Source organism: Labrys sedimenti, from assembly GCF_034424805.1.
Taxonomy (GTDB): domain Bacteria; phylum Pseudomonadota; class Alphaproteobacteria; order Rhizobiales; family Labraceae; genus Labrys; species Labrys sedimenti.
On sequence record NZ_JAXOUF010000002.1, the window covers coordinates 57,672 to 108,844 of the forward strand.

At 66.0% G+C, this 51,173-nt stretch carries 49 protein-coding genes, 1 pseudogene and 1 riboswitch (1 of these 51 only partly in view); of the genes and pseudogenes, 29 read left to right on the top strand and 21 right to left on the bottom strand.

All coding sequences use genetic code 11. The annotated features are described in order from the left end of the window. Nucleotides 1-468, top strand: partial view of a Gfo/Idh/MocA family protein gene (locus U1R88_RS06655; protein WP_322430557.1) — the 3' portion only. The gene continues 666 nt to the left of window position 1, outside the view; 468 of the gene's 1,134 nt are visible here — the last part of the coding sequence; the start codon falls outside the window, past its left edge; the stop codon is at nt 466-468. Between the two features lie 96 nt (nt 469-564). Here the strand turns inward: U1R88_RS06655 and U1R88_RS06660 are convergent, their stop codons facing one another. Continuing rightward, a complete protein-coding gene (locus tag U1R88_RS06660) occupies nt 565-1,026 on the bottom strand; it encodes an FxsA family protein (protein ID WP_322430558.1) in 462 nt (153 codons plus the stop codon). A 243-nt stretch (nt 1,027-1,269) separates the two neighbouring features. Between U1R88_RS06660 and U1R88_RS06665 the strand changes: the two genes are divergently transcribed. The 5 genes from U1R88_RS06665 (at nt 1,270) to U1R88_RS06685 (ending at nt 6,969) form a co-directional block, all read left to right on the top strand. After that, nucleotides 1,270-1,968, top strand: a complete 699-nt coding sequence (locus tag U1R88_RS06665) for a Tim44/TimA family putative adaptor protein (protein WP_322430559.1) — start codon at nt 1,270-1,272, stop codon at nt 1,966-1,968. Between the two features lie 40 nt (nt 1,969-2,008). Next, nucleotides 2,009-3,244 carry a murein transglycosylase A gene (mltA, locus tag U1R88_RS06670; RefSeq protein ID WP_322430560.1) on the top strand — a complete coding sequence of 412 codons (1,236 nt, stop codon included), beginning with the start codon at nt 2,009-2,011 and terminating at the stop codon, nt 3,242-3,244. Beyond that, nucleotides 3,241-3,840, top strand: a complete 600-nt coding sequence (locus U1R88_RS06675; protein WP_322430561.1) for a Smr/MutS family protein — start codon at nt 3,241-3,243, stop codon at nt 3,838-3,840. Before mltA ends, U1R88_RS06675 begins: the two co-directional genes overlap by 4 nt. Then, nucleotides 3,837-4,199, top strand: a complete 363-nt coding sequence (locus U1R88_RS06680; protein ID WP_068299543.1) for a helix-turn-helix domain-containing protein — start codon at nt 3,837-3,839, stop codon at nt 4,197-4,199. Before U1R88_RS06675 ends, U1R88_RS06680 begins: the two co-directional genes overlap by 4 nt. 112 nt (nt 4,200-4,311) lie before the next feature. Beyond that, nucleotides 4,312-6,969 carry a phosphatidylglycerol lysyltransferase domain-containing protein gene (locus U1R88_RS06685; protein WP_322430562.1) on the top strand — a complete coding sequence of 886 codons (2,658 nt, stop codon included), beginning with the start codon at nt 4,312-4,314 and terminating at the stop codon, nt 6,967-6,969. An 11-nt stretch (nt 6,970-6,980) separates the two neighbouring features. On the opposite strand, the gene U1R88_RS06690 is transcribed toward U1R88_RS06685, so the two are convergent. The 3 genes from U1R88_RS06690 to U1R88_RS06700 all read right to left on the bottom strand — a co-directional run bounded on the left by U1R88_RS06690 (nt 6,981) and on the right by U1R88_RS06700 (nt 10,737). Continuing rightward, the gene (locus U1R88_RS06690) at nt 6,981-8,114 is read right to left on the bottom strand and encodes an NAD(P)/FAD-dependent oxidoreductase (RefSeq protein WP_322430563.1); all 1,134 of its coding nucleotides are present in this window, start codon (nt 8,112-8,114) and stop codon (nt 6,981-6,983) included. 47 nt (nt 8,115-8,161) lie between these two features. Beyond that, nucleotides 8,162-9,697 (bottom strand): amino acid ABC transporter permease/ATP-binding protein, encoded by a 1,536-nt coding sequence (locus U1R88_RS06695; RefSeq protein WP_322430564.1) that lies wholly within the window; start codon nt 9,695-9,697, stop codon nt 8,162-8,164. 248 nt (nt 9,698-9,945) lie between these two features. Next, the gene (locus U1R88_RS06700) at nt 9,946-10,737 is read right to left on the bottom strand and encodes an ABC transporter substrate-binding protein (RefSeq protein ID WP_322431348.1); all 792 of its coding nucleotides are present in this window, start codon (nt 10,735-10,737) and stop codon (nt 9,946-9,948) included. A gap of 136 nt (nt 10,738-10,873) precedes the next feature. On the opposite strand from U1R88_RS06700, the gene U1R88_RS06705 reads away from it, so the two are divergent. The 7 genes from U1R88_RS06705 to U1R88_RS06735 all read left to right on the top strand — a co-directional run bounded on the left by U1R88_RS06705 (nt 10,874) and on the right by U1R88_RS06735 (nt 18,720). Further along, the gene (locus tag U1R88_RS06705) at nt 10,874-11,944 is read left to right on the top strand and encodes a LacI family DNA-binding transcriptional regulator (protein WP_322430565.1); all 1,071 of its coding nucleotides are present in this window, start codon (nt 10,874-10,876) and stop codon (nt 11,942-11,944) included. A gap of 169 nt (nt 11,945-12,113) precedes the next feature. Continuing rightward, on the top strand, nt 12,114-13,529 hold the full coding sequence (locus U1R88_RS06710; protein ID WP_322431349.1) for a 6-hydroxynicotinate reductase: 1,416 nt from the start codon (nt 12,114-12,116) through the stop codon (nt 13,527-13,529). Then, on the top strand, nt 13,526-14,398 hold the full coding sequence (locus tag U1R88_RS06715; protein ID WP_322430566.1) for a UPF0280 family protein: 873 nt from the start codon (nt 13,526-13,528) through the stop codon (nt 14,396-14,398). Before U1R88_RS06710 ends, U1R88_RS06715 begins: the two co-directional genes overlap by 4 nt. Before the next feature lies 1 nt (nt 14,399). Continuing rightward, nucleotides 14,400-14,984 (top strand): amino acid synthesis family protein, encoded by a 585-nt coding sequence (locus tag U1R88_RS06720; protein WP_322430567.1) that lies wholly within the window; start codon nt 14,400-14,402, stop codon nt 14,982-14,984. A 44-nt stretch (nt 14,985-15,028) separates the two neighbouring features. Next, complete coding sequence (locus U1R88_RS06725) at nt 15,029-15,613, top strand: amino acid synthesis family protein (RefSeq protein ID WP_322430568.1); 585 nt, start codon at nt 15,029-15,031, stop codon at nt 15,611-15,613. Between the two features lie 398 nt (nt 15,614-16,011). Then, entirely contained in the window at nt 16,012-17,946 is a 1,935-nt protein-coding gene (locus tag U1R88_RS06730; protein WP_322430569.1) for a caspase family protein, read from the top strand. Nucleotides 17,947-18,045: 99 nt separating this feature from the next. After that, nucleotides 18,046-18,720, top strand: coding sequence for an outer membrane protein (locus tag U1R88_RS06735; RefSeq protein WP_322430570.1), 675 nt, complete (start codon nt 18,046-18,048; stop codon nt 18,718-18,720). On the opposite strand, the gene U1R88_RS06740 is transcribed toward U1R88_RS06735, so the two are convergent. Further along, on the bottom strand, nt 18,708-19,394 hold the full coding sequence (locus tag U1R88_RS06740; RefSeq protein ID WP_322430571.1) for a class I SAM-dependent methyltransferase: 687 nt from the start codon (nt 19,392-19,394) through the stop codon (nt 18,708-18,710). The genes U1R88_RS06735 and U1R88_RS06740 overlap by 13 nt on opposite strands. Nucleotides 19,395-19,479: 85 nt before the next feature. Between U1R88_RS06740 and U1R88_RS06745 the strand changes: the two genes are divergently transcribed. The 6 genes from U1R88_RS06745 to U1R88_RS06770 all read left to right on the top strand — a co-directional run bounded on the left by U1R88_RS06745 (nt 19,480) and on the right by U1R88_RS06770 (nt 28,018). Next, the gene (locus tag U1R88_RS06745; RefSeq protein ID WP_322430572.1) at nt 19,480-21,573 is read left to right on the top strand and encodes a caspase family protein; all 2,094 of its coding nucleotides are present in this window, start codon (nt 19,480-19,482) and stop codon (nt 21,571-21,573) included. A gap of 86 nt (nt 21,574-21,659) precedes the next feature. Further along, nucleotides 21,660-22,025 carry a hypothetical protein gene (locus tag U1R88_RS06750; protein ID WP_322430573.1) on the top strand — a complete coding sequence of 122 codons (366 nt, stop codon included), beginning with the start codon at nt 21,660-21,662 and terminating at the stop codon, nt 22,023-22,025. A gap of 37 nt (nt 22,026-22,062) precedes the next feature. Further along, a complete protein-coding gene (locus U1R88_RS06755) occupies nt 22,063-22,503 on the top strand; it encodes a MerR family transcriptional regulator (protein ID WP_322430574.1) in 441 nt (146 codons plus the stop codon). 18 nt (nt 22,504-22,521) lie between these two features. After that, nucleotides 22,522-24,300 carry an acyl-CoA dehydrogenase C-terminal domain-containing protein gene (locus U1R88_RS06760; RefSeq protein WP_322430575.1) on the top strand — a complete coding sequence of 593 codons (1,779 nt, stop codon included), beginning with the start codon at nt 22,522-22,524 and terminating at the stop codon, nt 24,298-24,300. A gap of 119 nt (nt 24,301-24,419) precedes the next feature. Next, entirely contained in the window at nt 24,420-25,628 is a 1,209-nt protein-coding gene (locus U1R88_RS06765; RefSeq protein ID WP_322430576.1) for an acetyl-CoA C-acetyltransferase, read from the top strand. Nucleotides 25,629-25,810: 182 nt separating this feature from the next. Next, nucleotides 25,811-28,018 (top strand): FAD-dependent oxidoreductase, encoded by a 2,208-nt coding sequence (locus U1R88_RS06770; protein ID WP_322430577.1) that lies wholly within the window; start codon nt 25,811-25,813, stop codon nt 28,016-28,018. Nucleotides 28,019-28,060: 42 nt separating this feature from the next. Here the strand turns inward: U1R88_RS06770 and U1R88_RS06775 are convergent, their stop codons facing one another. Together U1R88_RS06775 and U1R88_RS06780 are read right to left on the bottom strand one after the other, a co-directional pair. After that, a complete protein-coding gene (locus tag U1R88_RS06775) occupies nt 28,061-29,065 on the bottom strand; it encodes a quinone-dependent dihydroorotate dehydrogenase (protein ID WP_322430578.1) in 1,005 nt (334 codons plus the stop codon). Next, a complete protein-coding gene (locus U1R88_RS06780) occupies nt 29,062-29,421 on the bottom strand; it encodes a DUF952 domain-containing protein (protein ID WP_322430579.1) in 360 nt (119 codons plus the stop codon). The genes U1R88_RS06775 and U1R88_RS06780 overlap by 4 nt, the downstream gene beginning before the upstream one ends. Before the next feature lie 253 nt (nt 29,422-29,674). Here U1R88_RS06780 and U1R88_RS06785 point away from each other — a divergent pair, with 253 nt between their 5' ends. Next, nucleotides 29,675-31,915, top strand: coding sequence for a transglycosylase domain-containing protein (locus tag U1R88_RS06785; protein WP_322430580.1), 2,241 nt, complete (start codon nt 29,675-29,677; stop codon nt 31,913-31,915). A gap of 83 nt (nt 31,916-31,998) precedes the next feature. Here U1R88_RS06785 and U1R88_RS06790 read toward each other — a convergent pair whose 3' ends face one another. Both U1R88_RS06790 and rsmI read right to left on the bottom strand, forming a co-directional pair. Then, complete coding sequence (locus U1R88_RS06790; protein ID WP_322430581.1) at nt 31,999-32,370, bottom strand: YraN family protein; 372 nt, start codon at nt 32,368-32,370, stop codon at nt 31,999-32,001. Next, complete coding sequence (gene rsmI, locus U1R88_RS06795) at nt 32,367-33,293, bottom strand: 16S rRNA (cytidine(1402)-2'-O)-methyltransferase (protein WP_322430582.1); 927 nt, start codon at nt 33,291-33,293, stop codon at nt 32,367-32,369. Before rsmI ends, U1R88_RS06790 begins: the two co-directional genes overlap by 4 nt. A 233-nt stretch (nt 33,294-33,526) precedes the next feature. Between rsmI and pncA the strand changes: the two genes are divergently transcribed. Then, entirely contained in the window at nt 33,527-34,144 is a 618-nt protein-coding gene (gene pncA, locus U1R88_RS06800; RefSeq protein ID WP_322430583.1) for a bifunctional nicotinamidase/pyrazinamidase, read from the top strand. Between the two features lie 19 nt (nt 34,145-34,163). On the opposite strand, the gene U1R88_RS06805 is transcribed toward pncA, so the two are convergent. The 3 genes from U1R88_RS06805 to U1R88_RS06815 form a co-directional block, all read right to left on the bottom strand. Beyond that, the gene (locus tag U1R88_RS06805; protein WP_322430584.1) at nt 34,164-34,943 is read right to left on the bottom strand and encodes an ABC transporter permease; all 780 of its coding nucleotides are present in this window, start codon (nt 34,941-34,943) and stop codon (nt 34,164-34,166) included. Between the two features lie 2 nt (nt 34,944-34,945). Next, nucleotides 34,946-35,653 (bottom strand): ABC transporter permease, encoded by a 708-nt coding sequence (locus U1R88_RS06810; protein WP_322430585.1) that lies wholly within the window; start codon nt 35,651-35,653, stop codon nt 34,946-34,948. 141 nt (nt 35,654-35,794) lie between these two features. Continuing rightward, nucleotides 35,795-36,583, bottom strand: coding sequence for a transporter substrate-binding domain-containing protein (locus tag U1R88_RS06815; RefSeq protein WP_322430586.1), 789 nt, complete (start codon nt 36,581-36,583; stop codon nt 35,795-35,797). Nucleotides 36,584-36,784: 201 nt separating this feature from the next. Between U1R88_RS06815 and U1R88_RS06820 the strand changes: the two genes are divergently transcribed. The 3 genes from U1R88_RS06820 to U1R88_RS06830 all read left to right on the top strand — a co-directional run bounded on the left by U1R88_RS06820 (nt 36,785) and on the right by U1R88_RS06830 (nt 39,169). Next, a complete protein-coding gene (locus U1R88_RS06820) occupies nt 36,785-37,816 on the top strand; it encodes a histone deacetylase family protein (protein WP_068299461.1) in 1,032 nt (343 codons plus the stop codon). Then, nucleotides 37,816-38,694, top strand: a complete 879-nt coding sequence (aguB, locus tag U1R88_RS06825; protein ID WP_322430587.1) for an N-carbamoylputrescine amidase — start codon at nt 37,816-37,818, stop codon at nt 38,692-38,694. Before U1R88_RS06820 ends, aguB begins: the two co-directional genes overlap by 1 nt. Before the next feature lie 88 nt (nt 38,695-38,782). After that, nucleotides 38,783-39,169 (top strand): DUF2794 domain-containing protein, encoded by a 387-nt coding sequence (locus tag U1R88_RS06830; RefSeq protein WP_322430588.1) that lies wholly within the window; start codon nt 38,783-38,785, stop codon nt 39,167-39,169. Nucleotides 39,170-39,178: 9 nt separating this feature from the next. Here U1R88_RS06830 and speB read toward each other — a convergent pair whose 3' ends face one another. Genes speB through U1R88_RS06845 form a run of 3 tightly spaced genes read right to left on the bottom strand, consistent with a single transcriptional unit; the run spans nt 39,179 to nt 41,411 of the window. Next, nucleotides 39,179-40,120 (bottom strand): agmatinase, encoded by a 942-nt coding sequence (gene speB / locus U1R88_RS06835; RefSeq protein ID WP_322430589.1) that lies wholly within the window; start codon nt 40,118-40,120, stop codon nt 39,179-39,181. Between the two features lie 28 nt (nt 40,121-40,148). Then, nucleotides 40,149-40,766, bottom strand: coding sequence for an urea carboxylase-associated family protein (locus tag U1R88_RS06840; protein WP_322430590.1), 618 nt, complete (start codon nt 40,764-40,766; stop codon nt 40,149-40,151). Between the two features lie 60 nt (nt 40,767-40,826). Beyond that, nucleotides 40,827-41,411: an arylesterase gene (locus U1R88_RS06845; RefSeq protein ID WP_322430591.1), complete on the bottom strand. Its 585-nt coding sequence runs from the start codon at nt 41,409-41,411 to the stop codon at nt 40,827-40,829. A gap of 78 nt (nt 41,412-41,489) precedes the next feature. On the opposite strand from U1R88_RS06845, the gene U1R88_RS06850 reads away from it, so the two are divergent. Further along, the gene (locus U1R88_RS06850; RefSeq protein ID WP_322430592.1) at nt 41,490-42,188 is read left to right on the top strand and encodes an ABC transporter ATP-binding protein; all 699 of its coding nucleotides are present in this window, start codon (nt 41,490-41,492) and stop codon (nt 42,186-42,188) included. A 272-nt stretch (nt 42,189-42,460) separates the two neighbouring features. Beyond that, nucleotides 42,461-43,375, top strand: a complete 915-nt coding sequence (locus tag U1R88_RS06855) for a lipid kinase (protein WP_322430593.1) — start codon at nt 42,461-42,463, stop codon at nt 43,373-43,375. On the opposite strand, the gene U1R88_RS06860 is transcribed toward U1R88_RS06855, so the two are convergent. The 6 genes from U1R88_RS06860 to U1R88_RS06885 all read right to left on the bottom strand — a co-directional run bounded on the left by U1R88_RS06860 (nt 43,361) and on the right by U1R88_RS06885 (nt 48,451). Then, nucleotides 43,361-44,023, bottom strand: coding sequence for a phosphatase PAP2 family protein (locus U1R88_RS06860; RefSeq protein ID WP_322430594.1), 663 nt, complete (start codon nt 44,021-44,023; stop codon nt 43,361-43,363). The two genes, U1R88_RS06855 and U1R88_RS06860, sit on opposite strands and share 15 nt — an antisense overlap. 15 nt (nt 44,024-44,038) lie before the next feature. Further along, a complete protein-coding gene (gene cobO, locus U1R88_RS06865) occupies nt 44,039-44,644 on the bottom strand; it encodes a cob(I)yrinic acid a,c-diamide adenosyltransferase (protein ID WP_322430595.1) in 606 nt (201 codons plus the stop codon). 12 nt (nt 44,645-44,656) lie between these two features. Further along, nucleotides 44,657-45,163, bottom strand: coding sequence for a bifunctional adenosylcobinamide kinase/adenosylcobinamide-phosphate guanylyltransferase (cobU, locus tag U1R88_RS06870; RefSeq protein WP_322430596.1), 507 nt, complete (start codon nt 45,161-45,163; stop codon nt 44,657-44,659). A gap of 77 nt (nt 45,164-45,240) precedes the next feature. Then, nucleotides 45,241-47,430, bottom strand: a complete 2,190-nt coding sequence (locus U1R88_RS06875) for a xanthine dehydrogenase family protein molybdopterin-binding subunit (protein ID WP_322430597.1) — start codon at nt 47,428-47,430, stop codon at nt 45,241-45,243. 4 nt (nt 47,431-47,434) lie between these two features. Beyond that, entirely contained in the window at nt 47,435-47,890 is a 456-nt protein-coding gene (locus tag U1R88_RS06880) for a (2Fe-2S)-binding protein (protein WP_149253765.1), read from the bottom strand. A 195-nt stretch (nt 47,891-48,085) separates the two neighbouring features. Continuing rightward, nucleotides 48,086-48,451 (bottom strand): hypothetical protein, encoded by a 366-nt coding sequence (locus U1R88_RS06885; protein WP_322430598.1) that lies wholly within the window; start codon nt 48,449-48,451, stop codon nt 48,086-48,088. 95 nt (nt 48,452-48,546) lie between these two features. Next, nucleotides 48,547-48,763: riboswitch (cobalamin riboswitch) on the top strand. A gap of 108 nt (nt 48,764-48,871) precedes the next feature. Between U1R88_RS06885 and U1R88_RS06890 the strand changes: the two genes are divergently transcribed. The 3 genes and pseudogenes from U1R88_RS06890 to U1R88_RS06900 all read left to right on the top strand — a co-directional run. Further along, on the top strand, nt 48,872-49,255 hold the full coding sequence (locus U1R88_RS06890) for a DUF1636 domain-containing protein (RefSeq protein WP_322430599.1): 384 nt from the start codon (nt 48,872-48,874) through the stop codon (nt 49,253-49,255). Then, the gene (gene cobW / locus U1R88_RS06895; protein WP_322430600.1) at nt 49,252-50,301 is read left to right on the top strand and encodes a cobalamin biosynthesis protein CobW; all 1,050 of its coding nucleotides are present in this window, start codon (nt 49,252-49,254) and stop codon (nt 50,299-50,301) included. Before U1R88_RS06890 ends, cobW begins: the two co-directional genes overlap by 4 nt. 187 nt (nt 50,302-50,488) lie before the next feature. After that, a pseudogene (locus U1R88_RS06900) lies at nt 50,489-51,173 on the top strand (hypothetical protein); the annotation flags it as partial.

The window sequence follows — 51,173 nt, forward strand, 5'->3', positions numbered from 1 at the left end:
ACGCCGACCAGCATCCAGGCCCTGCTCGCCTTCAAGTCCGGCGCGCAGATCACCTTCCTGGCAAGCTGGGACGTCTGGGCCCACGGCCAGTTGCCGATCGAGTTGCACGGCACCGAAGCCTCGCTGCGTGTGCCCGATCCCAACTGGTTCGGCGGTGAGGTCGCGCTGGCCCGCCCGCGCGAAGCCTGGGAGAACCATGCCTCGTCCGGCGACCGTTTCGGCCAGCCGAACTGGCCGGCGGAACATCCCGTCAATGCCAATTATCGTGGCCTCGGCCTTGCCGACATGGCACGCGGGATCGTCGACGGCCGTCCCCATCGCGCCAGCGGCGAGATTGGCCTGCACGTCCTTGCGGTGATGGAAGGCATCCTCACCGCCGCCGAGCAGAAGCGGCCGGTGCTGATCGAGCAGGCTTGCGAACGACCCGCGCCGCTCGGCGACGAGGAGGCGAGGGGGCTGCTGGCCTGAATAGGCAGAGGGAGTGATTTTGGAAAGCGACCGGGAAATGGCAACCAAAACCTGGTCTGCGCCACCGAGCCGATGAACGCCTCGATATGGCATTCCCTATTCGTCCACCGGCTTCCATTCGTCGCGGCCGAGATCGACGACCTTGGGATCGCTGCTCGTCGTGCTGGTGCGCCCCTGGGGGGCTGGAACCGGCCCTTCACGCCACTGCCGCAACAGGCTCGGCAGCAGGAGGGCGAAGCCGATGACGTCGGTGACGAAACCGGGAATGATCATCAGGACGCCGCCGAGGGCCACCATCAGGCTCTCGCGGGCGGCACCGTTGTTCGGCTCGCCGCCCTGCATGGCTCGCATCAGGCGCGAGAATACGCTTGTGCCCTGCCGGCGCAGCAGCGAGGCGCCGATGAAGGAGGTCGCCACCAGGGCGATCAGCGCCAAGGCGATGCCGATCCGGCTCGCGACCCAGACGAAGGCGGCGATTTCCGCAAAGGGCAGGATCACAAGTCCGGCCAGGCCGAGCCAAGCCCAGCCGGCGGGAACATTGAAGCTGCGTGCGATCATCGGTGTCGTTTCTCCTGGAGCAAAGACGCTTTTTGCCAAAAATGCGTCTTTGCGGTTCCCTCTGAGGCAAGACCTTGCGCGGCGGCATGCGCCGCATGCTGGCCATGTTTGCCCTTCATGGTAGCATGAAGCTGGCAAACTGCCCGACGCACACCATATAGGTGAGGATTGTGGCATTGCCACAGGGGACTGGAGCCGTTATTTCGAGTCATCACTCGGTCGGTGGGGATGCTGAAGGCACAAATGGGTAGTTTTGATATCATCACGCTGGTGTTTCTGGGGCTCGCGGTGTTCGTGATCTTCAAGCTGCGTTCCGTGCTTGGGGAGCGCACCGGCGCCGAGCCCCCGACATTCGAGGGATTGCGGCGCGATGCCCAGCCTGCATCTCGGGACGACCGGAGCGCCAATCCGCCGCAGCGCGATGCCGAATCCCCCATCGAGACGCAGGCGCCGACGCCGGGCTTCCGCTGGGAAGGCTTTGCCGAGAAGGACACGCCCCTGGCGGCTGGGTTCGATGCGATTGCTGTCGTCGATCCGAGCTTCCAGCCCCAGAGTTTCGTCCCGGGCGCCAAGGCGGCCTACGAGATGATCGTCACCGCCTTCAACAACGGTGACCGCAAGACGCTGAAGAACCTGCTGTCACGCGAGAATTTCGACGCGTTTTCCCAGGACATCACCGAGCGGGAGGCGCGCGGCGAGACCGTGCAGGCCAATTTCGTTTCGATCGACAAGGCCGATATCGTCGCTGCCGGCGTCAAGGGGCGCGTCGCCGAACTGACCGTCAATTTCGTCTCGCAGATGATCAGCGCCACCAAGGACAGGAATGGCGCGGTTGTCGACGGCAGCGTCGATCAGGTGGCTGTTGTCTCCGATACCTGGACATTCGCGCGCGATACCAGCACGAAGGATCCCAATTGGCGCCTCGTGGCGACCGGCGGTTGAGCGCGGTCGGAAGAGGCAGGCGGGCCACGGTATCGATGTCATGGGGATCTTGCGCCGAGTCGGGCCTTTTGCCGCTTTCTTCGTCGCGGCCGGCATAGCCTGGGCCGGCGAGCGGCCGTCGCCGCCCCCGCTTCCGGCGGGAGCGACGGCCACACTGGTGCCGTTCGGCAAGCTTGCGGGATGGAAGCGCGACGACCACGCCAAGGCCTGGCAGGTCTGGCTCGCTTCATGCCGCTCCCAGGCCGAGAACAATCCCGCTCTCGATGCCGGCGTACCGGTTCCCGAAGGCCTGGCGAGCCTTTGCCGCGAGGCCTTGAAGCGCGGCGCGCTGGAGGCCCCCGCGGCTCGCGCTTTCTTCCAGGCCCATTTCGACGCCTGGCGCATCACTACGCGCAAGGGCAGCGGGCCTACCGGCGGAAAGGCCTTCTATACCGGCTATTACGAGCCGGAGATCCGCGGATCGCTGGTGCGGGAGGGCGAGTATCAGACCCCGCTCTATGACCGGCCGGCGGATCTGGTCAGTTTCGAGCCCAATGCCATTCCTCCCGGCTTCGAAGGCTACAGCGCAGCCCGGCGCAAGCTTGACGGCAGCCTGGAGGTCTATCCCGACCGAAAGGCGATCGAGCAGGGAGCCCTGGATGGGCGGGGGCTCGAGATCGCCTATGTCGCCGATCCCGTCGACCGCTTCTTCATGCAGGTGCAGGGTTCGGGGCGGCTGAGGCTGCCGACCGGCAGCGTGGTGCGCTTTGCCTATGCGGGAAAGAACGGCCAGCCCTATTCCGCCATCGGCAGGGCAGTGGCGGAGAGGCTCAACATACCGCCCCGCGACGTCACCATGGCGGGCCTCAGGGATTTCCTGGCGCGCGACCCGAAGGAGGCGCGCGAGGTGATGTGGGTGAACAAATCCTTCGTCTTCTTCAAGGTCGCACCCTTTCTCGGTGCCGATGCCGGCCCGATCGGCGGTGAGGGCCTGCCGGTCACGCCGCTGCGCTCCATCGCGATCGATCGCAGGATCTGGCCCTATGGCTTGCCGGTCTTCGTCGAGACCGCGATTCCCAATGTCGGCGGTGGGGTGAAGCCCGAACCCATCCGCAAGCTGATGATCGCCCAGGACACGGGATCGGCCATCATCGGCCCGGCCCGGGCCGATATCTTCTTCGGATCGGGCGCCAAGGCAGGGGCGGTTGCCGGCGCGGTCCGCCATGGCGGCGGCTTCTACGTGCTATGGCCCAAGTCACAGCCTGGCAAGAATGGCGGTGCCGGGGGGCGACCATGACCCGCCGCAAGGGACTGACCGCCGAAGACAGTGAGCTCTGGGCCTTCGTCACCCGGGAAATCACCCCGTTGAAACGCCGTCGCCGCAAGCTGGCCGTCGCCAAGGCCGCGACGAAGGCAGCGGAAACGCTGCCCGCGCCGGAGACGACGCCCGTCAAATCGCCCGCGAAGCCGAAATCCGCGGCCAGCCGTCCGGTCAAGCCGCCGCCCGCGCCGCCGATACCGCCGATAGCGCCCATCGACAAGCGCGAGCGGCGCCAGGTTGTGCGCGGCACACGCGCCATCGACGCCAGGATCGACCTGCACGGCATGCGCCAGGCCGAGGCCCACGGCGCCTTGCGCGGCTTCCTCGCCATTGCCCAGATGCGCGGCTATTCCATGGTGCTGGTCATCACCGGCAAGGGTGGTGGCGGAGGCGGTGACATGGCGTTTTCGGGCGACGAGCGCGGGGTGCTGCGCCGCGTGGTGCCGCAATGGCTGCGTATGGCCGATCTCAGGCCGCTGATCCTCGGCTTCGAGGAAGCGCATCACGGGCACGGCGGCAGCGGCGCCCTCTATGTCCGGCTGCGCCGCATCCGCAGGCTCGGCGAGCGATGACCCCCTTCGGTGCCAGATTGCGCGCCCTGCGCGCGGCCCGTGGCCAGAGCCTCAAGGCGATGGCGGAGGCGCTCGGCGTCTCGGCGGCCTACCTGTCGGCACTCGAGCATGGCAAGCGCGGGCAGCCGACCTGGATCCTGCTGCAGCGGATCATCACCCATTTCAACATCATCTGGGACGAGGCCGAGGATCTGCAGCGCCTGGCCGCGCTGTCCGATCCGCGCGTCGTGGTCGACACCGCCGGCCTGACGCCGCAGGCCACGGAGCTTGCCAACCGGCTGGCCCAGGACATCGCGAAACTGCCCGAGGTGGAGGTCGAGGCGATGCTGGCAAGATTGAAGGCGATCGATGGCGCATGAAGGCTGGAACTCCAGGCGTGCCAAATCGCACCACGTCCCTCTTCACAATTCGGTCTTCCTGCGCGCATAAGGCAAGCCGTTCGACAAGAGCCGGTATTTCGGGAGTTGGTGTGTGACGGCGAACAAGGACGAGAACAAGCAGACCGCGAGATTGCTCGTCCTGCCGCCTGAGAATGAGAGGCTCTCCACCGTGCGGCGCCTGCTGCGTCGCGTGCCCTGGCGCTATGTCGGGCCGATCCTGTCGATCGGCCTGTTCGTGGGTGCACTCGTCGTGCTCGCCTCTATCCTGCGCGGTGTCGAACCGGAAAAGGTGGTGGCCGCCTTCACCGCCACGCCGACGGTGGCGATCACCCTCTCGATCCTGTTCACCGCGCTCTCCTATCTCGCCTTGACCGGCTATGACGGCCTGGCCTTGCGCCAGATCGGCGCCAAGGACATTCCCTATTCCACGGCGGCCATCGGCTCCTTCACCTCCTATGCGATCAGCTACACGCTTGGTGTGCCTCTGCTGACCGCCGGCGCCGTGCGTTACCGGGTTTATGGCGGGGCCGGTCTCTCCGCCCCGCAGATCGCCGCCCTGACCCTGGTGTGCACGCTGACCTTCTGGCTCGGCATGGGCGCTGTGCTGGCGCTCGGCCTGGTGCTGGTGCCGGGATCGGTGGCCGGCGTCGACCATTTGCCGCTCTCGCTCAACATGTCGATCGGCGTCGCCATCATCGCGGTGATCGTCGGTTATGTCTTCTATGTCTCCACCGGCCGGCGCGTGGTCGCGGTCGAGGGATGGTCGATGCCGCTGCCGGGCGGCAAGGTCACCGTCGCGCAGATCGTGCTCGGCGTGTTCGACGTCTGCGCCGGTGCAGGCGCGCTCTACATCCTGCTGCCGGACCAGGCGGCGAACGTACCCTTCTTCACCTTCATGGTGATCTATGTGCTGGCCGCTTTCCTCGGCGTGCTCAGCCATGCGCCCGGCGGCATCGGCGTGTTCGAGACCACGATGCTGATCGCACTGCCGACCATCGCCAAGGACGATCTGCTCGGCCGCATCATCCTCTATCGCGTCATCTATTATTTCGTGCCCTTTGCCCTCGCTTTGGCAATCCTGGGGGCCTATGAGCTGGCGCGTCGCCGCCATGTCGTCGGCAAGATGGTCGACCAGGTCGCCGGCATCATGAAGCCGCTCGCCCCGATCCTGGTGGCGGGGGCCATGTTCCTGGCCGGCGGCGCCCTGCTGATCACCGGCGCGGTGCCGGCCACCGAAGCCCGGCGCATCCTGCTCACCACTCTGGTGCCGCTGCCGGTGGTGGAAACGGCCCATATCATCGCATCGCTTTCGGGCGTGGCGCTGCTGTTCCTGGCGCGCGGCCTGATCCGGCGCATGGAAGCCGCCTGGCGTACCGCGATGATCGTCCTGGTGATCGCCACCGTCGCCACCCTGCTGCGCAGCGCGGACTGGCGCTTCATGCTGACCCTGTGCTGCGCGCTCATGGTGCTGGCGCTCAGCCGGCCGGCCTTTCCGCGTGGTGCCTGGCTGTTCGGCATCGATTATTCGCCGCTCCTGCTCGGTGCCATCGCCGCCATGCTGGCCGTGACGGTATGGATCGGCTTCTTCGCCTTCCGCTTCGTCGACTACACGCCGGAGCTGTGGGTTACCTTCGGCTATGGCGATGAGATGTCGCGCTTCCTGCGCTCGACCAGCCTGGCCGTGGCAGCCGCCGTCGTCATCGGTATCCTCAGCGCCTATTGGAAGGGCGGCATCGCCCTGGTGCCGGCCGCTTCGATCGACATATCGGGCCTGGTTGCACGGGTGCCCTCGGCGGAGGCCCGGCTCGCTTTGCTGCCAGGGCAGATGCTGCTCGCCAACGACCAGGGCAATGCCGCCATGGTGGTGGCCCGCGCCGGGGCCTCCTCGATCGCGCTGGGCGATCCGATGGGCGACCCTGCCATGGTGCAGGACCTGCTCTGGGTCTTCGGCGAAAGGGCCGAGCAGCAAAGGCTGTGGCCGGTGATCCTGTCCGCCTCGCCGCGGATGCGGGCCGATTATCTCGAGGCCGGCCTGACGCTGACGCCGATCGGCGACCATGCCAGCCTCGATCTCACCGGCTTGGCGGACGAACCCTATGCCGGTGCCAATGCCATCTTCTCCTGGGCCGATATCCATGCCCTCAGCCTGGATCTGGTTCCGGCCGGCGCCACGGCCACCATCATGCCGACTCTGGAGGCCGTATCCCGCTCCTGGCTTGCCGGTACCGGGCGAAGCGAGGGCCACTTCGTCGTCGGGCGTTTCTCGCCCGGCTGGATCCGGACCAATGACTGCGCCATCCTGCGCCGGGCCGGCGCGGTGGTCGGCTTTGCCGTGGTGATGCGCAGTGCCGACAATGAGGAATGGGCCGTCGACATCCTGCGCTATCTGCCGGAGCTCGGCATCTCGACGCTCGATTTCATGCTGCTGCGCCTCATCCGCCTCGCCAAGGCACGGGGAGCGAAGCGCTTCGATCTCGGCCTCACGCCCAACCCGGCTCAGGCCGGGGAAAATCTCGGTCCGGCCTGGCAGCGCGTCACGCCGCTGCTGTTCCGTTTCGGCGACCACATCGCCAATTTCGACGCGCTGCGCGGTTTCAAGGCCCGCTTCAATCCGCGCTTCGAGCCGCGCTATCTTGCCTGTACGGCCGGCTTTGCCCTGCCACACATCCTTCAGGACGTCACCACCCTGATCGAGAAGGGCGGCGATGGCGAGGTGCGTGTCGGCAAGGCATTGTCGGCACTGAGCTGACGCGATGCGCTTCAGGCCGCTTTGGCAAAGCGCTCGGCCCGGAAGGGGGCCAGCAGGGGATGAGGGGAGCCACTGGCGATCTCGCCGGCCAGGAGTTCCCCGGCGATGAGCCCCAGCGTCGCGCCGCTGTGGCTGAAGGCGATGTGGTAGCCGGGAATGCCCTCGACGGCCCCGAAGACCGGGTCACCGTCGCCCGGAATGGGTTTGGGGCCGGCCCCATAGCCGTCGAGTTCCAGCGTCGGGTTGCCCTCCAGCACCCTGGAGGCTTCTTCCAGCAGGCCGCGAATGGTGGATTGCCGGATGTCGAAGCTGCCATCGTCGCGCACCACGATTTCTTCTTCCGACCAGGCGGAGTCGAGCACGAGCGCGCCGCTCGGCGTGGGGCGAACCGCGACGCGCGGTGTGTTCAGCACGGCACGCAGCCTGGTTGCGAGCGGCTTGGTGCGGACGAGGAGTGCGATCGGGGTGGCGTCGGCGATGAACCGCCCTTCCCTGGCGACGAGGGCGGGAACGTCGGCGCCGGTCGCGACCAGGACCGCATCGGCCTCGAACAGGCGCCCGTCGGCGGTCGAGACACCACTGACGCGTCCGGCCGTGAGCCTTACGCTGGCCTTGCCTGCATCGGTGACCAGGATACCGCCTTTTTCGATGAATTCAGCCAGCATCACCTCGATCACCGACGGCAGGTCGACCCAGCCTTCGCCGGGATTGAAGATCGCGCCCTGGGGCGTGATCGCTCGCTGGTCGATGCCGGGTGTCACGTCGGCAACCTCTTCGGGGGAAAGGAGGAGGGCGTCATATCCCAGGGCCCGCTCGTGGGCGAAGACGGAGTGGATCTCGTTGGTCGCGTCATCGGCATCCCAGGTCAGGCCGCCGTCGAAGCGCAGCCAGGCCGCCTCGGGATGGCGTGCCGCCAGGGTGCGGTAGCGATCGATGCCGATCATGCGCAACTGGTGATAGGCCGCCGAGCGTCGCCGTGACGAATTGAGCCAGGCCAGGGAGCGCCCCGAGGCGCCGCTGGCCGGCTGGCTCTCCGTCACCAGGGTGGTGGCGATGCCGAGGCGGACGAGATGGGTGGCGGTCGAGACGCCGAAGATGCCGCCGCCGACGACGATGGCGCGGGATGTGGACGAAACTGCAGTCATGGCTGGTACTTTCAAGGCAGGATTGATCTGGACGAGGGCCGCGGCCCTCACAGCATTTCCGACAGGAAGCGCCGCAGGCGGGGGCTTTGGGGGTTGCCGAAGATGGCATCCGGGGGACCGGCCTCGATGACCTGTCCCTCGTCCATGAACACCACCTGGTCGGCGACCCGGCGGGCGAAATTCATCTCATGCGTGACCACGACCATGGTCATGCCGCTCTTGCCGAGCCTTGCCATGAGATTGAGTACGCCTTTCACCAGTTCCGGGTCGAGTGCGCTGGTGACTTCGTCGAACAGCATCAGTTCAGGCTTGAGCGCCAACGCCCTGGCGATGGCCACGCGCTGCTGCTGTCCGCCCGACAGGTCGATCGGCCGATGGCTCATCCGGGTTGCCAGGCCCACTTCGGCTAGGCGTTCCTCGGCGATACGGCGGGATTCGGCCGGTGACAGCCCCTGGACCTTGCGCAAGGCGAGTTCGACATTGCCGATCGCCGTATGATCGGGGAAGAGATTGAACTGCTGGAATACCATGCCGACACGGCGGCGGAGCAGGTCCGGCTTCATGCCAAGCACGCTCTGCCCGTCCAGACGAATATCGCCCGCAACGGGCTCGGCGAGGCGGTTGAGGCAACGCAGCAACGTCGACTTGCCGGACCCCGAGGGGCCGATCACGCAGGTGATCGTGCCGGCTTCGGCCTTCAGGCTCACCCCTCTCAGGACCTTGAAATCGCCATAGGCCATGTTGAGGCCGACGACATCGAGGCGAGCGCCCCGGATCGCCACGGGCCGGCCGGCTTCCTTCCCCTCGTCCGAAGGGTTGCCTGCCGACGTTTCGTCAAGCTCGCGCACCTCCTCCAGACCGCTGGTAACCGTGCTGACCTTGCGGCCGATACGCAGGCGCCTATCGATGGTGTTGACGACATGCGTCAGCGGCACGGTGATGACGAGGTAGAAAATACCGGCCAGCATCAGGGGCGAGAGATTGCCCGAGACCACGGCCTGGTCCTGGCCCACGCGGAAGAGCTCCCGTTCGGATGCCAGCAGTCCGAGGAAGTAGACCAGGCTCGAATCCTTGATGTTGCCGATGAACTGGTTGACCAAAGCAGGCAGCACGCGGCGCACGCCCTGGGGGATGACGATGAGGCGCATGCCTTTGGGATAGGTCATGCCGAGGGCACGGCAGGCTTCGAGCTGGCCGCGCTCCACGCTCTGGATGCCCGCCCGGAAGATTTCGCCGATATAGGCGCCGGCGATCAGGCTCAGCGCCAGGATGCCGAGCGGATAGGGCGATGGACCGAAGATCTGGCGGCCGATGCCGGCAAAGCCCTGGCCGATCAGCAGGATGGTGACGATGGCCGGCAGGCCGCGAAAGACATCGGTGTAGATACGGGCGGGCAGGCGGATCCAGGCTGCGCGGGAGATGCCCATCACAGCGAGCACCATGCCGATCACGATGCCCAGCAATGTCGAGGCGGCAGCCAGGATCAGGGTATTCTTCAAGCCCACCATCAGCATGTTGGGCAGCACTTCCGCCATGGAGTCCCAATCGAAGAAACTCCGCTGGAGGATATCGAACCAGCTCATTGGGTGGTCTTTCGTGGCAAGCCAAAGCGTTTTGCGATCTGACTGGATCGCCTTCAATCGCAAGGGCGCTCCAGCCAATCCGTCGGATTTGCTTGGAAACAAGGAGTGAGAGCAAATGAGCGTTCAGTCATGAACGCGGTTTGCTCCAATGGAAACGAAAGAGAGGCGGGCGCAAGCTCGATGCGGCCTTTCTCGTCTTCACGCTGGCTCTCAGGTGCCTCGCTGGGCAAACGTCATTCGGGCAGACGTCATTTGGGCAAATATTGCTCGGGCATCGGCGATCCCGGGAACCATTTGGCGTAGAGCGTTTTCCAGGTGCCATCCTGCATGGCGTCATGGAGTGCCTTGTTCAGGGCCTGGCGAAGGGCATCGTTGCCCTTCTTGACGACGAAACCGGCAGGCGCGTCGAAGGAGGGGATGTTGATCGCCAGCTTCAGGCCCTTGAAGCGCTCTCCATATTGCTTGGCCGCTTCGTAATCGAGGAAATGGGCATCGACCGTGCCGCTGTTGAGGGCGGAGATGGCCGAATTATTGTCCGGAAAGTTGACGATGTCCGATTTGGTGAAGTGGGTCTTCGCGTAGGTCTCCTGCAGCGTGCCCTGCACGGCGCCCACGCGCTTGCCGACGAGATCGTCGGCGCTCTTGATCCCGGCCTGCGAGGTCAGAACCGTCAGGTAGCCGGCCAGATAGCCATCGGAAAAATCGACGGTTTTCTTGCGCGCCTCCGTGGTGCCGATGGCGGCGACGGCTACGTCGAAGCGGCCATTGGCGACTGAGGGAAGCAGGGCGGAGAAATCCTGACCGGTGAATGTCACGTGGTCCTTGTCGAAGCCCAGCCTGCGCGCGACGTCCCGGAACAGTTCGATGTCAAAGCCACTGAATTCGCCATTGGCATCCGTGAAGGTGTAGGGCTTGGCATCCCCCATGCTGCCGACGCTGATCGTGCCCGCATCGATGAGATTGTAGGGATTGCTGTTCGCCGCGGCGCGCGCCCCGCCTGCCGTTATCCACGCCAGTGCGCCGAGCGCGGTGACGGCCATCACGTCACGTCGATTGGGATTCTTCATTTATTTCCCCTGGATTTTTTATTGAGACCGGTCTCTTAACATGAGAGACCGGTCTCTTCAATTGAAACTTCGCATTGACGCAGCTTCGGCAAAGGCGATAGTGGCGAGCATGGACAAGCACAATCCCACCCGACGACCCGTGACCGTCGCCGATGTGGCGCGAGCCGCCCAGGTGTCGAAGGCGACGGCGGCCAGGGCTTTGGGCGGTTACGGCGCCGTGCGCGCGGATCTGAAGGAACGGATCCTGGAAGCCGCTCAGCGCCTCGACTATCGGCCGAACGAACTCGCACGCACCATGGCGACGGGGCGTTCGGGCACGATCGGCGTGATCGTCGGCGATATCGAGAATCCCTTTTTTGGGCTGGCCGTGCGCGGAATCAGCGACGTCGCGGCCCAGGCGGGTTTCGATGTCATCCTGTCCAATTCCGGTGAGACGCTCGCTACGGAGAAAGCCTCGACCGAAGTCTTCCTCTCCAAGCGGGTCGACGGGCTGATCGTTGCGCCGGCCACGCGTCATGACGGCAGCCATCTTCGGGATGCGCTGGCCCGCGGTTGTCCCCTGGTGCTGCTCGACCGCGACGTGCCGGGGCTGCCGGTGGACGTGGCGCTCGTCGACGACCACAAGGCGGCGCGGGAGGCGACCCAATTGCTGCTCGCCGCCGGGCATCGCCGGCTCGCTTATATTACCGCGACGGCCGCGGCCGATGCGCATTATAGCGGCCCCGACCAGATTCCCCTGACGACCGTACTCAACCGCATCGCCGGCTTCCTGGAAGCATCGGATAGTGCGGGCCTGGCCGAGACGGAGCGGCAGATACGCCTGGACGCGGCCAAGACGGCCCGTTCGCAGGCGATACTCCTGGACCTGTTGCGGGCTCCAGGCCGCCCTACCGCCTTGCTGGCATCCGACAGCAAGATCGCGCTCGAAGTGTTCCGGGCTGCCCGGACCCTGGGGCTTCACATTCCCGGCGACCTGTCGCTGGTGAGCTTCGACGACGCCGATTGGACGAGCGCGGTCTCTCCGCTGGTGAGCGTGGTGTCCCAGCCCTCCTACGACCTTGGAGCGGCCGCGGCCCAGATGCTGGTGGCGCGCATCGTGGGCGGCAAGGCGCCGCCGCGCAGGCACGTCCTCGACACGGTCCTGATCCAGCGGGAATCGGTGGCGCCGCCCCGGTCTTGACAAAAGGGGATACCGGATCGACTATTGTTAGTATACAAACGAATTAGACTCGCCCTCGGGAGCTCGCGCTATGCCGTCCTACAGTGAGTTTTCCGCCCATAGCGAGTTCGAGGCACCGGCTCCGGCGGTCTCGGCGGATGGCAAGATCCGTTGCGATGCCTGCCCGGTGATGTGCTACATCAAACCAGGCATGGCCGGGGCCTGCGACCGCTATGCCAACGACAACGGCACGCTGGTGCGAGTCGATCCGCATATTCTCCTGGAACGCACCGTTTCCGAAGGTGGCGATCTCGTGCCCTTCGGCGGCACCAAGGGCTGGGACGGCTCCCTGGTCCCGAATCCGGAGAAATTCGTCACCGCCATCGGCGCGGGCACCACCTATCCCGACTACAAGCCGGCGCCCTTCATCGTGTCCTCGCAGGTCGAGGGCGTCGACATGGTCACGGTGGTGACCGAGGGCATCTTCTCCTATTGCGGCGTCAAAGTGAAGATCGACACGGATCGCTTCGTCGGGCCCGAGCAGAGCACGGTGCGGGTGAACGGGGAGGCGATCGGCCACGTCACCACTGGCGAGTATGGCTCGCAGATGCTGTCGCTGGGCGGCGTGCACCACCTGACCGGCGGTTCGAAGAAGGAAGGGCGCGTCACCTGCGACGCCCTGCTCGATCTGTGCAACCGCAAGCCGGTCGAGATGACCGTGGATGGCGGCGCTACACTGGTGATCGAGGCCGGCAAGGCGCCCGTCGTCAACGGGCAGCTCGAACAGCGCATGCGGGTGGGCTGCGGTTCGGCCACCATCGGCATCTTCGCCCGGCAGTGGCTCGGCAAGGCCGACGAGGTGGTGGTGGTCGACGACCACATCACCGGCGTGCTGTCCGAGCACCAGGCCGGCAAGCTGCTCGACATTCCCGATACGGGCATCAAGCTCAAGGGGCGGCGCTCCACCCCCGGGCGCTATTTCCAGGTGGCGGAGCCGGGCACGGGCTGGGGCGGCACCAATATCGACGATCCTCTCGCCATTCTCGGTCCGTTCGATCCCAAGACCGCCTGGCCCGGTCTGCGCCTTCTCATGGTGAGCACCACCGGCGAGCATCACGGCTATTACGAGCTCGACGAGGCGCTGCAGCCGGTGCGACGGGATCTGCCGGGGGCCCTAGTCGAATCCGTGGAGCGCATTGCCGAGAATTGCGAGCCGGCCCTTTCCACGGTCCTGTTCATCGGCGGCGCCGGCGGGTCGCTGCGGGCCGGCGTCACCGAAAATCCGGTGCGGCTGACGCGTTCGGTCAAGGATGCGCTGACCTATGTCACCTGCGGCGGCGCCCCCGTCTATGTCTGGCCCGGCGGCGGCATCACCTTCATGGTCGACGTCACCCGCCTGCCGGACAATGCCTTCGGCTATGTGCCGACGCCGGCTCTGGTGGCGCCGATCGAATTCACCCTGCGGCTCGACGATTACGAGGCGATGGGGGGCCATATGGGCCATGTCAGGCCGCTCTCCAGCCTGCGCCAGGGGGTCGACCTCGCCCAGCGCGCCGACAATCCCTGGCCCTTCGCGCCCCATGCGGCCCGGAGGTCGCACGGATGAGGGCCGGGCCGCAGGCGTCGCTCCTGAGCGATAACAGGCGCCTGCATTTGCAGCACGGGCCCATCGACCTCATCATCGAGGCGCAGGCCGAGCCCGAGACGGTGCAGGCGGCCTATGGCGCCGCGATCCAGCGTTTCGACGGACTGCTCGAGATGCTCTGCGAGGAACTTCCGCTGCTGCGGGCGCCCCAGGGGGTAGACAGCGTGCCCGCGCAGGGCGTGGTTGCGCGGCGCATGCAGGCCGCGGTCGCGCCCCATGCCGGCAGCCATTTCATCACCCCGATGGCTGCGGTGGCCGGTGCCGTGGCGGACGAGATTCTGGCGGCGATGTGCGCGGCGGCGCCGCTACGCCGCGCCTTCGTCAACAATGGCGGCGACATTGCCCTGTATCTCGCCGAGGGAGAGGACTTCGCCATCGGCCTGGTCGACCGCCCCGACAGGCCTGGTCTGTTCGCCCGCAGCCATATCAGGGCGGGCGAGGGGATCGGCGGCATCGCCACCTCCGGCTGGCGCGGGCGCAGCTTTTCGCTCGGCATCGCCGATGCCGTCACCGTGCTGGCCGTGGATGCCGCGGCGGCGGATGCGGCCGCCACCATCATCGCCAATGCCGTCGATATCCCCGGTCATCCCGGCATCCTGCGGGTTCCGGCTTCCTCCCTTCAGCCAGACAGCGATCTCGGGGAGCGCCCGGTGACGCGTGCCGTCGGACCTCTCGCGGACCAGGACATTGCCATGGCCTTGCGGGCGGGGGAAGCCCGGGCACGCAGCCTCGTCGACGGCGGCCTGATCCGCGCCGCCGCCCTCCATCTTGCCGGCGTCACCGCGCTGGTGTCGACTGCCAACACTTTGCTGCAACCGAAAGCCGCCTGACATGCCCGAAATCGTCCTGCGCAAGCGTGCCGTCATCGTCGAAGAGATTTTTCATGAAGGCGGTCCCGTCAGCGCCGTGCCGCTGAAGCGCGGCGCCATTCTGAGCGTGATCCACAACCCCTTTGCGGGCCGCTATGTCGAGGAGATCGCGCCCTTCATGGAGGAGCTCAAGCCACTCGGCGTCGAGATGGCTGGCGCCCTGCTGGCGGCGCTCGGCGGCAAGGCCGGGGAAGTCGAGGGCTATGGCAAGGGCGCCATCGTTGGCGCTGCCGGTGAACTGGAGCATGGCGCGCTCTGGCATGTGCCGGGCGGCTACGCCATGCGCGAGATCCTGGGTGACGCCAAGGCGATCGTGCCGTCGGCCAAGAAGCTCGGCGGCCCCGGCACCCGGCTGGACGTGCCCGTCACCCATATCAACGCCTCCTATGTGCGCAGCCATTTCGACGCCATGGAAGTCGGCCTCGCCGATGGGCCCAAGGCAGACGAACTCCTGCTGGTGCTGGTGATGACCACGGGGGCACGCATCCATGCCCGCGTCGGCGGCCTCGCGGCCAAGGATGTCAAGGGCCTGGACGGGCTGCGGTAAGCCGTCGCGACCTGCACGATCCAATCTGGAAAGGAAACGCCGCCATGCCCGCCAGCATCCGCAAGCTCGTCACCTTCGTCGAGGAAACCAGGCGCGAGATGGACCGTCCCGTCGACCCGCCGACCCGGCGGGCAGCGGCGATCGCGGTGATCGCCAATCCCTTCGCCGGCCGCTATGTCGAGGATCTCACGCCGCTGATGGAGATCGGCGAGGAACTCGGCGCCTTGCTCACGCAGCGCGCGGTCGACGCCCTCGGCATCGAAGGGCCCGATGCCGAGAGCTATGGCAAGGCTGCGGCCGTGGGTGAGAATGGCGAGCTCGAACATGCCGCCGCCATCCTGCACCCCAGGATGGGCACGCCGGTGCGCAAGGTGCTCGGCAAGGGCGCGGCCCTGATCCCGTCGGCCAAGAAGCGCTGCGGCCTCGGTGGCGTCCTCGACGTGCCGCTCGGCCACAAGGACGCGGCCTATGTGCGCAGCCATTTCGACGCCATGGAAGTGCGCGTGCCCGATGCCCCCCGTGCCGACGAGATCCTGGTTGCCATCGTCGTCACCGACAGCGGGCGCCCCCTCCCGCGCGTCGGCGGCCTGACCAAGGCCGAGATCAAGGGCGAGGACGGCTTGCGCTGAGGGATCGGCAAGCGACACGCCTGGGACGTCCATAGGCGCTGACTTTTCGAGGTAAAGCTCAGGAATCCTTCCCCGGTTTCGGGGAAGGTGTCGCTGCGCAACAGCGACGGATGGGGGAGAGTGACGCCAAATCGTGTTGAAATGGCTGCCATCGCGCCACTCTACCCCACCCGACCTCGCTGCGCTCGGCCACCCTCCCCGAAACCGGGGAGGGACTATCGCGCCTCCGCCTGCAAAGTTGGCGCCTATGGATGGGACGTCGGCGGTCCTAGACGCGGTGTTTCCCAAGCTTTGCAAGACAGCCTTGACGCCGCCTTGCCCGATCTGTTCCCTGGGGCATTGCCGATGGCGCGGCTTCGGTCGACGGTCCGGCGCAAGAGCGACAGGGAGCCTCGACGATGCGATTTTCTTTCCGGCCGATGCTTGCCGGCCTCGCATTCGCGCTGGTCTGCTGCACGGCCCTGTCGGCGCCGGCCCTGGCGGACAAGCGCATTGCCCTGGTGATCGGCAATTCGGCCTATCGCAACACGGTGCCGCTGCCCAATCCCCGCAACGATGCCACCGATGTCGCCAAGGCCCTGAAGGCCGTCGGCTTCACGGTGGTCGAGGGCTACGATCTCGACAAGCGCGGCATGGACGATGCCTTCAGGCGCTTCGCCAACGAGGCCGATGGCGCTGATGCGGCGCTGTTCTATTATGGCGGCCACGGCTTCCAGTTCCAGGGCGCGAACTATCTGATGCCCGTCGACGCCAAGCTGACCGGGGTCGGCGACGTCAATTACGAGATGGCGCGGGTCGACGATATCCTGTCCGATCTGCAGCGCGCCAGTGGCGTGCGTATCGTCATGCTCGATGCCTGCCGCGACAATCCGCTCGCCCAGCAGCTTTTGTCCAAGGCGAGTCCGACCCGCTCGATCGGCATCAGCCGCGGCCTCGCCCGCATCCAGCAGACGGCCGGCAGCGTGATCGCCTATTCCACCCAGCCCGGTGCCGTCGCGGCTGACGGCGGTGGCCGCAACAGCCCGTTTGCCGCGGCCTTTCTGGGAGAGGTCGGCAAGCCTGGGGTCGAGATCGGGGCTCTGTTCCGGCGTGTCGCGGCCAATGTCTACAAGGCCACCAATGAACGTCAATTGCCCGAGGTGACCTTCTCGCTGCTCGGCGATTTCTATTTCGCGGGCGGGGCTGCAGCCGCCTCCACTCCACCGCCTGTGTTGCCTACGCCCGCGCTGCAGGCGCCCGCTCCCGCGCCGCTGGACGCGGCTGCCCGGGCCGCGCTGGAAGGATGCGACAAGATGGCGGCTTCGCCGCAGGACATGGACCGTCCCTCCGGCGTGCCCGGTGTCGAGTTCAACCGCATCCAGCCCCGGCTGGCCGTCGAGGCCTGCCGGGCGGCCCTGGCGGCCGCTCCCGAGGATCGGCGCGTGCAATTCCAGCTGGCGCGGGCGCTCGATGTCGCCGGCAGCGATACAGAAGCGCGGGACCTGCTGACCAAGGCCGCCGCCGCCGGCTCGGTCTCGGCCATGTCGGACCTGGCCTTGATGCTGGAGACGGGCGAAGGCGGGCCGGCGGACCTGCCGCGTGCCGTCGCCCTGTTCGACCAGGCCGCCGCGGCCGGCAATATCTCGGCCATGCGCAATATCGCCATCGAGTTCGAGAACGGCACCGGTCGCCCGCGCGATGCCGTGCAGGCGGCGCAATGGTATCGGAAGGCCGCCGACACCGGTGACCCGCAGGCAATGGGCTTCCTGGCCGTGCTCTATCTGCAGGGCACGGGCGTACCCAAGAATGCCGCCGAGGCTCGACAATGGATCGACAGGCTCGTCGAGACCGAGCACACCCAGACCATGCTGCGGGTCGGTTATGTACTGCTCGGCCAGACCGGCGCGGTGAAGGATTTCGCCACGGCCCGCAAGCTGTTCCAGCGCGCCGCCGAACTGGGCGATGGCGATGGCAACGTCATGCTTGGAAACATGGCGGCCAACGGCATTGGCGGGCCGCGTGATTTCGGCAGGGCAGCGGATTTCTTCGAAAGGGCCGCGGCGATCGGCAACCTCAATGCCAAGGCCAGCCTGATACCTTTCCTGATGGCGGGCGCGGGCGGCATCAAGCGCGATCCCGACAGGGCGGCCGATTACGGCCTGGAAGCGTTGCGGGGCGGCTCGCCGGTGGCCCGGGGTCTCCTGATCGACAAGGCCTCGACCTCGCTCACGCCACAACTGCGCAAGGCCGTCGAACAGCGGCTGGCCAAGGCCGGCCTGCTCAATCGTGCCCCCGATGGCAGCTACGGAGCCGACACGCTAGCGGCGCTGCAAGCCTTCGTTCTGGCGAAATAAGCCTCTTCGCTGGCGGATCGGGCCTGTTTCTGACGATACAGGCAGGAATCGCAGGCTATGTCATCAACAGGACAGCCAATCCCCAACAGGAACTGTCCCATGCGTCTGCGTCTTGCCCTAGCCGCGCTCCTGGCGAGCGTCACCCCGGTCCTGGCCGCCGACCTCGGCTACACCACGGCCGAGCCGATCGCTCCGGTCGTCCCCTATAGCTGGACCGGCTTTTATGTCGGTGCCCATGCCGGCGCCGTGTTCGGCAATGCCAAGATCAGTGCCGATACTGGCGGCTATCGTCAGAATTTCAACAGCACCGGTTTCATCGGCGGCCTGCATGCCGGCTACAACTACCAGTTCGAGAACAATCTGGTGTTCGGCCTGGAAGGCGACATCGACTATACCTCCCTGTCGAAGACGCATCATAGCGTTGCCGGTGCCGTTCCCTACAGCGTCCGCTTCAAGAGCGACTGGCAGGGCTCGATCCGCGGACGGGTCGGCTATGCCTTCGACCGCTTCCTGCCTTATCTGACCGCCGGCGTCGCCTTCGCCAATCAGAAATACAACGTCAACGCGCCCGGCCTCGGGGCCTTTTCGGCCAGCACCACCCGGGCCGGCTGGACCGTCGGCGCCGGCCTCGAATATGCCCTCAACGACAATTGGTCGGTGCGCGGCGAGGTGCGCTACAGCGATTTCGGCAAATGGCGGATCCGGGCGGCCAATCCGGGCAAGGTCCGTTTCCACGAGACCACGGCCCTGCTCGGCGTGAGCTACAAGTTCTGAACGCGAGGGGCCGGGCGGGCGACGATCGTGGCGTGATCCCACCAGGGGTTGCGGCGGATACGGCGGTCCACGATGTCGAATCCGGCCTCTCGCAGTTCCGCCAGGAGGGCCGGCAGGGGCCTGAGCGTGCGTGTGGGAATGCCGCCATCGACGAGGCATTGGCGTTCCGCTTCATAGCGGGAGCGGGCTTCGGGCGAACGCGGCGGGCCGCACATGGTACTGGCGACGAAGATGCCGCCGGGCTGCAAAATGCGGCGAACCTCTGCCAGGCAAAGGCCGCGGTCTGCGCCGATCAGGCAATGCAGGCAGGCGCCGTCGAAGACCAGGGCGAAGGACGCCGTACCGAAATCGGGCATGGCGCGCACATCGCCCTGGATGAAATGGCCGGCAAGCCCGGCGGCCTTGAAGATCTGATGGGCCCAGCCGATGGCCGTTGGCGAAATGTCGATACCGTGCACGCCGTAGCCGCGTCCGGCCAGCAGCAATGCCGCCATGGCGGCATTGCCGCAGCCGAGTTCGAGGGCAGGGCACGGGGCAGGCGGCAGGAGACCGGATTGCTGAAGGTCGTCCAACATCGCAGCGAGCTTCAGCCGGTTGCCAGCATGACAGTCGCCGGCCCAGCCCGGCAGACCGGCTGCGCGCAGTTCCCGGTATCGTTTCTCGTAGTCCTGCATGCTTATCCGGAGGCTCGACCTTCGGCCGTGTTTACGTCAAACTTCGCGCTGACCTCAGGGAAGCAAGCGTGAGTCTGGGGGAATCATGAAGAGCGTTCATGGCCTGATTGCCATCACATTCATCGCGATCTCAGGGATTCTTTCAACCGCTCCGGGCGGTTCCGCGTACGCCGCCGGCACCTGCGAGCATCGGGCCGCACCGGCCGGGGCGAGCGGCAAGCGGGTGGCTGTCATCGTCGGCAATGGCGGCTATGGCAACGGCATCCCTGCCTTGCCCAATCCGGCTCGGGATGCCCAGGCCGTGGCCAAGGCGATGGGGGCGCTCGGCTTCGAGGTCTTCCTCGCCGGCGATGCCGACAGCGCGGGCCTGCAGAACTGCCTTGCCACCGCCTATGCCGGTGCGGCCGGGGCCGATGTGGCGATGTTCTATTATTCCGGCCACGGCATCCAGATCAGGGACGAGAACTATCTGGTGGCTACCGATGCCACCTCGAAGGATCTCCAGCACGGCTTCGTGCCGGTGCAGCCGATCGTCGACACCCTGCAGAAGGGCGCCAAGGCGACCTTGGTCTTCCTCGATGCCTGCCGCAACAATCCGATGGCCGAGGGCGGTCAGGCCGGGCTTTCGGTCTCGACCGGGCGCGGCATTGCCCGGGTCGAGGGGGCGGGGGCTGCGGCGGCGCCCGGTGCCGTGCAGGCGCGCGGGCTGATGGTGGCCTATGCCACCTCGCCCAATGCGGTGGCGCTCGACGGCAAGGGTGAGCTCAGCCCCTTCGCCGGCGCCTTCGTCAAGGCGGTCGGCACCTCCGGCTATTCGATCCAGCGCATCATGAGCGATGTCACCAAGGCGGTGGGGGAGGAGACCGACTGGGCCCAGACACCCTGGATGAAATCCTCGCTGACCGACGAGCTCAAGCTCGGCGGCGGCCAGACGCTGGCCGAGGCCCAGTCGGTCTCCAACAATCATGCCACCCGTTCGCTGGAACTGCTCTACCAGGATAGTGACAAGCAGGCGGCCATCATCGAGGCCCTGAAGGGACTGCCCTCCCAGTCGGACGATACTGCGCTGAAGCGCTTTCCCAAGGCCTATCTGGCGCTCTACACCGCCGTTCAGAGCCGCCAGATCAAGCTGCCCGTCGACACGGGCAAGACCATCCTCTGGACTGCCGTCTCGCCGCTGGACCGCGTTGGCCTCCTGGCGTCCAGTGCCGACTACCAGTCCGGGGAACTCGATTTGTGGTCGACGGACAAGGGCAAGATCGTGGCGAGGCTGGCTCTTGAGACGGGCGCCCGCAATCTGCTGTTCAGCCCACACGGCAAGTTCCTCGCCGTCAGTTCCTCCGGCAAGGTCTCGGTCTTGAACGGGCTTGATGGCACCAAGCTGTTCGACCTGCCGCGCGAAGGCGCGGTCTCCATGATGGATTTCAGTCCGGATGAGAGCCGTTTGCTGCTGGCGGGCGACAATTCCGGGTTCCTGACGGTCATCGACGTCGCCACGGGCAAGCCCATGATCCGGATCAAGGAAAGCGCGCTTGGCCTTGGCAAGGTCAACGCCTCGAAAGTTGCTTCCGCCGTCTTCGGCGGCAATGATGCGATCTGCCTCAGGCTTCAGGCCGACCTGATCCATGCGCAGAAGGCACCCGGCGGGAATGCGGTGGCTATATTCGACCTGCGCGAGAGCCGCACCACCCATCTGCGCTCGATCGATGCGTCCATCGAGCGCGTGTTGTGCGATCCCACACGCAAATATCTGATCGGCGCTTCTTCCATCGGCTTGGGCGATGGGCTCCTGGAGATCTGGGATCTCGCCCGCGATGAGATGACCGAAGTCAAGACGACGAACGAGAAGGTCGACGGGCTCGATCCAAGCGGGCGCTATGTCCGGACGACGGATCTGAGCGGGCGCAAGGGCGGCTTTGTGTATGAACTCGCCACCGGCAGGAAGGTGAATCTTGCCGCCATTCCTGACGGGTTCCAGAATTCCGGGCCCCTCGTCTACAATATGTCGGGCGGGGTCGTCGGCCTGGATATGGCCTCGAATCCCTGGCGCGACTGGCCGGATGAGAGCCTGTTCGGACCAAGCCTGGTGCAGAAGGCCGAGGCGGGATTGACCCCGCCGCAACGCCAGGAAGTCACACGCGACCGGGTCACCTTTGCCGAGGTTGCCACCGTACCGTAGAGCGGCGTCGGCGTGGACCTTGTGTCGATTTCAGCTAGGCTTCCTGCGGAAGCGGCCTTTGCTTTCGGGGGATACCGGGAGGCAGCATGGAAAACGACATCTACACGACAGCCTTGCTGGCCATGGGGGGCCTGCTCGTCGGCCTGGGTCTGGTGGTTGCCATCCTGTGGGGTTCGGCCGCCTGGGAGAGGCGGCGGCGCCTTTCCAGGCGGCGGGGCTCGCGCCCGCTCTCTTTCATTTTTGCGGCGTCGGAGTGGGATCCCGGCGGCCCCGATGCTCAAATCGGCGGCGGGCATGGCGGCTGGGGGGATGGCCATGGCGGCGGGGGGGGGACGGCGGACATTGAGGCGGCCGCATCGGGCATGCCCAGGCCCGCCCGGGCCGTGCTGCGGTCGTCAGAGTTGGGTGGTTACACATTTTCGCGATCGTGTATTGACGTTAACGTAAACTGACTGTATCTCCCCATCATCTGCAAAGCGGAGATCTCCGATGTCACTGAGCGAGATGGCATTCGCCGAAGAAGCAGCCGATCTGCGCAAGGGTGGACAGCGCAAGGAACAGTTCACCATCCATGAACTGGTCACCGAGTTCGAGGTGACCTCGCGTACCCTGCGTTTCTATGAAGAGAAGGGCCTGCTGATCCCGGCGAGGCGGGGGCAGGAGCGCATCTATTCCCGTCGCGATCGTGCACGCCTCAAGCTCGTCCTGATGGGCAAGAGCGTGGGATTCTCGCTGGAGGAGGTCAAGTCGATGCTCGATCTCTACGATCTCGGCGATGGCCAGGCCACACAGTTGCGCGTCGCCCTCGAGCGGTTCGAGGAGAAGCTCGCCGAGCTCGATCGCCGCCGCCGCGACATCGACCACGCCTATGCCGAACTCAGCCATGCGCGCGACATCGTGCGCGGCCGTCTCGGCCGCCAGCAGAAATAATTCAACAGGAGCAGACCGATGCCCAGCTATAAGGCTCCCGTGGAGGATGTGATGTTCCTCCTCAACGACGTGCTCGACATCAACAAGTACAACAATCTTCCCGGCTTCGAGGACGTCTCGCCGGAGACCGTCGGCGCCATTCTCGGCGAAGGCGCCAAGATGTGCGAGGAACTGCTCCAGCCCCTCAATGCCAGCGGAGACCGTGAAGGCTGCATCCGTTCCGACGACGGTACGGTGACGACGCCGGATGGTTTCAAGCCGGCCTACCAGGCCTATCGCGAAGGCGGTTGGGTCGGCCTGCCGGCGCCCGCGGAATATGGCGGGGCAGGCCTGCCCGCTGTGCTCAACTCGGTGATGCAGGAATTCGTCTCGGGCGCCAATCTCGCCTTCGGCATGTATCCGGGCCTGACCCAGGGCGCCATCGCGGCTCTCCTCGAGCATGGCAGCGACGCGCAGAAGCAGACCTATCTTCCCAAGATGATAGCCGGCGAATGGACCGGCACCATGAACCTCACCGAGCCGCATTGCGGTACCGATCTCGGTCTGATCCGCACCAAGGCCGTGCCCGCCGGCGATGGCTCCTACAAGATCTCCGGCACCAAGATCTTCATTTCCGCCGGCGAGCATGACCTTGCCGACAATATCGTGCATCTGGTGCTGGCCCGCATCGAGGGCGCGCCGGCCGGCACCAAGGGCATCTCGCTGTTCGTCTGCCCGAAATATCTGGTCAACGCCGATGGCTCGGTCGGCGCCCGCAACCAGGTCTCCTGCGGCAAGATCGAGGAGAAGATGGGCATTCACGCCAATGCGACCTGCGTGATGAACTATGAGGAGGCGACCGGCTATCTCGTCGGCGTCGAGAACAAGGGCCTCGCCGCCATGTTCGTGATGATGAACGAGGCGCGGCTGGCGGTCGGCATGCAGGGTCTGGCGCTTGGCGACGTTGCCACCCAGAACGCGGCTTCCTATGCCCGCGACCGCCTGCAGGGCCGTGCGCTCACCGGTGCCAAGGAAACCGACAAGGCGGCCGATCCCATCATCGTGCACCCCGATGTCCGGCGCACCCTGATGACTGCCCGCGCCCTCAACGAAGGCGGCCGCGCCCTCGCGCTCGCCACCGCGCTGCAGGCTGACATCCACCGCCGTTCGCCAGATGCGGCCGCCCGCCAGGCCGCCGACGATCGCCTCGGCCTGCTGACCCCGATCGCCAAGGCCATCCTCACCGAGAACGGCCTGCAGAATGCGATCAATAGCCAGCAAATGTTCGGCGGCCACGGCTATATCGCCGAGGTCGGCGTCGAACAGTTCGTGCGCGATGCCCGCATCACCCTGATCTATGAAGGTGCCAACGGCATCCAGGCTCTCGACCTCGTCGGCCGCAAGCTGCCGCGCGATGGCGGCCGCGCCATGATGGCCTATCTCGGCGAATTGAACGGCTTCCTCAAGGCGCATGAGGCGGATGAAGCCCTGAAACCCTATATTGCGCCCTTGAAGGCTTCGGCCGGCCATCTGCAGCAGGCGACGATGTGGCTGATGCAGAATGCCCTGGCCAAGCCGGACAATGCCGGCGCGGCCTCGACCGATTATCTGCATCTCTTCGGCCTGGTGGCGCTGGGCTATATGTGGGCGCAGATGGCCAAGGCGGCCCTGGCGAAGGGGGAGAGCGATTTTGCGAGGAACAAGCTGATTACCGCCCGCTTCTTCGCGGACAGGCTGCTGCCGGAGACTGGGTTGCGCCTGGCTCGCGTGACCGCCGGTGCCGGCGACGTGATGGCCCTGTCGGCCGAGGCGTTCTGATTGGAGCGCGGACTTCTCAGCGACATGCCTTCATGTCGCGATGTCCGCTCTTTCCTTTCTATTGAGTACTATGTTTCCAAGAGCGGACAGGATGTCCGCGCTCCCCAGGGAGAGACCCAATGAGCGAAGCCTTCATCTACGACGCCGTGCGCACGCCGCGCGGCAAGGGCAAGGCCGATGGCGCCCTGCACGAGGTCACCAGCCTGTCGCTGGCGAGCCAGACGCTGCGGGCCGTGGCCGAGCGCAACGGGCTGCCGGAGAATGCCGTTGAAGATGTGATCCTCGGCTGCGTCGATCCGATCGGCGAGGCCGGCGGCGACATCGCCCGCATCGCGGCGCTCCATGCCGGCCTCGGCGAGAAGGTGCCGGGCGTGCAGATCAACCGCTTCTGCGCCTCGGGACTGGATGCGGTGAACCTTGCGGCCGGCCAGATCGCCGGCGGCCAGAAGGACCTCGTCGTCGCCGGGGGCGTCGAGAGCATGTCGCGCATCGGCATGATGGCTTCGGGCGGCGCCTGGGCACTGGATCCCTCCAGCGCGGTGCCGACCTGGTTCATGCCCCAGGGCATTTCCGCCGATCTGATCGCCACCAAATATGGTTTCTCGCGTGACGACGTCGACGGCTATGCGGTGGAATCGCAGCGCCGCACCGCCCAGTCCTGGAGCGAGGGGCGCTTCGCCAACTCCGTCATCGCCGTCAAGGACATCAACGGCCTGACCATCCTGGACAAGGACGAGCATATGCGTCCGTCCACCACCATGCAGTCCCTGGCCGCCCTCAATGCCTCCTTCGTGCAAATGGGCGAGATGGGCGGCTTCGATGCGGTGGCGGTGCAGTCACATCCGGAAGTCGAGAAGGTCAGCCACGTCCATCATGCCGGCAATTCCTCCGGCATCGTCGACGGTGCTTCGGCCGTGCTGATCGGTTCGGCGGAGGCCGGCAAGCGCTTCGGCCTCAAGCCGCGCGCCCGTCTGCGGGCAGCTGCCTCGATCGGCTCGGATACCGCGCTGATGCTGACCGGCCCGGTCGACGTCACCGAGCTCCTGCTGCGCAAGGCCGGCATGAGCAAGGCGGACATCGACCTCTACGAGATCAATGAAGCCTTCTCTTCGGTGGTGCTGCGCTACATGCAGGCCTTCGATCTCGATCCCGCCACGGTCAACCCCTGTGGCGGCGCCATCGCCATGGGCCATCCGCTCGGGGCCACCGGCGCGATGATCCTGGGGACGGCGCTGGACGAACTCGAGCGCACCGGCAAGTCGACCGCCCTGATCACGCTGTGCGTCGCCGCCGGCATGGGTGCCGCCACCATCATCGAGAGGGTGTGACCTCTTTTCCTTCTCCCCTTGCGGGAGAAGGTGCCCCTGAAAGGGGCGGATGAGGGGTCTTGCAGCCGTTCATCCGGAATCGAATGAGCCTTCGAAACCTTGGGAGGTTTCGTCCACCCCTCATCCGGCGCTGCGCGCCACCTTCTCCCGCAAGGGGAGAAGGAAATTGGCTGGAGCCATCCATGAACCTCATCAATTTCCGCTTCGATGTCGACAGCGACGGCATCGCCCTCGCCACCTGGGACATGCCCGGCCGCTCGATGAACGTCATCACCGTCGAGGTTATGGAGGAACTCGGCCAGATCCTCGAGCGCGTCACCGCCGATGCCGCCATCAAGGGTTGCGTCATCGCCTCGGGCAAGGACGCCTTTTCCGGCGGCGCCGACCTCACCATGCTCGAGGGCATGGGCCAGCGCTACGCCAAGGCGCGGGCCGAGCTCGGCGAAGAGAAGGCGATGGAGACCTTCTTCGCCGAAAGCCGCTTCCTGTCGCAGCTCTATCGCCGCATCGAAACCTCAGGCAAGCCTTTCGCCGCCGCGATCAACGGCGTCTGCCTGGGCGGCGCCTTCGAGCTGACCTTGGCCTGTCACTACCGCATCGGTGCCTCCGACAATGACAAGGCCCGCGTCGGCCTGCCCGAAGTCAAGGTCGGCCTGTTCCCCGGCGCCGGCGGCACCACCCGCGTGTCGCGCCTGATGAAGCCGGATCAGGCTCTGCAGATGCTGCTCAAGGGCGACCAGCTGCGCATCAGCCAGGCCCAGAAGATGGGCCTCATCCACGCCGTCGCCCCGCGCGAGGAGCTGGTGGCCAAGGCCAAGGAGTGGATCAGGGACGGCGGCTCGCCCGTGGCCCCCTGGGATGTGGAAGGTTTCCGCCTGCCTGCAGGCCCGGTCTATTCCAAGGCCGGCATGATGGTGTTCCCGCCGGCCAACGCACTCTATCGCCGCGAGACCTACGACAATTATCCGGCGGCCCGCGCCATCCTGCAGACGGTCTATGAGGGCCTGCAGCTGCCCTTCGACCGGGCCCTCACGGTGGAATCGCGCTATTTCGCCCATGTGCTGCGCTCGATCGAGGCGCGCTCGATGATCCGTACCTTGTTCGTCTCCATGCAGGAGCTCAACAAGGGCGCGCGCCGTCCGGCCCTGCCGCCGACCAGCCTCAAGCGCGTCGGCGTGGTCGGCGCCGGCTTCATGGGCGCGGGCATCGCCTATGTCTCGGCGCTATCAGGGCTCGAGGTGGTGCTGGTCGATCGCGACCAGGAAGCCGCCGACAAGGGCAAGGCCCATTCCGACGGCCTGATCACCGGCCAGATCAAGAAGGGCCGCGCCTCGATGGCGGACAAGGAGGCCCTGCTCGGCCGCATCACCGCCACGGCGGATTTCGGTGCGCTTGCCGGCGTCGACCTGATCGTCGAGGCCGTGTTCGAGGATCGCGCCGTCAAGGCCGAGGTGATCCGGAAGATCGAGGCGGTGATCGGCAAGGACACCGTCTTCGCCTCCAACACCTCCACGCTGCCGATCACCTCGCTGGCCGAGAACTCGGCTCGTCCCGAGCAGTTCATCGGCGTGCATTTCTTCTCGCCGGTCGACAAGATGCTGTTGGTCGAGGTGATCAAGGGCGCCAAGACCGGCGACAAGGCCATCGCCGTCGCGCTCGACTTCGTGCGCGCCATCAGGAAGACGCCGATCCTGGTCAATGACGGCCGCGGCTTCTTCGCCAATCGCTGCGTGCTCAACTATATTCGCGAAGGCCATCTGATGCTGGGCGAGGGCGTGCCGCCGGCGATGATCGAGACGCTCGCCCGCGCCGCCGGCATGCCGGTCGGCCCGCTCTCGCTCAATGACGAGATCGCCATCGATCTCGCTTGGAAGATTCTGCAGGCCACCAAGAAGGACCTCGGCGAGGCGGCCATCGATCCGATGCAGGAAAAGCTGCTCGACGCCCTGCTCAACCAGCATGGCCGGCTCGGTCGAAAGAACGGTAAGGGCTTCTACGATTATCCGGCCGGCGCCTCCAAGCGGCTCTGGCCGGGCCTGGCGGACCTGCAGCCAGTGAAGCTCGATCCCGACACCATCGACAAGGACACGCTGAAGCAGCGCTTCCTGGTGGTGCAGGCCCTGGAAGCGGCCCGCACGGTGGAGGACGGCATCATCACCGACATGCGCGAGGCGGATGTCGGTTCGATCCTCGGTTTCGGCTTCGCGCCCTTCACCGGGGGAGCCCTGTCCTATATCGATGGCATGGGCTCGAAGGCCTTCGTGGCCCTTTGCGACAAGCTCGCGGCCGCCTATGGCCCGCGCTTCCAGCCCAACAAGCTGTTGCGCGAGATGTCGGTGAAGGACGAGCGCTTCTACCAGCGCTTCAAGCCGGAAAAGAAGGCGGCGTAACAAGTCCGGGATCGTCGGCTTAGGGCCGGCGATCCCGGAAGACTAACGCAACCCCTTCTTGATCTGCCGGATCAGGCCCGGGCCCTTGTAGACCAGGCTGGAATAGAGCTGGACCAACGTGGCGCCGGCATCCAGCTTGGCCTTGGCGGTCTCGGCCGAATGGATGCCGCCGACGCCGATCAGGGGAAAACGGCCGCCGACACGCCGCGCCGTTTCGGCCAGCACCTGGGTCGAGAGGTCGAACAGGGGCGCACCCGACAGACCACCGGCTTCCTTGGCCGTCTCGCACTCCTTGAGCGTCTCTGGCCGGGATATCGTGGTGTTGGAGACGATCATGCCGTCGAGCTTGTGGGCGAGCGCCCGGTCGACGATGTCGTCGAGCTCGAACATGGTGACGTCGGGGGCGATCTTGAGAAGCAGCGGGCGGCGCGGCCCGATGAGCGCGGCCGTATCGCGCGCCTCCACGGCGCGTGCCAGCAATTCGTCGAGGGCCTCGCGCTTTTGCAGATTGCGCAGGCCTGGCGTGTTGGGCGAGGAAATGTTGAGGGTGAAATAGGAAGCGACGGGGGCGAAGACGATGATACCGGCAGCATAGTCGGCGGCCTTGTCCTCGCTGTCCTTGTTGGCGCCGACATTGACGCCGAGGATGCCGCGGCCCTTGCGGGCCTTGAGGCGAGCCAGGACGGCGGCATGGCCCTGATTGTTGAAGCCAAAGCGATTGATCACGCCCTCGTCCGCCGGCAGGCGGAACAGGCGGGGGCGGGGATTGCCCTCCTGGGGACGCGGGGTGACGCTGCCGATCTCCACGAAGCCGAAGCCGAGCCTGAACAGGGGGTCGACGACCTCGGCATTCTTGTCGAAGCCCGCCGCCACGCCGATCGGATTGGGGAAATCGAGCCCGAACGCCTTCACCCGGAGCGAGGCCGGATCGGGCAGGGACGGCGGGATCGGCAGGCTGCGCAAGGCGGAGAGGGTGGCCTCATGCGCCTCTTCGGGGTCCATGCGAAACAGGCGGGGGCGGATGAGGGCGAAGGCTGCGCCGATCATGGCTGCTTGCTCGAGAGAAATTCGAGCGGGAAGACATGGCGGCCATCCGCCCCGAGCGGCAGTGGCGCCGTCCATTCGACCAGGTCGAGGGGCAGGGCGGCATAAAGGTGAGGGAACAAGGCGCCGCCCCGCGAGGCTTCCCATTTGAGGGCCTCTCCCAGCCTGTCGGCCTCCACGGCGGCGAGGACGAGATCGTCCTGCCCGGCGAAATGCCGGGCGGCGGTCTCCTGCGCAGTCTCGGCGGACGAGAAGTGGATATAGCCGTCCTGGACGTCGATGGGGGCGCCGTCGAAACGCCCGGCAGCCTCGGCGTTGCGCCATTGCTGCGCCGTCAGGATCTTGAAGATGAGCGCCATATGTCCTCCAGCCTTTCGCCGCACGTCCTCTACAGGGCCTGAAGACTTTACGAAAGGGCCTGCCGCAGGGCGCCTGCACGGATTTTCCATCGGATACAGGGCTTCGAGGCTTGAATACGCCACGACAATGACGGATTGACGCCTTGTTCATGCCTTTCCCTAAGTGGAAAGCAAATGTCGCAAGCTGCGGTAGCCCTTGCTTAACCCGGCGCTGATATGACTGATCTGATTGTAATGATTTTGGAAGGCTGGGATGGCGCAGGGCCAACGGCGCATGGTTGAGCGGGTCGAACCCCGTTTCGAGCCCGAAAAGGGCGAGGAAGCCGATCAGGCTGATAGTTTCCGCCTGACCCGGGAAGACCGCCCCGCGCCCGTACCGCTGGAGTTGCGCGAGCGCTCGGCCTCCCGCGCCAAGACCGCGCGCTCGAGCAAGGGCTGGAGCCTGTTCGGCGGATCCTCCTCGCGGGGCGGCGGCTCCAACCGCCGTGGCGGCGGGGGCGGTGGCGGCAGTTCGGGCGGCGGGCGCAAGCCCAAGCGCCGGCGCTCCATGCTCTATCGCCTGACCTACTGGTCCTTCCTGCTATGCATGTGGGGCCTGCTCGGCGTCGGTGGCGTCGTGGCCTGGTATGCCGCCAACCTGCCGCCGATCCAGAATCTGGAAGTACCGCCGCGCCCGCCCAATGTGAAGATCGTCTCCGCCGATGGCACCGTACTCGCCAACCAGGGCGAAATGGGTGGCGCCGCGGTCTCGCTCAAGGACCTGCCGAAATATGTGCCGCTGGCCTTCGTCGCCATCGAGGACCGGCGCTTCTATTCCCACTACGGTGTCGATCCGCAGGGCCTGGCCCGTGCCGGCTATGTCTATCTCACCACCCATCGGCTGACCCAGGGTGGCTCGACGCTGACGCAGCAGCTCGCCAAGAACGTCTTCCTCACCCCCGAACGCAGCCTGCGGCGCAAGATCCAGGAGGCGATCCTCGCCGTCTATCTCGAGCGCAAATTCTCCAAGAACCAGATCCTGGAGATGTATATCAACCGCGTCTATTTCGGCGCGGGCGCCTATGGCATCGAGGCGGCGGCACAGCGTTATTTCCGCAAGCCTGCCAAGAATCTCACCATTGCCGAGGCCGCGACCCTGGCCGGCCTGGTCAAGGCTCCGTCCTCGCTCGATCCGACCAAGAATCCCAAGGGCGCGCATGACCGTTCCCAACTCGTGCTGGACGCCATGGTCGATACCGGGACGATCACTGCGCAAGATGAGAAAACGGCGCTGGCGACGCCGGTCAAGGTTTCCAAACTGGCGGTCCGCTCCTCCGGCAATTATCCGGCCGACTGGATCTCCAACCAGCTCAGCGACCTCACCGGCCCGCTCGACACCGATGTGGTGGTGGAGACCACCATCGATGCCAAGCTGCAGAATCTCGCCGAACAGTCGCTGCGTCAGGGCCTGGACAAATCTGGCGGCAAGCTGCGCGTGAGCCAGGGTGCCCTGGTGGCGATGGATCCCGACGGTGCCGTCAGGGCCATGGTCGGCGGGCGCTCCTATGCCGAGAGCCAGTTCAACCGGGCGATCTCGGCCAATCGCCAACCCGGTTCCACCTTCAAGCCTTTCGTCTACCTCGCCGCCCTGATGAACGGCGCCACCCCCGATACCGTGCGTGACGATGCCCCGATTACCCTGGCAGGCTGGAGCCCGAAGGACTTCTCGCGCGAATATCGCGGCCCAGTATCCCTGACGACGGCGCTCGCCCTCTCGCTCAACACGGTGGCGGTGCGCCTGTGCGCCGAAGTGGGGCCGAAGGCGGTGGTGGCCGTCGCCCACAGCCTCGGCATCAATTCCAACCTGGAACCCAATCCTTCGATCGCCCTCGGCACCTCGGAAGTGACGCCGCTGGAGATGACCTCGGCCTACGCCACCTTCGCCAATGGCGGGCGGCTGGTGATCCCCTATGTGGTCAAGAGCATCAAGACCGAGAAGGGCAAGGTGCTGTTCCAGCGCCAGGCTCCCGGCAATCAGCGTGTCATCGAGGACGACAAGGTCGGCATGATGAATGCGATGATGAGCCAGACGCTCACGGTCGGTACGGCACGCAAATACGGCCTGCCCGGCTGGCAGTCGGCCGGCAAGAGCGGCACCAGCCAGAATTATCGCGATGCCTGGTTCATCGGTTATACCAGCCACATGGTAACGGCGGTCTGGCTCGGCAATGACGACGGCACCTCCACCGCCCGCATGACCGGTGGCAGCCTGCCGGCGCAGATCTGGAACGATTTCATGCGTGGGGCCCATAAGGGCCTGTCGCCGGCGCCGCTGCCGGGCCGGCCCTGGGTGCGCGAAGCGCCGCCGCCGGAGGACGTCATCGCGGCGCAGCCGCAATTCGACGGCGCACCGGAGGACCAGCCTGTGGCTGTCGAGCCGGTGATGACGGCGAATGCGCCGCGCAACACCGGCCGGCCGATCGCCGACTGGCTGAACCGGGTGCTGGGGCGGTAAGTTTTGGGGGGCGGGTCTTCGGACCCGCCTTCTTTGCCTTCAGGCGCTGTGTTTCAGGCGGGTCCGAAGACCCGCCCCCCAAATCACCCCAGATCCATCTCGAACCAGTTGGCCTGATGGCGCGGCCAGCGCCACGGCGTCACGAAGACCGCATCGAAACGCTGGACCAGCAAGGCCTGATCGGGATGGCGTGCCAGCCAGGCCCGGGCCGCGGTGGCGATGCGTCGCTGCTGGGTGGGCGTGATCGCTTCGAGCGCCATCGCCAGATCCGCGCGCGCCTTCACCTCGACGAAGACCAGCGTGCCGCCGCGGCGGGCGATCAGGTCGATCTCGCCGCCCGGCACCTTGAAACGGCGGGCGAGCAGGCGGTAGCCCTTGAGGCGCAGCAGCCAGCCGGCCCGCGCCTCGGCATTGAGGCCGACGCGGAAGGCGGCCTGGCGTTCGGGTTTGCTCAAGAGGCCCTGCTGCGGCGCTCAGAGGCCATCTCGACGGCGCGGGCATAGACGTCGCGCTTAGGCAGGCCGAGACGGGCCGAAACCGCGGCCGCGGCATCCTTGACCGAAAGCGTTTCGAGGGCGGCGGCCAGCGAAGCCTCGATGTCGTCGGCGCTGGCCTTTTCCTCGACCGGCGGTCCGACCACCACCACGATCTCGCCTCTCGGCTCGTCCGCAATGGCGAAGTCGGTGGCCAGCGAAACGAGTGTGCCGCGATAGACCGTCTCATAGGTCTTGGTGAGCTCCCGCGCCACGCTCGCCGCCCTGTCGCCGAGCGCCGTCGCCATGGCGGCCAGGCTGTCAGCGAGGCGCGGGCCGCTTTCGTAGAAGATCAGCGTGGCCGGGATGGTCTTGAGCTCGGCAAGGCGATTGGCGCGCGCGCCGTCCTTGCTGGGCAGGAAGCCTTCGAAAAAGAAACGGTCGGTCGGCAGGCCGGCGACGGCGAGCGCCGCCAGCGCGGCGGAGGGGCCGGGCGCGGCAAAGACGGGAATGTCGGTCTCGATGGCCTCGCGCACCAGCTTGAAGCCGGGATCCGACACCATGGGCGTGCCGGCATCCGAGACCAGGGCGACGCCCTGGCCGCTGGTGAGGCGCTCCAGGATCTGGGGCCGCACGCGAGGGGCATTGTGGTCGTTATAGGCCAGGAGCTGGGCGCTGATTCCGTAATGGTTGGTGAGGCGGCTGGTGACGCGCGTATCCTCGCAGACGATGAGATCGGCGGCGGCCAGCGTGGTCAGCGCCCGCAGCGTGATGTCCTGGAGATTGCCGATGGGCGTCGCCACCACGTGGAGACCCGGCAGCAGGGAGGGGGCGCTCAAGCGCTGGCCATGCAGCAAATAGCTGTGTTCGGCGCCGACGATGGAGGGAGAGAAATCTGGACGCATGGGGTCCTGCCTTTGCCGGCCGCGAGTCGCAATCCGCAGCCTGTTCTCCTGTGTAGCTCCCTCAGATCCAAAGGCAAGTTGATCTTCCGGCCGGCGTGATCAAGATAGAGGCATCTTGGAGCAAAGCGCGTTTTGGGGAAAACGCCGCTTTGCTCCAACTTTCCGGTTCGACGCGTCTTTGCGATCTGAAGTGATTTCCGTCAAATCGCAAAGACGCTTTGGGGGAGAATTTCATGAAGCCCGCTCCGAACGACGTCCTCCTGGTGATCGACGTGCAGAACGATTTCTGCCCGGGCGGGGCGCTCGCCGTGCCCGACGGCGATTCGGTGGTGCCCGACATCAACCGGATGGCCGGAGATTTCGCCCATTGCGTGCTGACACAGGACTGGCACCCGCCCGGCCATTCCTCCTTCGCTTCCAGCCATCCGGGCAAGGTGCCGTTCACGACCGTGAGCATGCCCTATGGCGAGCAGACGCTCTGGCCCGATCACTGCATCCAGGGCAGCCAGGGGGCCGAGTTCCATCCCGGCCTGGTCCTCCCCGGGGCCGAGATGATCATCCGCAAGGGCTACAATCCTGCCATCGACAGCTATTCGGCCTTTTTCGAGAACGACCGCCGGACGCCGACCGGGCTTGCCGGCTATCTCAGGGAGCGCGGCATCGATCGCCTATTCTGCGTCGGCCTCGCCACCGATTTCTGCGTGCGATTCTCGGCTGAGGATGCCAGGCGGCTGGGCTTCGAGACCATCGTGGTGCTGGATGCCTGCCGCGGCATCGACCTCGGCGGTTCCGTCGCGGCGGGGATTGCCGCCATGAAGGCGGCAGGAGCCACCCTGGTCGACCGAATCTAGTCTGGCGTGCCGGTCTGGCTCAATGCGCCTGCGCAGTCGCCGCCGTTTGCGGCATGGTACGGTGCAGATGCCGGGTCAGTCGCTTCTCCAGCAGGTTCCAGACATGGGCGATGGCGAAGACCATGATCAGATAGAGGATCGCTGTCCACATATAGGCCTGGAAATCGAATGTGCGCGAGAAGGCCAGGCGGGTCACGCCCATCAGTTCGGGGACTGCGACGAGGGCGGCGACCGAACTCGCCTTGAGCATCAGGATCAACTCGTTGCCATAGGGGCGCAGGCTCACCATCAGGGCCTGGGGCAGGATGATCTTGCGGAAGATCTGGCCCGAATGCAGGCCGAGGGCGAGGCCTCCCTCCGTTTGGCCCCGCGGCAGCGCTTCTATGCCGCCGCGCAGGATTTCGGCCTGGTAGGCGGCGGTGTTCAGGGTGAAGGCGATCACTGCATAATAGAAGCCGTCGCGCAGCAGCCACCATAGGCCCAGGTCCTCGAAGAGGGATTTGTGGGCGCCGAGAAAGATGCCGAGGCCGTTATAGATCAGATAGACCTGGGCCAGCAGCGGCGTGCCGCGAAAGAAGTAGATATAGCCAAAGGCCAGCCCCCGCAGGACCGGGTTGCGCGACATGCGTGCCATTGCGATCGGAAAGGACAGCAGGGCGCCCAGCACCATGGCCAGGGCGACCAGCAGCAGTGTCAGGCGCAGGCCGGCCAGGAAACGCGGGCCATAGGTCGCCAGCAGGTCATTGTTGAGGCCGATATCGCCGACGAGAGCAAGAAATCCGGACCAGAGCGTCTCCATGCTCAGGCCCTCGCCAGCTTCTGGCCGCGATTATAGTGCCTTTCCAGCATTGTCTGGGCGATGCCGGACAGGATGGCCATGGCCAGATAGAGCAGGCAGCAGGCCGCGTAGAACAGCAGCGGTTGCTTGGTCGCGAAGACGGCCCTGTTGGTCATGTACATCAATTCGCTGACCGCGATGGCGGAGACCAGCGAGGTATCCTTGAGGAGCGCCATCCAGTTGTTGCCGAGGCCGGGTAGGGCCGTGCGGATCAACTGCGGCAGGATGATCTTGCGGAATGTCACAACGCGGCTGAGGCCCAGTGCCGCCGCGCCCTCGCTTTGCCCCCTGGAAAGGCTGCGCAGGGCGCCGAGCCAGACCTCGCTGGAAAAGGCGCCGAGCACCAGGCCGAGGGCCATGAAACCGGCGGCAAAACCGCTGACTTCGATCTGGATGCCGATCCCCAGGGCCGTCAGAAGAGCATTGATGGCGGATTGGCCCAGAAAATAGACAATCAGGATGGTGAGAAGCTCGGGTAAGGCGCGAAACAGCGAGGTATAGATGCCGCAGACGACGCCGAGCCATATGGGGCCGCCATTCTTGGCCATCGCCACGGCGAGTCCAAGCAGCAGGCCGAAAGGCAGGGTGCACAAGGCCAGGCCCAGGGTCATCATGGCGCCTTGCAGCAGCGGGGGGCCCCATCCCGTTGCACCAAATCCCAGAAGTTCCATTCCGTCTCCCCGCCGCCGAGCCATCGGGATAGGGCACTGGCACCGGATTCGATGCCAGGCCGATCAATGCGCCGTCACGTCATGGCCGTTGGCCTCATACGGGGCCAGCGGCCTATGCGTCACGCGTCTCAGGCGGTGGCGTCAGGGCACCCAGAGGTCGAACGGAAAATACTTGGCGTTCAGCTTCTGGTAGGTGCCGTCGGCGTGGATTTCCTCGATCGCCTTGCTGATAGCGTCGCGAAGATCCGTATCCTCCTTGCGCACGGCCGCGCCGACGCCAGTGCCGAAATATTTCACATATTTCTTGATGTCGATCTCGGCCTTGATCTCGCAGCACTTGCCGGCATCGGATTTGAGCCACTCCGTCATGGCGCTCTTGTCGGCCTCGACGGCGTCGATGCGCCCGGCTGCGAGGTCGGCATTGGCCTCGTCCTGGGCGGGATAGAGCTTCACCTGCGCGCCGCCGGTGCCGATCTCACCCTCCAGGAAGTTGGAATGGATGGTGGAGGACTGGGTGCCGACGATGGAACTCTTCAGGCCTTCGGAGTCGAAGGATTTGATCTTGCTGTCCTTGGGAGCGACCCAGACGGCCGGCGTCTGGTAATAGGACCTGGAAAAATCGACCTGTTTCTTGCGCTCGTCCGTGATCGACATCGAGGCGAAAATGGCATCGTATTTGCCGGCCTTCAGGCCGGGAATGATGCCATCCCAATCCTGTGCGACGACGGTGCATTTGGCTTTCAGTTTCTCGCAGACGGCCTTGGCGATGTCGACGTCGAAGCCGACGATCTCACCCGATGGCGTCAGGCTGTTGAAGGGAGGATAGGCCCCCTCGGTGCCGATCTTGATGGTCGACCAATCCTTGGCGCTGGCCATGCCCATGCTGGCCATCAGCGCCAATGCGCCGGCCGCGAATTTTACGAAACGCATAGAACCTCCCTGGGTGGTATCGGAATGCTTCTTAGCTCGTATCATGCAAATGTCATCCCGTCCGGCGAATGAAACACTGCCCCTAGGTAAAAGCAATAGGGGCGGAATGGCGCCGGTTGTCCCCTTCGATCTGGTTGCCCTTGCTAAGGCCTGGAAATTGTGATCACAATTCCAGGAACAGTCACTGGAACCCGCTCCCCGATGAAATCCGTCTATTCCGAGCGCCACAAGGGCCATGCCGGCAATGTCGAACTGGTGGCCGGCGCCATCGTGCCGGCTTTCGAGATGCCCTCGCGCGCCGAGTTCATCCGTGCCCGCATCGATGAGGTCGGGCTCGGCCCGGTGCTGGCGCCGCAGACCCATTCGCTCGATGCCGCCCGGCGTGTGCACAAGCCCGATTTCATCGACTTTCTCGGGCGGGCCTACCCGATGTGGAAGGCTGCCGGGCGCGAGGGCACGGCGATGCCCTTCACCTGGCCGACGCGCGGCCTCAGGGGCGACAGGCCGCCGGAATCGATCGAGGCGCTGCTTGGCTATTATTCCTTCGATGCCGGCGCCACCTTCGTGGAAGGCACCTGGGACGCCATCAAATCCTCCTATGAGGTGGCGCTCACCGCGGCCGGCCTGGTCCAGGGCGGGGAAAAATCGGCCTTCGCGCTCTGCCGTCCGCCCGGCCATCATGCCGGCTCCGGCTTCATGGGCGGCTATTGCTTCATCAACAATGCCGCCGTGGCGGCGCAGTGGTTCCTCGACAACGGTGCCCGCAAGGTCGCTATCCTCGATGTCGACTACCATCACGGCAACGGCACGCAGGAGATCTTCTACGAGCGCGACGACGTGCTGGTGCTCAATCTGCACGGGGACCCCGCCAATGAATATCCCTTCTTCCTCGGCTTTGCCGACGAGAAGGGTGCCGGAAGGGGCGAAGGCTTCAACGTCAATTATCCGATGCCGGCAGGCACGACCTTCGAGGTCTGGGGCGCGGCGCTGGAGGATGCCTGTGCCAAGGCGGCGGCCTACAAGCCCGACGTGCTGCTGGTCTCGCTCGGGGTCGACACCTTCGAGAAGGATCCGATCAGCGCCTTCAAGCTGAAGACGGAGCATTACCCGCTCATCGGTGCGCGCATCGCCAGGCTCGGCCTGCCGACGCTCTTCGTGATGGAGGGCGGCTATGCCGTGGCCGAAATCGCGGTGAACGCCGTCGGCGTCCTCACCGGCTTCGAGGGCGTGTGATGGCCAACACGACATTCGGCGTGGTGCAGTTCGCCTGCACCGACAGCGTAGACCACAATGTGGCCACGGCGACGCGCCTGGTGCGCGAGGCGGCCGGGGCCGGCGCGCAGGTCGTGCTGGTGCAGGAATTGTTCGAGGATCTCTATTTCTGCCAGGAGGAGAAGGCCGAGCATTTCGCCAAGGCCCGCACGCTCGACCAGGACCATCCGACCCTCAAGGCCATGCGCGCCCTGGCCGCCGAGCTCGGCGTGGTCCTGCCCGTCAGCCTGTTCGAGCGCGCCAACCAGGCCTATTACAACAGCCTCGTGATGGTCGACGCCGATGGCGGCGTCCTCGGCCTCTATCGCAAATCCCATATTCCGGACGGGCCGGGTTATGAGGAGAAGTTCTATTTCCGGCCCGGCGATACCGGCTTCAAGGTCTGGCCGACCCGCTTCGGCACCATCGGCGTCGGCATCTGCTGGGACCAGTGGTTTCCCGAGGCGGCGCGGTCCATGGCCCTGATGGGTGCGGATGCGTTGCTCTATCCCACCGCGATCGGCTCGGAGCCCGCCACCGGCTTCGATTCGATGGAGCATTGGCGCACGGTGATGCGCGGCCATGCCGGCGCCAACATCATGCCCGTGATGGCCTCCAACCGTATCGGCGTCGAGCGTTTCGGCGAGCAGGAGGTGACCTTCTACGGTTCCTCCTTCATTGCCGGCCAGCACGGCGAACTGCTGGCGGAAGCCGGGCGCTCCGGCGAGGCGGTGCTGACGGCAAGCTTCGATCTCGAGGCGATTCGCGCCGAACGCGCAGCCTGGGGGCTGTTCCGCGACCGCAGGCCCGAGCTTTACGGGCGTATCGCTACGGGAGACGGCAGTCTTCCCCTGCGATGACCGTTTCGTGAGGCGATAAAACTTGAACGCGACGCGGATCGGCGCAATCATGACAGTGTGACGACAAACCGTTTACACAGGAGGCGTCATGACGGAGGCCGATCCGCCGGGATCGCTGTTTTCGCGAAGCGAAAGCGCAGATGTCGCGCAACTTTCCGCTTCGCGCCGCCCCGATCCCCCAGCCATCGCCTTCGACAGGCATGAATTGCGCCAGATCATGAATCTTTATGGGCGCATGGTCTCCCATGGCGAATGGCGTGACTATGCCATCGATTTCCTGCGCGACAAGGCGGTGTTCTCCATCTTCCGGCGCGCCTCGGAAATGCCGCTCTACCGTATCGTCAAGGATCCCTCGCTGGCTCAGCGCCAGGGGGCCTATAGCGTGCTGGCGCCGACCGGCATGATCCTCAAGCGCGGACATGACCTGGCGCGCGTGCTGCAGGCCATCGACAAGCCGCTGCGCGTGGTGGGATGACAGCGCGCCCTACCTCTCGCCGCCCGCCATCACGCAGAGCAGCTCGAACATCAGCGTCGCGCCGGTCAGGGCGGTGAGGCCGGAGGGGTCGAGCGGCGGAGAGACTTCCACCAGGTCCGCGCCGACAAGATGGACGCCTTCCATCAGGCGGATCATCGCCTGGGCTTCGCGCGTCGACATGCCGCCGATCTCCGGCGTGCCCGTGCCGGGCGCGAAGGAGGGATCGAGCGCATCGATGTCGAAGGAGAGATAGGCCGGACTGTCGCCGATGATGGCGCGCGCTTCGGCCATGACGTCGGCCACGCCGCGGGCCATGAACTCCTCTATGAACACGATGCGGACGCCGGCAGTGCGGGCAAAGTCGTAATTGGCCGCATCGGAGATCGCGCCGCGGATGCCGATCTGGATCATGCGCCTGGGATCGACCAGCCCTTCCTCGATGGCGCGGCGGAAGGGTGTGCCGTGATTGTAGCGGCTGCCGAAGAAGCTGTCATAGGTGTCGGAATGGGCGTCGAACTGGACGAGGCCGACAGGCGCCTGCTTCGCCAGGGCCCGCAGGATGGGCAGCGTGGTGAGATGGTCGCCGCCCGCCGTCAGCGGTCGGGCGCCGGCGGCATGGATCTCGCCATAGAAGGCCTCGATGCTCTCGAGGGTCGCCATCAGGTCGAGCGGGTTGATCGGGGCGTCGCCGCAATCGCCGGCCCGCACCCTGTCGAAGGGCGAGACGCCGGTGACGTGGTGCACGCGCCGCACCAGGCTCGACTGGTTGCGGACCTCTCGGGGACCATGTCGTGCGCCGGTGCGATTGGTGGCACCGCCGTCGAAGGGAATGCCGACGAGGGCGATGTCGACCTCTTCCGGCCGCGCCATCGGCAGGCGCATGAAGGTCGAAGGGCCGGCAAAGCGCGGCACGAGCCCTGAATCGAGCGGTTGGAAGGGATGGTTGCTCATGGTTTCCTGTCCGGGGAGCCTATGGCGATCAATCGACGGTGTAATGCGCATCCTGGGGGATGCAGTCGGCGCCATTCACCGGCACCAGGTCCTGGGGACAGGCCGAGAAGACGACAATCAGGTCCATCTCGGCCTTGAAGCGGACATGCGAGCCCGGCGTCGACACCGGTGGCTGGAAGGAGACGCGGCCATCCGTGTCGACGGGGATGTTCATGAACAGGTTGAGCGGGCTCGGCGTCTCCGCCCCGGTGATGCCGAGCGAAGCCAGGGCGTGCGCCAGATTGTCGGTGCAGCTGTCGTGATGGCCGACATGGCCGAGCTGCTCATAGCGATAGCGATCGCAGGCGGCGATCAGCGTGTCGTGGATGCCGCCGGAATTGTCTTCGGTCAAGGTGAGCATGGGGCGCCGGCGATTGCTGCGCAACGTGTCGCCGAGCTGGGGATTGACGCGCAGCATGGCGCCGCGGCTGTGCTCCATCGACATGAACTCGCTGGGATCTTCCGCATTGAAAGCCCAGCTGTCGACGACCTGGCTGCCATGGGTGTTGATGACGGTCACCGTCTGTCCGGCCTTCACCCGCTCCGCCACGCCCTTGCGCGCCGGTATGAGGCGCAATTCGCCCTTTGCTCGCTCTTCGATGCCCATTCGTGCTGCCTCCCTTGAATTGCCCCGGCGCCTGGCGCGCTTGGCCTTTGGCGCGCAGCCTTACCGTAATTTCCTTACGAACTCAGCCACCACAGGCGTCAGCCTGGCGACGATGGCATCGACGCCGGCGGCGGTCGGATGCATGCCGTCGGCCTGGTTGAGGCCGGGCGTGCCGGCGACCCCGTCGAGGAAGAAGGGATAGAGTTCGGCCCCATACTGGGTGGCGAGATCGGGATAGATGGCATCGAACGCCTTCTGGTAGTCGGCGCCGAGATTGGGCGCGGCACGCATGCCCATGAGCAGGACCGGGATCTTGCGCTCCTTGAGCCGCTCCAGCATGGTGGCAAGATTGGACCGGGCGAGCTTGGGATCGAGCCCGCGCAGCATGTCGTTGGCGCCGAGCTCGAGCAGCACCGCCCTGGTGCCGTCGGGCACCGACCAGTCGAGCCGGGCAAGGCCGCCATCGGTGGTGTCGCCGGAGACGCCGGCATTGTCGATCGTCACCTCGACGCCGAGCTTGGCAAGGGCTGCCTGCAGCTTGGCGGGATAGGCATCCCTGGCTTCCAGACCGAGGCCGGCGGTGAGGCTGTCCCCCAGCGCCACCAGCCGCAGCGGCTCGGCCGATACGGCCGCAAGCGGGCTCATGACAAGCAATGTGAGAATTGCCACAATCGATGCATAGATACGATACACGATCACGAAAACCTTTCAGGCAGGATGCGAATGAGCGAAGCGATCGATCTGGCTGATGTCCATCTCAGCCTCGGCACCGGCGCGGCGCGCGTTCACATTCTCAAGGGCGTTACGCTGAAAATAAGGCAGGGGGAAGCGGTCGGCCTCGTCGGTCCCTCCGGTTCGGGCAAATCCACGCTTTTGATGACGCTGGGCGGGCTGGAGCGGCCCGACAGCGGCAGCATCCGTATCGCCGGTCAGGATCTGGGTGTCCTCGACGAGGACGGCCTTGCCAAGTTTCGCGGACGGCATATCGGCGTGGTCTTCCAGTCCTTCCACCTCATCCCCACCATGACGGCGCTCGAAAATGTCGCCGTGCCGCTGGAACTGGCCGGACGGCGCGACGCCTTCGCGAGGGCGGAGGCCGAATTGGAAGCCGTGGGCCTCGGCGCGCGCAAGGCCCATTATCCAGCCCAACTCTCGGGCGGCGAGCAGCAGCGCGTGGCGCTGGCGCGCGCCCTGGCTCCCGAGCCGGCCATCCTGATCGCCGACGAGCCGACCGGCAATCTCGACGAGGGCACGGGCACGGGGATCGTCGAATTGATGTTCCGCTTGAAGCGCGAGCGCGGTGCCACCCTCGTGCTGGTGACGCATGACCTTGGCCTCGCTGCCCGCTGCGACCGCATGATTCGCATCCGTTCCGGCCATATCGATGCAGACGAGGCGACGAAGGTCGAAGCAGCCGAGTAGGTGCTGTACCGCCGGAGCCGAAAGGCGGGCTCCGGGTGCACGGGCATCTTGCCCGTTGTTAGAAATACGGCACTTGGGGGATCGGAAGAACGGGCAGATGCCCGTGCACCCGGAAAGATCGCACGTCAGGCACTCCAAACTCTGCGGTCACCAATCTGAATTCGGAGCTCTGCATCGACATTGCGGACGATGGCCATGGAATGCGCCCAATTGCCGATTAGGCAGTCACGTTTCGGGTCTCGCGCTCGGCGCGAGGGGCACTGGGGCAGGGTATGGTTGGTTCACAGCAGGGCAGGCGCGCGCTCTTCATCGTCAATCCTAACGCGCGCAATGGTGGCAAGGGCACCGAAGCGATCCGCAAGGTTCTGGAAACGGGCGGCATCCAGCTCATCGAGGCGAGCCCGCAGGGGGATGAGAAGATCGCCGATGTGATCCTGCGGCGCCAGGACGAATGCGATCTCGTCATCGTCGGCGGCGGTGATGGCAGCCTCAACGCCGCCGCCCGGGGTCTGATGGAAACGGGCCTGCCGCTCGGAGTGCTCCCGCTCGGCACCGCCAATGACTTCGCCCGCACCGTCGAGATCCCGGCCGATCCCCTGAAAGCCGCCGAACTCGTCGTAACCGGGCAGCCCAGGCCCATGGATCTCGGCGAGGTCAACGGCCAGCTCTATTTCAACGTGGCCAGCATCGGCTTCAGCGCCGATCTCGCCGCCGAACTTTCCGAGAAGGCCAAGAAAATGTTCGGCAAGCTCGGCTACGGCATCGTGGCGGCCCGGCTGCTGGCGCGCTCGCAGCTCTTCACCGCCTATCTCGACCACGACGGCGCCACCGAGAAGATCAGGACCCTGCAGGTCTCGGTCGGCAACGGCAAATATTACGGCGGCGGCATGAGCGTGGAGCAGACGGCTACGGCGGATGACGGCAAGCTGGATTTCTACAGTCTGGAGGTCGATCATTGGTGGCGCCTGCTTAAGCTGCTGCCGAGCCTGCGCAAGGGCACCCATGGCCAGTGGGACGATGTGCGGGCCTTCGCCACCACCGAGCTGATGATCCGCACCAACCGGCCGCGCCCGGTCAATACCGATGGCGAGCTCACCACATGGACACCGGCGCATTTCAAGCTCCGGCGCCACGCCATCGAAGTCTATGCGCCGCCGGCCAAACGTCCCGCTTCAGTCGCCCCATAGACGCTGGGCCAGCAGCGAGCAGAACAGGGCCCAGCCGGCGCCGATCACCCAGCCGGCGATCACGTCGGTGGGCCAGTGCACGCCGAGATAGACGCGGCTGGCGCCGACCCCGAAGGTCAGCAGCGTGCACACCACCATGATGTAGACCGATAGGGCGCGCGAGCGAAAGCTGCGGGCCAGCATGATGCCGAGCGTGAAATAGACGGTGGCGGACATGAAGGAGTGGCCGCTGGGAAAGCTCGACGTGTAGACCCTCGAGCCATGCGCCACCAGGTCGGGCCTCGGTCGGTCGAAGCCATATTTCAGGAGCGAGCTCATCAGGATGCCGCTGCCGATGGCGAGGATGACGAAGACGGCGCTGCGCGGCGATCCCGAAAGCGCAAGAAAACCTGCCACGACCAGGGTGGTCAACGTCAGCACGCCGACGCCGCCCAGGCCGGTGAAATCGCGCATCATCTCTTCGAGCCAGCCCGGCCCGAGCGGATCGGTGAGATCGGCGGGGTTGCGCATCATCAAAAGGATGGCGCGATCGAAGGCCTCCGTGCCGCCCTGCATGACCAGGCCGGCGAGCACGGCGAAGATCAGGGCGGCGCCGGCGACGCACAGGATGGCGACCAGCGCCGAGCGCTCGGGATGCTGTTGGATCATGAGGACGGCCGCGCCTTAGAACTCGATGCCCTGCTGGGCCTTCACGCCGGCGGCGAAGTGATGCTTCACCAGCGTCATCTCGGTCACCAGGTCGGCCGCCTCGATCAGCTCCGGCTTGGCATTGCGGCCGGTGACCACGACATGCAGGTCCGGCCGGCGCGCCTTCAGTGTTTCCACCACCTCGGCGAGGTCGAGATAATCGTAGCGCAGGGCGATGTTGATTTCGTCGAGCACAACGAGGCGGATGGCGGGATCCGCCAGCAACGCCTTGGCCGCGTCCCAGGCCCGCCCGGCGGCAGCGACGTCGCGCTCGCGGTCCTGGGTCTCCCAGGTGAAGCCCTCGCCCATGCTCTTCCAGGTCACCAGGTCCTCGAAGCGCTCCAGCGCCTTGCGTTCGCCGGTCGACCAGGCGCCCTTGATGAACTGCACTACACCGACGGGCCAGCCATGGCCGAGCGCGCGCATGATCAGCCCGAAGGCTGCCGTGGACTTGCCCTTGCCGGGGCCGGTGTTGACGATCAGCAGGCCCTTTTCCGTGATGGTCTTGGAAGCGACCTCGGCATCCTGCATGGCCTTGCGCTTTTCCATCTTCGCCTTGTGGCGTGCGGCATCGTCAGTCATCTCAGCATCCAATTACTTCACTACCATCGGCAGGCCTGCGACCATGAAGATCACCCGGTCGGCAATGTCGGCGATCCGTTGGTTGAGCCGGCCCTGCTCGTCGCGGAAGGCCCGGCCGAGGGCATTATCAGGCACGATCGACAGGCCCACCTCGTTGCTGACCATCACCACCGGACCGGCTACAGCCCCAAGCGCTTCCTGCATCTGGAGGAAGGCGGATTTGAGGTCATGGCCGCCCAGCATGAGATTGGTGAGCCAGAGTGTCAGGCAGTCGACCAGCACGGGACCCTGCGTCGCCACAAGCGCTTCCGGCAGGGCCAGGGGCGCGTCGACCGTGTGCCAATTGGCGTCGCGCCGGGCCTGGTGTTCGCCGATGCGCTCGCGCATCTCGTCGTCGAAGGCTTGTGCGGTGGCGATATAGGTCCAGGGCGCGGGATGGGCCGAGATCAGGCTCTCCGCATGCCGGCTCTTGCCGGAACGCGCGCCGCCGAGGACGAGGGTGAGTCGGGGAGAGGACATGCCGCCTTCCTGCCGGGTTCGGGGCAGGAAGGCAAGGGAGCGATTTCACCCTCTCATGGAGGGGTAAGGGCAAGACTTCACACCGGCCCCCATTTCAGGTCGGTGTTCTTGACCGGCAGGCTGCGGATGCGCTTGCCGGTGGCGGCGAAGATCGCGTTGCAGACGGCCGGGGCGATCGGCGGCGTGCCGGGCTCGCCGATGCCGCCCCATTTCTTGCCGCCGCTGAGCACGAGATGGGTCTCGATCGGGGGCGTGTCGGCGAGACGGGCGACCTGGTAATCGTCGAAATTGCCCTGCACCACCGCGCCCTTCTCGATAGTGATCTCGCCGAACAGGGCGGCCGACAGGCCATACACCACCGCGCTCTCGATCTGCATCTCCACGGTGAGCGGATTGACGACATGGCCGCAATCGACGGCCGCCACCACGCGCTGGACCTTCACCTCGCCCTGCGGGCTGACGGCGAGCTCCACCACCTCGCCGACGATGGTGCCGAAGGATTCGTGGATGGCGATGCCGCGCCCCCGGCCCTTGGGCAGCGGCTTGCCCCAGTCGCTCTTCTCAGCCAGCGTGTCGAGCACGGCGAGAAAATCCGGCTTGCCCTCGAGCAGCTTGCGCCTGAAGCGATAGGGGTCCTGGCCACTGGCCTGGGCCATTTCGTCGATGAAGCTCTCCAGGGCAAAGGCATTCTGCGACGAGCCGACCGACCGCCAGAACATCACCGGCACATGGGTGTTCTTGAGGATGCAGTCGATCTGGGCCGCACCGGTGCGGTAGGGCATGTTGGCGAGGCCCTCGACGGCGGAGGGCTCGACGCCGTTCTCCACCTTGCCCCAGCCGAGCGAGCGCTGGATGGACCCGACGGCGGTGCGGACATGGATCGCCGCCGGCAGGCCGTCCTCGCCGAGGGAGGCCTGGAAGCGGATGGCGGCCTGGGGGCGATAGCGGTCGTGGTGCATGTCCTCCTCGCGCGTCCACACCAGCTTGACCGGCTTGCCCACCGCCTTCGATACCGTCACGGCCTGAACGAGCTCGTCATTGACGGCGCGCCGGCCGAAGCCGCCACCGAGGAAGCAATTGTGGATCTCCACCTCGGAGGGAGCGACGCCCGCCGCCTTGGCGGCGAGCTGGAGCGCCATATCGGGGTTCTGCGTGCCCATCCAGACTTCGACCTTGCCGTCATGGACATGGGCGGTGCAGTTGAGCGGTTCCATCGGCGCATGGGCCAGATGCGGCGCCTGGTAGAGGGCGTCGACACGCTTGCCGCGAGCGAGGGAGGCCTCGACATCGCCCTCCTTGCGCGCCGTGACGGCAGGGCCGTCGAGGGCGGCGACATAGTCGGCGTCGAAACCCTTGCTGTCTGTCTCGGCGGCGGGGCCCTCCTCCCATATCACCGGCAGGGCAAGCGCCGCTTCCTTGGCACGCCAGAACCGGTCGGCCACCACGGCGAGGCCGCCCTCGATCGGCACCAAGGCCAGGATGCCGCGGCGGCCCTTGATGGCGGTTTCGTCATGGGATTTCACGCGGCCGCCGAAGACGGGACATGTCACCACAGCGGCATAGACCATATCAGGCAGGCGGATATCGATGCCGTATTTGGCGGCTCCCGTCAGCTTGGGCGGCGTATCCAGGCGCGCCAGCGGCTTACCGATCAGCGTGAACTGCTCGGGTGTCTTGATTGCGGGTTCCTTGGCCAGCGTGACCTTGGCGGCCTCGCCGGCCAGTTCGCCGAAACGCAGGCTGCGATTGCTGGCCTGGTGCAGCACCTTGCCGGCATCGACGCTGCAGCTTTCGGCCGGTACCTGCCAGCGCGCAGCCGCCGCCTGCACCAGCCTTTCGCGGGCATTGGCGCCGGCGGCCTGTAGGAATTCGCGCGAGCGGCGTACGGCGCCGGAACCGCCGGTGCCCATGCGCTTGTACACGGTGTTCTCGCGCAAATTGCGGCTGGCCGAGGCGTATTCGGGCTTCACCTTGGCCCAGTCGCAACCGAGTTCCTCGGCGACGATCATCGGCAGGGCGGTGAAGATGCCCTCGCCCATTTCCGATTGCGCCACGCGGATGATCACGGTGTCGTCGGGCTCGATCAGGATCCAGGCATTGATCTCGCCTTCAGTGGCCGTGCCGGCCCAGGGCTGGTCGGCAATATCAAGAGCGTGGGCGGCATCGGGGATGAAGCCGCCGATCATGAGGCCGCCGGCGGCCGAGAGGCCGATGGCCAGGAAACTGCGCCGGCTCAGCGCAGTCGAGGTACGGTCGATCGCGTTCATGGCCTCACCCCTTCATCAGTTCGGCGGCGCGATGGATGGCGGCGCGGATGCGCGGATAGGTGCCGCAGCGGCAGATATTGGTGATGCCGTTGTCGATATCCGCATCGGTGGGCGCGGGCGTATCCTTCAGGAAGGCGACGGCGGCCATGATCTGGCCCGACTGGCAATAGCCGCATTGCGGAACGTCCTCGGCCAGCCAGGCCTGCTGGACCGGATGCTTGCCGTCTGCCGACAAGCCCTCGATCGTGGTGATGGTGGCACCGTCGACGTCACCGATCTGGGTCTGGCAGGAGCGGATGGCGGCGCCGTTCACATGGACGGTGCAGGCGCCGCATTGGGCGATGCCGCAGCCGAACTTGGTACCGGTGAGGCCGAGTTCATCGCGCAGGACCCAGAGCAGAGGGGTCTCGGGCTCGATGTCGAGCTGGTGGGTGGTCGAATTGACGGTGATGGCAACCATGGGCAGGCCTTCCAGCGGCTGATGCCGGGCAGAAGGTCCGGGCCCATCGGCGTCGGCCTTCTGGTGGGCGATTGCGGGAAGGCCAAATTGTGGCGGCAATCATGGCGCTGGGGTGACGGGTAACGCAGACGTGAGAGTTTGTGCAGTCTGGAAACCGTCGAGAAACGCGGCTGCCAGTTGCGAAGGGGCCTTGGCCTATTGCTTGAACCAGATCCGGCTGTAGCCGAGTGCATCGCCGGCGATGGCGACGAGAACGCCCACCGAGACGAGGATGAGGCCGGTCAGGAAGATGCGGACGATACGGCGATAGACCAGCCCCTGCAGCGAAGTGGGCGAAAGCATGCCGGCCAGCGCCCAGACCTGGAAGATGATGCCGCCCCCGATAAGAAAGACGGCTGCCAGGTCCTCCGGGATCCAGGTTCCCGGCTGCGAGGCCCAGTTGTTGAGGAAGCCGAGCGAGAAGGCAAGCACGACGCCGATGGCCGTCACCGAACCGCCGCGGAAGATGACGTCGATCTTCTCCGGCTCGGTCGGCGGTGCCGGTGGCTTCTCTTCGGGCATGGCAGCCTCGCTGATGTGGCGATATCGTCGGCCTTTATGCCGGATTTTGCGCGTGGTTTGGAAGCGGGAACATTGACAAGCACGCCCGCGCACCCCTTATGTCAGCTGCGATCGGTCTCTCGTTAAGAGAGAAGAGGGAATGCGGTGCGGATGAAGGGGGCCCGGTTGAGGGCTGTCCTGGATGCCAAAGCCGCGGCTGCCCCCGCAACTGTAAGCGGCAAGCGTCCCGCCTTGAGGCCACTGGGCAACCGGGAAGGCGGCGGGGGGCGATGAGCCGCGAGCCAGGAGACCTGCCGGTCGTACTGTTGTCACCGGTCCGGGCGGGGCGCCTCGGAGGCCGGTTCCGTCTTCCCGGACGATCGCCGGCCATGCCGTCGGTCCCGCGCCCTCCATCCGCTCCGGCGGCGATGAACAGGGCCGATGCCAGAAACAACTCTCCCAGTCCGGCTGCTCGTCTGCGTGACCTGCAGGCGCGAGGGCGATGCCCCCGAGGCGCCGCGCCAGGGCGCCCGGCTGCGCGACGCTCTCGCCGGCATGCTGCCCGAAAGCGTCGAGCTGCAGCCGGTCGAGTGCCTGGGCAATTGCAAGCGTTCCTGCACGGTGGCTTTGTCGGCGCCCGGTACCTGGACCTATGTCTTCGGCGATCTCACTGCCGAGAGCGGCCCCGACATCCTCACCGGGATCGATCTCCTTGCCCATTCCAGCGATGGCCTGATGCCCTGGCGCGGCCGTCCCGACGTCTTCAAGCGCAGCATGATCGCGCGCATCCCACCCCTGCCAACCCTCAAGGACGCCGCCGAATGAACGCCCCTGTAAGATCAGAGACCGCGAAAGTTCCCTGCACCATCGTCACCGGCTTTCTCGGGGCCGGCAAGACCACGCTGATCCGCAACCTGCTGGCCACCGCCAACGGCCGCAGGCTGGCGTTGATCGTCAACGAATTCGGCGATGTCGGCGTCGACGGCGACATCCTGAAGTCCTGCGGCATCGAGAGCTGCCCGGAAGACGCCATCGTCGAGCTCGCCAATGGCTGCATCTGCTGCACCGTGGCCGACGATTTCGTGCCGGCGCTGGAGACGCTGCTGGCACGCCCGAACGCGCCCGAGCACATCGTGATCGAGACCTCCGGCCTCGCTCTGCCCAAGCCGCTGGTCAAGGCCTTCAACTGGCCGGCGATCCGTTCGCGCGTCACCGTCGACGGCGTCATCGCCGTTGTCGACGGCGCGGCGGTCGCGGCCGGCCGCTTCGCCGATGACCCGGAAGAGCTCAAGCGCCAGGCCGAGGGCGACGCTTCCCTCGATCACGACAATCCGCTTGAGGAGGTCTATGAGGACCAGCTCCTCTGCGCCGACCTCGTCGTGCTCAACAAGGCCGATCTCCTCTCCGCCGGCGAGGCCGACAGCGTGGAGAAGGACATCGAGAAGACCGTGCCGCGCGCCGTCAAGGTGGTGCGCACCTCCGAGGGCCGCATCGACGCGGCCGTGCTGCTCGGGCTCGGGGCCGCGGCCGAGAACGACCTGGAGGCCCGGCCCTCCCATCACGACCACGAGGCCGAGCACGACCACGACGATTTCGACACCTTCGTGGTCGACCTGCCGGCCATCCTCGATGCCGATGCCCTGGTGCGCAAGCTGAAGGCGGCGGCCGAGGAGCATGATATCTTGCGCATCAAGGGCTTCGTCGCCGTCGACGGCAAGCCGATGCGCCTGCTGGTCCAGGGCGTCGGCGCCCGCTTCTCGCAGCATTTCGACCGCGCCTGGGCGCCGGAGGAAACCCGTTCGAGCCGCCTCGTCATCATCGGCGAGAAGGGCATCGACCAGGCCGGCATCCGCAAGACGCTGGAGGGGTGATAGCATCGGGCAGTGATGAAGCAGAACTGTCATCCCCGGCGAGTTCGACAGCCCTGGATTCCCTTCCCCTCGCTGCCACTCACAAGCAAAGCTTGTGAGGATACGGCCGGGAATGACAATTCCGTATCGCTTACGTCACTTGGGCCATGCTGAACTTGGGCCATGCTGATACCGCAAGGATAGTCTGATGCATCTGCTGCCGGCCGATACGCGTTCGCTCGATGCCAGCGAGGCCGCCGTCGATCTCGACCAGGCTCCCGGCGCGATCGTGTTCGCCTCGCTGACCGACAGCGACCTCGCCCTGGCAGCTGCGTCCGGCTTCGACGATCTGCGCCTGGCGCCGCTGCAGAAGCTGCGCCATCCGATGTCCGTCGACCTCTACATCGACAAGACGGCCCGCCACGCCAGGACGATCGTGGTGCGCCTGCTCGGCGGCCTCGATTATTGGCGCTATGGCGTGGAGGAACTGGCGGCGACGGCGCGCACCCGCGGCATCGCGCTCGCCTTGATCCCCGGTGACGCTAGGCCGGATGGGCGACTGTCCCAGCTCTCCACCGTGCCGCAGGAGGCGCTGGACCGGCTTGCGCAGTACTGGCGCGAGGGTGGGCCCCGGAATGCCCGAGCCTCCTTGCTCTATGCCGCCAGGCTGGGCGGCCTCGATTTCGGCGAGCCGGAAGCGCCGCTCGCCGTGCCGAAATATGGAACCTTCCTGGAGCCGCAAGCGTCTTCGCCCGCTCTTTACCCTCCCCTCGATGTCCGCCACACGCGTGAGTTGGGGACCACGGGGGGGGGGGGTGGGGGCGCCGCCCACATGGTAGACCGCGCGCTACGGCGCGAGGCCGACACCCCCCCCCACCACTACCGGGCGCGGG

What these genes read in the sequence shown, in the direction of transcription:
- U1R88_RS06885 (WP_322430598.1), bottom strand. Translation starts at nt 48,451, where the DNA reads ATGCCCGAAGAGAAGCCACCGGCACCGCCGACCGAGCCGGAGAAGATC.
- U1R88_RS06695 (WP_322430564.1), bottom strand. Translation starts at nt 9,697, where the DNA reads ATGAGCTGGTTCGATATCCTCCAGCGGAGTTTCTTCGATTGGGACTCC.
- U1R88_RS06750 (WP_322430573.1), top strand. Translation starts at nt 21,660, where the DNA reads ATGGAAAACGACATCTACACGACAGCCTTGCTGGCCATGGGGGGCCTG.
- U1R88_RS06830 (WP_322430588.1), top strand. Translation starts at nt 38,783, where the DNA reads ATGACGGAGGCCGATCCGCCGGGATCGCTGTTTTCGCGAAGCGAAAGC.
- U1R88_RS06710 (WP_322431349.1), top strand. Translation starts at nt 12,114, where the DNA reads ATGTGCTACATCAAACCAGGCATGGCCGGGGCCTGCGACCGCTATGCC.
- U1R88_RS06860 (WP_322430594.1), bottom strand. Translation starts at nt 44,023, where the DNA reads ATGATCCAACAGCATCCCGAGCGCTCGGCGCTGGTCGCCATCCTGTGC.
- U1R88_RS06730 (WP_322430569.1), top strand. Translation starts at nt 16,012, where the DNA reads ATGCGATTTTCTTTCCGGCCGATGCTTGCCGGCCTCGCATTCGCGCTG.
- U1R88_RS06735 (WP_322430570.1), top strand. Translation starts at nt 18,046, where the DNA reads ATGCGTCTGCGTCTTGCCCTAGCCGCGCTCCTGGCGAGCGTCACCCCG.
- U1R88_RS06680 (WP_068299543.1), top strand. Translation starts at nt 3,837, where the DNA reads ATGACCCCCTTCGGTGCCAGATTGCGCGCCCTGCGCGCGGCCCGTGGC.
- U1R88_RS06805 (WP_322430584.1), bottom strand. Translation starts at nt 34,943, where the DNA reads ATGGAGACGCTCTGGTCCGGATTTCTTGCTCTCGTCGGCGATATCGGC.
- speB (WP_322430589.1), bottom strand. Translation starts at nt 40,120, where the DNA reads ATGAGCAACCATCCCTTCCAACCGCTCGATTCAGGGCTCGTGCCGCGC.
- U1R88_RS06780 (WP_322430579.1), bottom strand. Translation starts at nt 29,421, where the DNA reads ATGGCGCTCATCTTCAAGATCCTGACGGCGCAGCAATGGCGCAACGCC.
- cobO (WP_322430595.1), bottom strand. Translation starts at nt 44,644, where the DNA reads ATGACTGACGATGCCGCACGCCACAAGGCGAAGATGGAAAAGCGCAAG.
- U1R88_RS06725 (WP_322430568.1), top strand. Translation starts at nt 15,029, where the DNA reads ATGCCCGCCAGCATCCGCAAGCTCGTCACCTTCGTCGAGGAAACCAGG.
- U1R88_RS06880 (WP_149253765.1), bottom strand. Translation starts at nt 47,890, where the DNA reads ATGGTTGCCATCACCGTCAATTCGACCACCCACCAGCTCGACATCGAG.
- U1R88_RS06690 (WP_322430563.1), bottom strand. Translation starts at nt 8,114, where the DNA reads ATGACTGCAGTTTCGTCCACATCCCGCGCCATCGTCGTCGGCGGCGGC.
- cobW (WP_322430600.1), top strand. Translation starts at nt 49,252, where the DNA reads ATGAACGCCCCTGTAAGATCAGAGACCGCGAAAGTTCCCTGCACCATC.
- U1R88_RS06715 (WP_322430566.1), top strand. Translation starts at nt 13,526, where the DNA reads ATGAGGGCCGGGCCGCAGGCGTCGCTCCTGAGCGATAACAGGCGCCTG.
- U1R88_RS06760 (WP_322430575.1), top strand. Translation starts at nt 22,522, where the DNA reads ATGCCCAGCTATAAGGCTCCCGTGGAGGATGTGATGTTCCTCCTCAAC.
- U1R88_RS06665 (WP_322430559.1), top strand. Translation starts at nt 1,270, where the DNA reads ATGGGTAGTTTTGATATCATCACGCTGGTGTTTCTGGGGCTCGCGGTG.
- rsmI (WP_322430582.1), bottom strand. Translation starts at nt 33,293, where the DNA reads ATGCGTCCAGATTTCTCTCCCTCCATCGTCGGCGCCGAACACAGCTAT.
- cobU (WP_322430596.1), bottom strand. Translation starts at nt 45,163, where the DNA reads ATGTCCTCTCCCCGACTCACCCTCGTCCTCGGCGGCGCGCGTTCCGGC.
- U1R88_RS06770 (WP_322430577.1), top strand. Translation starts at nt 25,811, where the DNA reads ATGAACCTCATCAATTTCCGCTTCGATGTCGACAGCGACGGCATCGCC.
- U1R88_RS06745 (WP_322430572.1), top strand. Translation starts at nt 19,480, where the DNA reads ATGAAGAGCGTTCATGGCCTGATTGCCATCACATTCATCGCGATCTCA.
- U1R88_RS06850 (WP_322430592.1), top strand. Translation starts at nt 41,490, where the DNA reads ATGAGCGAAGCGATCGATCTGGCTGATGTCCATCTCAGCCTCGGCACC.
- U1R88_RS06785 (WP_322430580.1), top strand. Translation starts at nt 29,675, where the DNA reads ATGGCGCAGGGCCAACGGCGCATGGTTGAGCGGGTCGAACCCCGTTTC.
- U1R88_RS06810 (WP_322430585.1), bottom strand. Translation starts at nt 35,653, where the DNA reads ATGGAACTTCTGGGATTTGGTGCAACGGGATGGGGCCCCCCGCTGCTG.
- U1R88_RS06815 (WP_322430586.1), bottom strand. Translation starts at nt 36,583, where the DNA reads ATGCGTTTCGTAAAATTCGCGGCCGGCGCATTGGCGCTGATGGCCAGC.
- U1R88_RS06675 (WP_322430561.1), top strand. Translation starts at nt 3,241, where the DNA reads ATGACCCGCCGCAAGGGACTGACCGCCGAAGACAGTGAGCTCTGGGCC.
- U1R88_RS06740 (WP_322430571.1), bottom strand. Translation starts at nt 19,394, where the DNA reads ATGCAGGACTACGAGAAACGATACCGGGAACTGCGCGCAGCCGGTCTG.
- U1R88_RS06705 (WP_322430565.1), top strand. Translation starts at nt 10,874, where the DNA reads ATGGACAAGCACAATCCCACCCGACGACCCGTGACCGTCGCCGATGTG.
- U1R88_RS06855 (WP_322430593.1), top strand. Translation starts at nt 42,461, where the DNA reads ATGGTTGGTTCACAGCAGGGCAGGCGCGCGCTCTTCATCGTCAATCCT.
- U1R88_RS06755 (WP_322430574.1), top strand. Translation starts at nt 22,063, where the DNA reads ATGTCACTGAGCGAGATGGCATTCGCCGAAGAAGCAGCCGATCTGCGC.
- U1R88_RS06765 (WP_322430576.1), top strand. Translation starts at nt 24,420, where the DNA reads ATGAGCGAAGCCTTCATCTACGACGCCGTGCGCACGCCGCGCGGCAAG.
- U1R88_RS06720 (WP_322430567.1), top strand. Translation starts at nt 14,400, where the DNA reads ATGCCCGAAATCGTCCTGCGCAAGCGTGCCGTCATCGTCGAAGAGATT.
- U1R88_RS06660 (WP_322430558.1), bottom strand. Translation starts at nt 1,026, where the DNA reads ATGATCGCACGCAGCTTCAATGTTCCCGCCGGCTGGGCTTGGCTCGGC.
- U1R88_RS06875 (WP_322430597.1), bottom strand. Translation starts at nt 47,430, where the DNA reads ATGAACGCGATCGACCGTACCTCGACTGCGCTGAGCCGGCGCAGTTTC.
- mltA (WP_322430560.1), top strand. Translation starts at nt 2,009, where the DNA reads ATGGGGATCTTGCGCCGAGTCGGGCCTTTTGCCGCTTTCTTCGTCGCG.
- U1R88_RS06775 (WP_322430578.1), bottom strand. Translation starts at nt 29,065, where the DNA reads ATGATCGGCGCAGCCTTCGCCCTCATCCGCCCCCGCCTGTTTCGCATG.
- U1R88_RS06845 (WP_322430591.1), bottom strand. Translation starts at nt 41,411, where the DNA reads ATGAGCCCGCTTGCGGCCGTATCGGCCGAGCCGCTGCGGCTGGTGGCG.
- pncA (WP_322430583.1), top strand. Translation starts at nt 33,527, where the DNA reads ATGAAGCCCGCTCCGAACGACGTCCTCCTGGTGATCGACGTGCAGAAC.
- U1R88_RS06840 (WP_322430590.1), bottom strand. Translation starts at nt 40,766, where the DNA reads ATGGGCATCGAAGAGCGAGCAAAGGGCGAATTGCGCCTCATACCGGCG.
- U1R88_RS06890 (WP_322430599.1), top strand. Translation starts at nt 48,872, where the DNA reads ATGCCAGAAACAACTCTCCCAGTCCGGCTGCTCGTCTGCGTGACCTGC.
- U1R88_RS06820 (WP_068299461.1), top strand. Translation starts at nt 36,785, where the DNA reads ATGAAATCCGTCTATTCCGAGCGCCACAAGGGCCATGCCGGCAATGTC.
- aguB (WP_322430587.1), top strand. Translation starts at nt 37,816, where the DNA reads ATGGCCAACACGACATTCGGCGTGGTGCAGTTCGCCTGCACCGACAGC.
- U1R88_RS06700 (WP_322431348.1), bottom strand. Translation starts at nt 10,737, where the DNA reads ATGGCCGTCACCGCGCTCGGCGCACTGGCGTGGATAACGGCAGGCGGG.